At 61.4% G+C, this 57,277-nt stretch carries 52 protein-coding genes and 1 tRNA gene (2 of these 53 running past the window's edge); 24 read left to right on the forward strand and 29 right to left on the reverse strand.

Annotated elements, in window-relative coordinates; all coding sequences use genetic code 11:
* Together JG747_RS08010 and JG747_RS08015 are read right to left on the reverse strand one after the other, a co-directional pair.
* Positions 1–160, reverse strand: partial view of an ABC transporter permease gene (locus JG747_RS08010; protein ID WP_202361527.1) — the 5' portion only. 1,421 nt of this gene lie to the left of the window's left edge; only the first 160 of its 1,581 coding nucleotides appear in the window; its start codon is at positions 158–160; its stop codon lies off the left edge, out of view.
* Positions 161–335: 175 nt separating this feature from the next.
* Complete coding sequence (locus JG747_RS08015; RefSeq protein WP_069093196.1) at positions 336–1,343, reverse strand: iron ABC transporter substrate-binding protein; 1,008 nt, start codon at positions 1,341–1,343, stop codon at positions 336–338.
* A gap of 317 nt (positions 1,344–1,660) precedes the next feature.
* Between JG747_RS08015 and JG747_RS08020 the strand changes: the two genes are divergently transcribed.
* From JG747_RS08020 to JG747_RS08030, 3 genes are all read left to right on the forward strand, one after another.
* Positions 1,661–2,212 (forward strand): sigma-70 family RNA polymerase sigma factor, encoded by a 552-nt coding sequence (locus tag JG747_RS08020; protein ID WP_019861390.1) that lies wholly within the window; start codon positions 1,661–1,663, stop codon positions 2,210–2,212.
* Between the two features lies 1 nt (position 2,213).
* Positions 2,214–2,852: an NrsF family protein gene (locus JG747_RS08025; protein ID WP_019861389.1), complete on the forward strand. Its 639-nt coding sequence runs from the start codon at positions 2,214–2,216 to the stop codon at positions 2,850–2,852.
* Positions 2,853–3,014: 162 nt separating this feature from the next.
* Positions 3,015–4,985, forward strand: a complete 1,971-nt coding sequence (locus JG747_RS08030; protein ID WP_244748348.1) for a PAS domain S-box protein — start codon at positions 3,015–3,017, stop codon at positions 4,983–4,985.
* Positions 4,986–4,994: 9 nt separating this feature from the next.
* On the opposite strand, the gene JG747_RS08035 is transcribed toward JG747_RS08030, so the two are convergent.
* The 7 genes from JG747_RS08035 to JG747_RS08065 all read right to left on the reverse strand — a co-directional run bounded on the left by JG747_RS08035 (position 4,995) and on the right by JG747_RS08065 (position 10,443).
* Positions 4,995–5,873: a 3-hydroxybutyryl-CoA dehydrogenase gene (locus tag JG747_RS08035; RefSeq protein WP_015315562.1), complete on the reverse strand. Its 879-nt coding sequence runs from the start codon at positions 5,871–5,873 to the stop codon at positions 4,995–4,997.
* Positions 5,874–5,989: 116 nt separating this feature from the next.
* Positions 5,990–6,919 carry an electron transfer flavoprotein subunit alpha/FixB family protein gene (locus tag JG747_RS08040; protein ID WP_032931838.1) on the reverse strand — a complete coding sequence of 310 codons (930 nt, stop codon included), beginning with the start codon at positions 6,917–6,919 and terminating at the stop codon, positions 5,990–5,992.
* Positions 6,920–6,942: 23 nt separating this feature from the next.
* A complete protein-coding gene (locus JG747_RS08045; protein WP_038649929.1) occupies positions 6,943–7,692 on the reverse strand; it encodes an electron transfer flavoprotein subunit beta/FixA family protein in 750 nt (249 codons plus the stop codon).
* Positions 7,693–7,926: 234 nt separating this feature from the next.
* Positions 7,927–8,727: a rhomboid family intramembrane serine protease gene (locus JG747_RS08050; protein ID WP_019861384.1), complete on the reverse strand. Its 801-nt coding sequence runs from the start codon at positions 8,725–8,727 to the stop codon at positions 7,927–7,929.
* Positions 8,728–8,759: 32 nt separating this feature from the next.
* Positions 8,760–9,341, reverse strand: coding sequence for a cob(I)yrinic acid a,c-diamide adenosyltransferase (locus tag JG747_RS08055; RefSeq protein WP_038649928.1), 582 nt, complete (start codon positions 9,339–9,341; stop codon positions 8,760–8,762).
* A gap of 18 nt (positions 9,342–9,359) precedes the next feature.
* Complete coding sequence (locus JG747_RS08060; protein ID WP_019861382.1) at positions 9,360–9,551, reverse strand: twin transmembrane helix small protein; 192 nt, start codon at positions 9,549–9,551, stop codon at positions 9,360–9,362.
* A 25-nt stretch (positions 9,552–9,576) separates the two neighbouring features.
* Entirely contained in the window at positions 9,577–10,443 is an 867-nt protein-coding gene (locus JG747_RS08065) for an SDR family oxidoreductase (protein WP_080643828.1), read from the reverse strand.
* A 58-nt stretch (positions 10,444–10,501) separates the two neighbouring features.
* Between JG747_RS08065 and JG747_RS08070 the strand changes: the two genes are divergently transcribed.
* Positions 10,502–11,353: a YihY/virulence factor BrkB family protein gene (locus JG747_RS08070; protein WP_027047430.1), complete on the forward strand. Its 852-nt coding sequence runs from the start codon at positions 10,502–10,504 to the stop codon at positions 11,351–11,353.
* A 103-nt stretch (positions 11,354–11,456) separates the two neighbouring features.
* Here JG747_RS08070 and JG747_RS08075 read toward each other — a convergent pair whose 3' ends face one another.
* Complete coding sequence (locus tag JG747_RS08075) at positions 11,457–12,371, reverse strand: DMT family transporter (protein WP_019861379.1); 915 nt, start codon at positions 12,369–12,371, stop codon at positions 11,457–11,459.
* 153 nt (positions 12,372–12,524) lie between these two features.
* A complete protein-coding gene (gene gluQRS, locus JG747_RS08080; protein ID WP_202361528.1) occupies positions 12,525–13,400 on the reverse strand; it encodes a tRNA glutamyl-Q(34) synthetase GluQRS in 876 nt (291 codons plus the stop codon).
* A 75-nt stretch (positions 13,401–13,475) separates the two neighbouring features.
* On the opposite strand from gluQRS, the gene JG747_RS08085 reads away from it, so the two are divergent.
* The gene (locus tag JG747_RS08085; RefSeq protein ID WP_027047429.1) at positions 13,476–14,117 is read left to right on the forward strand and encodes a DNA-3-methyladenine glycosylase family protein; all 642 of its coding nucleotides are present in this window, start codon (positions 13,476–13,478) and stop codon (positions 14,115–14,117) included.
* 128 nt (positions 14,118–14,245) lie between these two features.
* Entirely contained in the window at positions 14,246–14,803 is a 558-nt protein-coding gene (locus JG747_RS08090) for an HNH endonuclease (RefSeq protein WP_010911702.1), read from the forward strand.
* Between the two features lie 151 nt (positions 14,804–14,954).
* Here JG747_RS08090 and JG747_RS08095 read toward each other — a convergent pair whose 3' ends face one another.
* Both JG747_RS08095 and JG747_RS08100 read right to left on the reverse strand, forming a co-directional pair.
* Entirely contained in the window at positions 14,955–15,473 is a 519-nt protein-coding gene (locus tag JG747_RS08095) for a disulfide bond formation protein B (protein ID WP_064981001.1), read from the reverse strand.
* A 90-nt stretch (positions 15,474–15,563) separates the two neighbouring features.
* Positions 15,564–16,148, reverse strand: coding sequence for a YqaA family protein (locus tag JG747_RS08100; RefSeq protein ID WP_064980999.1), 585 nt, complete (start codon positions 16,146–16,148; stop codon positions 15,564–15,566).
* A 275-nt stretch (positions 16,149–16,423) separates the two neighbouring features.
* On the opposite strand from JG747_RS08100, the gene JG747_RS08105 reads away from it, so the two are divergent.
* Positions 16,424–16,508, forward strand: a tRNA-Leu gene (locus tag JG747_RS08105).
* 6 nt (positions 16,509–16,514) lie between these two features.
* On the opposite strand, the gene JG747_RS36845 is transcribed toward JG747_RS08105, so the two are convergent.
* The 3 genes from JG747_RS36845 to JG747_RS08120 form a co-directional block, all read right to left on the reverse strand.
* On the reverse strand, positions 16,515–17,240 hold the full coding sequence (locus JG747_RS36845) for a tyrosine-type recombinase/integrase (RefSeq protein ID WP_244748349.1): 726 nt from the start codon (positions 17,238–17,240) through the stop codon (positions 16,515–16,517).
* Between the two features lie 1,228 nt (positions 17,241–18,468).
* The gene (locus tag JG747_RS08115; protein ID WP_202361530.1) at positions 18,469–19,155 is read right to left on the reverse strand and encodes a hypothetical protein; all 687 of its coding nucleotides are present in this window, start codon (positions 19,153–19,155) and stop codon (positions 18,469–18,471) included.
* 62 nt (positions 19,156–19,217) lie between these two features.
* The gene (locus tag JG747_RS08120) at positions 19,218–19,550 is read right to left on the reverse strand and encodes a hypothetical protein (protein WP_202361531.1); all 333 of its coding nucleotides are present in this window, start codon (positions 19,548–19,550) and stop codon (positions 19,218–19,220) included.
* A 22-nt stretch (positions 19,551–19,572) separates the two neighbouring features.
* Here JG747_RS08120 and JG747_RS08125 point away from each other — a divergent pair, with 22 nt between their 5' ends.
* The 6 genes from JG747_RS08125 (at position 19,573) to JG747_RS08150 (ending at position 23,148) form a co-directional block, all read left to right on the forward strand.
* Entirely contained in the window at positions 19,573–19,794 is a 222-nt protein-coding gene (locus tag JG747_RS08125; RefSeq protein ID WP_202361532.1) for a DUF6471 domain-containing protein, read from the forward strand.
* Positions 19,795–20,514: 720 nt separating this feature from the next.
* Positions 20,515–20,949: a hypothetical protein gene (locus tag JG747_RS08130; protein WP_202361533.1), complete on the forward strand. Its 435-nt coding sequence runs from the start codon at positions 20,515–20,517 to the stop codon at positions 20,947–20,949.
* 85 nt (positions 20,950–21,034) lie between these two features.
* Positions 21,035–21,448 (forward strand): hypothetical protein, encoded by a 414-nt coding sequence (locus tag JG747_RS08135; protein ID WP_202361534.1) that lies wholly within the window; start codon positions 21,035–21,037, stop codon positions 21,446–21,448.
* Entirely contained in the window at positions 21,445–21,759 is a 315-nt protein-coding gene (locus JG747_RS08140) for a hypothetical protein (protein WP_202361535.1), read from the forward strand. Before JG747_RS08135 ends, JG747_RS08140 begins: the two co-directional genes overlap by 4 nt.
* Positions 21,734–21,958 carry a hypothetical protein gene (locus JG747_RS08145; protein WP_202361536.1) on the forward strand — a complete coding sequence of 75 codons (225 nt, stop codon included), beginning with the start codon at positions 21,734–21,736 and terminating at the stop codon, positions 21,956–21,958. The genes JG747_RS08140 and JG747_RS08145 overlap by 26 nt, the downstream gene beginning before the upstream one ends.
* Positions 21,959–22,692: 734 nt before the next feature.
* The gene (locus JG747_RS08150; protein WP_202361537.1) at positions 22,693–23,148 is read left to right on the forward strand and encodes a hypothetical protein; all 456 of its coding nucleotides are present in this window, start codon (positions 22,693–22,695) and stop codon (positions 23,146–23,148) included.
* Between the two features lie 1,289 nt (positions 23,149–24,437).
* On the opposite strand, the gene JG747_RS08155 is transcribed toward JG747_RS08150, so the two are convergent.
* Positions 24,438–25,196, reverse strand: coding sequence for a hypothetical protein (locus tag JG747_RS08155; protein ID WP_202361538.1), 759 nt, complete (start codon positions 25,194–25,196; stop codon positions 24,438–24,440).
* Complete coding sequence (locus tag JG747_RS08160) at positions 25,189–25,857, reverse strand: AlbA family DNA-binding domain-containing protein (RefSeq protein ID WP_202361539.1); 669 nt, start codon at positions 25,855–25,857, stop codon at positions 25,189–25,191. The genes JG747_RS08155 and JG747_RS08160 overlap by 8 nt, the downstream gene beginning before the upstream one ends.
* 87 nt (positions 25,858–25,944) lie before the next feature.
* Here JG747_RS08160 and JG747_RS08165 point away from each other — a divergent pair, with 87 nt between their 5' ends.
* From JG747_RS08165 to JG747_RS08175, 3 genes are all read left to right on the forward strand, one after another.
* Positions 25,945–26,445 carry a hypothetical protein gene (locus tag JG747_RS08165; RefSeq protein ID WP_202361540.1) on the forward strand — a complete coding sequence of 167 codons (501 nt, stop codon included), beginning with the start codon at positions 25,945–25,947 and terminating at the stop codon, positions 26,443–26,445.
* Between the two features lie 1,351 nt (positions 26,446–27,796).
* Positions 27,797–28,273 (forward strand): YfbU family protein, encoded by a 477-nt coding sequence (locus tag JG747_RS08170; protein ID WP_202361541.1) that lies wholly within the window; start codon positions 27,797–27,799, stop codon positions 28,271–28,273.
* A gap of 229 nt (positions 28,274–28,502) precedes the next feature.
* Positions 28,503–28,946, forward strand: coding sequence for a hypothetical protein (locus tag JG747_RS08175; RefSeq protein WP_202361542.1), 444 nt, complete (start codon positions 28,503–28,505; stop codon positions 28,944–28,946).
* Between the two features lie 319 nt (positions 28,947–29,265).
* Here the strand turns inward: JG747_RS08175 and JG747_RS08180 are convergent, their stop codons facing one another.
* The gene (locus JG747_RS08180) at positions 29,266–29,766 is read right to left on the reverse strand and encodes a MucR family transcriptional regulator (protein WP_202361543.1); all 501 of its coding nucleotides are present in this window, start codon (positions 29,764–29,766) and stop codon (positions 29,266–29,268) included.
* 59 nt (positions 29,767–29,825) lie between these two features.
* Here JG747_RS08180 and JG747_RS08185 point away from each other — a divergent pair, with 59 nt between their 5' ends.
* A complete protein-coding gene (locus tag JG747_RS08185; RefSeq protein WP_202361544.1) occupies positions 29,826–30,587 on the forward strand; it encodes a hypothetical protein in 762 nt (253 codons plus the stop codon).
* A gap of 269 nt (positions 30,588–30,856) precedes the next feature.
* Here JG747_RS08185 and JG747_RS08190 read toward each other — a convergent pair whose 3' ends face one another.
* A complete protein-coding gene (locus JG747_RS08190; RefSeq protein WP_202361545.1) occupies positions 30,857–31,834 on the reverse strand; it encodes a hypothetical protein in 978 nt (325 codons plus the stop codon).
* 113 nt (positions 31,835–31,947) lie between these two features.
* On the opposite strand from JG747_RS08190, the gene JG747_RS08195 reads away from it, so the two are divergent.
* Genes JG747_RS08195 through JG747_RS08205 form a run of 3 tightly spaced genes read left to right on the forward strand, consistent with a single transcriptional unit; the run spans position 31,948 to position 36,986 of the window.
* Positions 31,948–33,165: an AAA family ATPase gene (locus JG747_RS08195; protein WP_202361546.1), complete on the forward strand. Its 1,218-nt coding sequence runs from the start codon at positions 31,948–31,950 to the stop codon at positions 33,163–33,165.
* Positions 33,143–35,413: a S8 family serine peptidase gene (locus JG747_RS08200; RefSeq protein ID WP_202361547.1), complete on the forward strand. Its 2,271-nt coding sequence runs from the start codon at positions 33,143–33,145 to the stop codon at positions 35,411–35,413. The genes JG747_RS08195 and JG747_RS08200 overlap by 23 nt, the downstream gene beginning before the upstream one ends.
* 28 nt (positions 35,414–35,441) lie before the next feature.
* The gene (locus tag JG747_RS08205; protein WP_202361548.1) at positions 35,442–36,986 is read left to right on the forward strand and encodes a patatin-like phospholipase family protein; all 1,545 of its coding nucleotides are present in this window, start codon (positions 35,442–35,444) and stop codon (positions 36,984–36,986) included.
* A gap of 295 nt (positions 36,987–37,281) precedes the next feature.
* Here JG747_RS08205 and JG747_RS08210 read toward each other — a convergent pair whose 3' ends face one another.
* The 7 genes from JG747_RS08210 to secA all read right to left on the reverse strand — a co-directional run bounded on the left by JG747_RS08210 (position 37,282) and on the right by secA (position 50,771).
* Positions 37,282–41,733, reverse strand: a complete 4,452-nt coding sequence (locus tag JG747_RS08210) for a hypothetical protein (RefSeq protein ID WP_202361549.1) — start codon at positions 41,731–41,733, stop codon at positions 37,282–37,284.
* Between the two features lie 516 nt (positions 41,734–42,249).
* Positions 42,250–42,930, reverse strand: a complete 681-nt coding sequence (locus JG747_RS08215; protein ID WP_202361550.1) for a hypothetical protein — start codon at positions 42,928–42,930, stop codon at positions 42,250–42,252.
* 276 nt (positions 42,931–43,206) lie between these two features.
* Entirely contained in the window at positions 43,207–44,379 is a 1,173-nt protein-coding gene (locus JG747_RS08220; RefSeq protein ID WP_019861374.1) for a YVTN family beta-propeller repeat protein, read from the reverse strand.
* Entirely contained in the window at positions 44,376–45,236 is an 861-nt protein-coding gene (locus JG747_RS08225) for a creatininase family protein (RefSeq protein WP_019861373.1), read from the reverse strand. Before JG747_RS08225 ends, JG747_RS08220 begins: the two co-directional genes overlap by 4 nt.
* A gap of 3 nt (positions 45,237–45,239) precedes the next feature.
* Positions 45,240–46,520: a GNAT family N-acetyltransferase gene (locus tag JG747_RS08230; RefSeq protein WP_027047428.1), complete on the reverse strand. Its 1,281-nt coding sequence runs from the start codon at positions 46,518–46,520 to the stop codon at positions 45,240–45,242.
* Positions 46,520–47,920, reverse strand: a complete 1,401-nt coding sequence (locus JG747_RS08235) for a lipopolysaccharide biosynthesis protein (RefSeq protein ID WP_019861371.1) — start codon at positions 47,918–47,920, stop codon at positions 46,520–46,522. The genes JG747_RS08230 and JG747_RS08235 overlap by 1 nt, the downstream gene beginning before the upstream one ends.
* Positions 47,921–48,038: 118 nt before the next feature.
* Positions 48,039–50,771 carry a preprotein translocase subunit SecA gene (gene secA, locus JG747_RS08240; protein WP_019861369.1) on the reverse strand — a complete coding sequence of 911 codons (2,733 nt, stop codon included), beginning with the start codon at positions 50,769–50,771 and terminating at the stop codon, positions 48,039–48,041.
* A gap of 262 nt (positions 50,772–51,033) precedes the next feature.
* On the opposite strand from secA, the gene JG747_RS08245 reads away from it, so the two are divergent.
* Positions 51,034–51,945, forward strand: a complete 912-nt coding sequence (locus JG747_RS08245) for a peptidylprolyl isomerase (protein WP_019861368.1) — start codon at positions 51,034–51,036, stop codon at positions 51,943–51,945.
* A 67-nt stretch (positions 51,946–52,012) separates the two neighbouring features.
* On the opposite strand, the gene JG747_RS08250 is transcribed toward JG747_RS08245, so the two are convergent.
* Positions 52,013–52,612 (reverse strand): TetR/AcrR family transcriptional regulator, encoded by a 600-nt coding sequence (locus tag JG747_RS08250; RefSeq protein ID WP_027047427.1) that lies wholly within the window; start codon positions 52,610–52,612, stop codon positions 52,013–52,015.
* Positions 52,613–52,875: 263 nt separating this feature from the next.
* Between JG747_RS08250 and JG747_RS08255 the strand changes: the two genes are divergently transcribed.
* Complete coding sequence (locus JG747_RS08255) at positions 52,876–54,093, forward strand: MFS transporter (protein WP_202361551.1); 1,218 nt, start codon at positions 52,876–52,878, stop codon at positions 54,091–54,093.
* A gap of 22 nt (positions 54,094–54,115) precedes the next feature.
* Here the strand turns inward: JG747_RS08255 and JG747_RS08260 are convergent, their stop codons facing one another.
* On the reverse strand, positions 54,116–55,351 hold the full coding sequence (locus JG747_RS08260; RefSeq protein ID WP_202361552.1) for a caspase family protein: 1,236 nt from the start codon (positions 55,349–55,351) through the stop codon (positions 54,116–54,118).
* Positions 55,352–55,518: 167 nt separating this feature from the next.
* Here JG747_RS08260 and argJ point away from each other — a divergent pair, with 167 nt between their 5' ends.
* Both argJ and JG747_RS08270 read left to right on the forward strand, forming a co-directional pair.
* Entirely contained in the window at positions 55,519–56,760 is a 1,242-nt protein-coding gene (gene argJ, locus JG747_RS08265) for a bifunctional glutamate N-acetyltransferase/amino-acid acetyltransferase ArgJ (protein ID WP_019861364.1), read from the forward strand.
* A 29-nt stretch (positions 56,761–56,789) separates the two neighbouring features.
* On the forward strand, positions 56,790–57,277 hold the 5' portion of the coding sequence (locus JG747_RS08270) for a GNAT family N-acetyltransferase (protein ID WP_019861363.1). Its footprint extends 265 nt past the window's final position; only the first 488 of its 753 coding nucleotides appear in the window; it begins with the start codon at positions 56,790–56,792; its stop codon lies beyond the right edge, outside the window.

The raw sequence follows: 57,277 nt of genomic DNA on the forward strand, positions 1-57,277 counted from the left end.
CGGTCTGCACCGCGATCCAGATGATGAAGGCGAGCGGCAAAAGGGCGGACAGCGCGACGAGAACAGCGGCGGTGACAAGCCAGCGTGCCGCCCGCCGATGCGGCGTTCGGCGCATCTTCGACGGCAGGTCGACGCGCCCGAGATCGACGGCGGACTGCATCAGCTCGGACGCCCCACGGTTGCGGCGGTATGCCGGCAATCGAGGGACCACTCTCGGAGGTCAGGAACGCAGCGTGTCGTCATCGACGAATGCCATCTCGAAAACAAAACGCTCCCGCGGAAGGTGGATTCCCACGGGAGCACGGTCGGTTAGTCCTTATTAGGACGAACGACAACTAAAGCAAGCCGGCTGCCGTCATCAGGTCGGAGACCTTCTTGGAGTTCAGCGTCGTGGCGTCGACCTTCGGTGCCTGCAGGTCGGCCAGCGGAACGAGCTTCGGGTTGGACTCGGCACCCTTGCCGACAGCGTATTCGAAGGAGTTTCCGTTCTTCAGCACATCCTGGCCGCCCTTGCCGGTCACCCATTTCAGGAAGGCCTGGGCTTCCTTCTGATGCTTGCTCGAGGCGAGCACGCCGCCACCCGAGACCGAGACGAAAGCGCCCGGATCCTGGTTCTTGAAATAGTGCAGCGCGACGTTCTTGCTGTTCTCGCCGGTCTTGGCCTGATCGCCGAAGTAGTAATAGTGGTAGATCACCCCGCCGTCGATCTCGCCGGCGTTGACCGCCTTCATCACCGTGCTGTTGCCCTTGTAGGCGGTGAAGTTCTCCTTCATCGCCTTCAGCCAGTCCGCCGTGGCGGCCTCGCCCTTGAGTTGCAGCAGCGCGCTGACGATGGCCTGGAAATCGGCCCCCGAGGGCGAGGCCGCCCAACGGCCCTTCCAGCTCGGATCGGCGAGGTCGAGCAGCGACTTCGGCAACTGCTCGGCCTTGAGCTTGGTCGTGTTGTAGGCAAAGACGGTGCTGCGCGCGGCCACGCCCACCCATTTGCCGCTGGTCGCCTGATAGTCCTGCGGCACCTGTGCCAGCGTGTCGGCATCGACGGGCGCGAACAGACCGGCATTCTCGACCAGCACCATGGCGGGCGAATTCTCCGTCAGGAACACGTCGGCGGGCGAGGCGGCCCCCTCGGCTACGATCTGGTTGGAGAAGTCGCTGTCGCCGCCATTGCGCAGCGTGACCTTGATGCCGGTCTCCTTGGTGAAACCTTCGGCCCATTCCTTGGCCAGGCTCTCGTGCTGGGCGTTGTAGACGATGATGCCGGCATCCTCGGCCGTCGCCGGACCGGCGGCCAGGCCGATTGCAAGTGCGGCGGCGCCGACAAGGGCGGAAAGGGTGTATCTCATGGCGTCATCCTTGCTTTCGTTGGTCTTGGCATGCTGCACCTATCGATACATGACACGAATAGTCAACATTGTTGATCTGCTTCAATCGGTCGCTGAGGCACAAAGAGCGGCGCGAGGCGGACAATTCAATGTGATGGCATCCCGGACCGACGGTTTTCGCAAGACGTATGAGCAAGGCCCGTCAGGTCGTCCGGTCTGGGCTGAGCCTCCAGGGCCTGCAAACTTTCGTGATTTGCCCGTAGTTTGGCTTGGACATTATTTCGCCGGCCACGTAACAAATCAGTGCCGAGGCACGAAAATCGGGGGAGTGAACTCTTGTGAGCGGCAAGGACGAGGCCGAGCTTTCCCGGCTGTTGCGGGCCGCGATCGCCGGAGATGAAAAGGCCTATGCCGACTTTCTGCACCGGATTGCCGCGCTGGTGCGCGGCTTTGTCCGGCGCAAGATCGTGCAGGGCGGAGTCGATCCCGAGGATGTCGTGCAGGAAACCTTGCTGGCCATTCATGTGAAACGGCATACCTGGCGCCAGGACGCGCCGGTGCTGCCGTGGATCTATGCGATCGCCCGCTTCAAGCTGATCGATGCGTTCCGGCGGCGCGGTCGGCGCATCGAAATCGATGTCGACGATATCGCCGAGACCTTCGCCGAACCGGAAACCGAAACCGTCAGCGAGCGCGACATCAACAGGGCCCTGGACGGGCTGCCGCCGGCACAGCGTTCGGTGGTTTCGGCCGTATCCGTGGAAGGCCGCTCGATCGGCGAGACGGCGGCGAAGTTCGGCATCAGCGAGACGGCGGTGCGTGTGTCGCTGCATCGCGGGCTAGCCGCCATAGCCAAGCGATTCGGGCAGGGGCGATTCGGGCGGGAATGACATGAGGACCGAGGATCTCATCAAGGCGCTCGACGCCGATGCAAGCAGCAAGGCGATGCCGCTGCGCTCGGCCTGGTGGCTGGCGGCTGGCGCGGCCATTGTCATCGCGGCAGTCGTTTTTCTGCTGACGATCGGCCCGCGCCCCGACTTCATGGTGGCCGCGCACACGATGCGCTTCCTGTCCAAATTCGTCTTCACCATCGTGCTTGCCGTCACCGCCTTCGGCCTGATACGGGCGCTGTCGACACCGGGCGCCTCAACGGCCAGGGCCGTGGCCTGGATGGCCGCGGCCCCTCTGCTGGTGGCCGTGGCGGTGGTTCTGGAACTCCTCATGGTGCCGGAGGCGTTGTGGGGCACCAGGATGATCGGCTCCAACATGATGATCTGCATGGGCTTCATCCCGCTGATCGGCATCGGCCCGCTGGCCATCTTCCTGTGGATGCTGCGCTATGGCGCGCCGACGCGGCCGGTGCTTGCCGGCGCGGTGGCGGGGCTGCTCGCCGGCGGGCTGGCGGCGACCTTCTATGCCGCGCACTGTTTCGACGATTCGCCGCTTTTCGTCGCCACCTGGTACACGATCGCGATCGCGATTCTCGCCTTGCTTGGCGCGCTCGGCGGTCGGTTTTTCGTGCGCTGGTAGCAGGATAGAAGCGGCCACACCCCGTGCACACCGATCCTTAATCATGCCGGCGATTGTTTGCCGGTTGAGCATATCGCGGTCCCCCTACGCAACCTTTCCTTAAAATCGATCCTCCAGGGTTTTAACGGGAAAAAGCGATTGCCCACGGGGGTGGCACGGATCGTGATACTACGAGGACCGATCAGGCTCGACAAACATGCAACGCCGGCGTTGCTCGTGGCCGGCGTCGCCTCGGCCTCGGCCCTGCTGTCGAGGCTGGACCTTGGCGCTGAAGCGCTCAGATTTTGCCTTCAAGTGTCGGTCGCGTTGACAATCGGCGCGCTTTTCTTCGCCTGTCTTTTCATCGGCCGTATCTCGAAAGATCGGCGGCAGATCGCGGAGAGCGAGCAGCGCTTCCGCCGGGCGATGGAGGACTCGGCAATCGGCATCGCCGTCGTCAGCCTCGATGGGCGCATTGTGCAGACCAATCCGGCGTTCGCCTCGATGCTCGGCTACAGCCGCGAAGAGATCGAGGCGCTGACCTTTTTCCAGATCACGCACCCCGACGACCTGCATGTCGGGCGGGAAACCATGGAAGGCATCAAAGCTGGCACGGTCAACGCCTTCCAGTTCGAGAAGCGTTACCTTAAGAAGGACGGCACACCCGTCTGGGGCCATCTCGCCGGCTCCGTCATTCGAGAGGAGAAGAGCGGCCGCCCGCTCTATCTCGTTTCACAGATCGAGGACATCGACGCGCGCAAACAGGCCGAGGCGCGCATCGCCGAGGCCGAAACGCGCTGGAATTTCGCGCTTGCCGGCGCCGGCCAGGGCGTCTGGGATCTCGACATCCGCAAAGGCGGCACGACCTACTCCTCGACCTGGGTCAAGATGCTGGGTTATGCGGATGGCGAACTCGATGGCGACCCCGATCGTTGGCTGACGATGATCCATCCCGACGACCGCGAAACCGTCGCCGAGGCGGATCGCGCCCATCTCGATGGCCAGACAGAGTTCTTCGAGGCCGAGTTCAGGATGCGTCACAAGGACGGCCGCTGGATCTGGATACTCGACCGCGGCAAGGCCATAGAGCGCGACGGGGAGGGGCGTCTGATCAGGGCCATCGGCAGCCTGACCGACATCACCCGGCGCAAGGAGGCCGAAGAGCGCCTGACGGTATCGGCGGCAATGCTGGCCGACGAGAAGGAGCGGCTCCGGGTGACGCTGCAGTCGATCGGCGATGCCGTCATCTGTACCGATGCGGCGAACCGCGTCACCTTCATGAATCCGGTTGCCGAGAAGCTGACCGGCGTCTCGGGGGAGGCGGCTCTCGGCAAGACGCTCGGTCATGTCTATTGGGCGGTGGACGAGGAGACGGGACACAGGATCGGCGTGACACGGCCGGCGATCGGTGCGGAGACGCCCTCCGACCACAACAGCCGCGCCGTGCTGGTCCGCCGCGACGACACACGCTGCAGTATCCGTCAGGTCGTGTCGCCGATCATGAACGAGCGCAACGAATTCTGCGGGCTGGTCATCGTCTTCCAGGATTTTACCGATGCACGCGCCCTGCAGCGCCAGCTTGCCCACGCCGCCGCGCATGATGCGCTGACCGGCCTTGCCAATCGCTCGAGCTTCATCCGCACCATGGAGGAGCTGGTCGATCAGGCCCGCAAGGATGCCGCCGGGGCTGGCAGCAGCCGCCATCAGTTCATGTTCATCGACCTCGACCATTTCAAGCTGGTCAACGACACCGGCGGTCACGCCGCCGGAGACGCCTTGCTGAAGCGGGTGGCACAGGCCGTGCGTGGCGTACTGGGGCCTGAAGACATCGTCGCGCGCCTGGGCGGCGACGAATTCGCGGTCGTCCTGAAATCGGGCTCGACCGCCGGCGCCAGGATCGCGGCGCGCTCCATCATCGATGCGATAACGGGCTTGAACTTCACCTGGGATGGCCGGCCGCATGCCATCGGCGCCAGCATAGGTGTGGCTGCAGTCAACGCCAATTGCGGTGAGGCCGACGAGATCATCGCAAGGGCTGACGCTGCCTGCTACGCGGCCAAGGCGGCCGGCCGCGGATGCGTTCGCATGGCGCCCGACAGCACGGTCGCCGGCGACAAGTCGGAGCCGGCCGCGCCGCTTGCCGCGGCGTCGTGAACGCACGCGTCAGCGCGTCGGAACGGGGTGCTCGCCGCGATAATCGTAGAAACCGCGCCCGGTCTTGCGGCCTAGCCAGCCGGCTTCGACATATTTGACCAGCAGCGGGCAGGGGCGATACTTCGAATCCGACAGGCCGTCATGCAGCACCTGCATGATCGACAGGCAGGTGTCGAGGCCGATGAAATCGGCCAGCTGCAGCGGTCCCATCGGATGGTTGGCGCCAAGCCGCATGGCGGTGTCGATGGCGTCGACCGAGCCGACACCCTCATAGAGCGTGTAGATCGCCTCGTTGATCATCGGCAGCAGGATGCGGTTGACGATGAAGGCCGGGAAATCCTCCGAGACCGTGATCGTCTTGTCGAGCTGCTTCACATAGGTCTTGGCCGCCTCGAAGGTCTGGTCCTCGGTGGCGATGCCGCGCACCAGCTCGACCAGCTTCATCAGCGGCACCGGGTTCATGAAATGTATGCCGATGAAGCGCTCGGGCCGGTCGGTCTGTGCGGCGAGCCGCGTGATCGAGATTGACGAGGTGTTGGTCGCCAGTATGGCTTCGGGATTGAGCTGCGGGCAGAGCTGCGCGTAGATCTTGCGCTTGACCGTCTCGTCCTCTGTCGCCGCCTCGATCACCAGATCGGCGCCGGCGAGATCGGCCATCGTCGGCGCGGAGGCAATGCGCGCCATCGCCTGGTTGCGCAGCTTCTCGTCGAGCTTGCCCGAGCCTACCTGGCGGGCCATGTTGCCGCTGATGGTGGCGATGCCCTTTTCAATGCGGTCGGGCGAAATATCGTAGATCAGCACCTTGTAGCCCGATAGCGCGGAGACATGGGCGATACCCCCACCCATCTGGCCTGCGCCGATGATGCCGATCGTCTCGATCTTGCTCATTACACCGATCCCGTCCAAAGGCTTTTGCAGCCTGCTTTTTGTGCGGTGCAAACTAAAAGGGCGGGGCGACTTCGTCTACCCCACCCCAAGCATTTAATACGCTTTGCCAGAGAGCGTCAAAGCGCCTTCTGCAACTCCGGCAGAATGACGAAGAGATCGCCGACGAGGCCGTAGTCGGCAACCTGGAAGATCGGGGCCTCCTCGTCCTTGTTGATGGCGACGATGACCTTGGAATCCTTCATGCCGGCGAGATGCTGGATGGCGCCGGAAATGCCGACGGCGATGTAGAGGTCCGGAGCGACCACCTTGCCGGTCTGGCCGACCTGCCAGTCGTTCGGCGCATAGCCGGCATCGACGGCGGCGCGCGAAGCGCCTACCGCCGCACCGAGCTTGTCGGCGACCGGCAGGATGACCTCCTGGAACTTCTCCGAGGAGCCGAGCGCGCGGCCGCCGGAGATGATGATCTTGGCCGAGGTCAGTTCCGGACGGTCGGTCTCCGACAGCTTGTTCTCGACGAAGGTGGACAGGCCGGGATTGGCCGCTGCCTTGACAGTCTCAACCGCGGCCGAGCCACCCTCGGGCGCTGCCTGGAAGGAGGCGGTGCGCACGGTGATGACCTTCTTGGCGTCGGTCGACTGCACGGTCTGGATGGCGTTGCCGGCATAGATCGGCCGCTTGAACGTATCCGGCGAGACCACTTCGATGATCTCGGACACCTGCGCGACATCGAGCAGGGCCGCGACGCGCGGCGCGACGTTCTTGCCCGACGAGGTCGCTGGCGCGATGATGGTGTCGTAACCGCCGGCGAGCGACACGACGAGGGCTGCCGTCGGTTCGGCGAGACGCTCGGCGAGTTCGTCGGCTTCGGCGAGCAGCACTTTGCTGACGCCCTTGAGCTTGGCCGCGGCGTCCGCAGCACCCTTGGCGCCCTTGCCGGCCACCAGCACATGCACGTCCGAGCCGATCTGCAGGGCCGCCGAAAGCGCCTTGGCGGTCTGGTCGGAGAGGCTGGCGTTGTCGTGTTCGGCGATGAGGAGAATTGCCATTTATCTGTTCCTTTCCCGATCGCTTACAAAACGCCGGCTTCGTTCTTGAGCTTGTCGACCAGTTCGGCGACGCTCTTGACCTTGACGCCCGCCTTGCGGCCGCCCGGCTCCTCGGTCTTGATGACCTTGAGGCGCGGCTTGACGTCGGCGCCGTAGTCGGCCGGGGTCCTTTCGTCGAGCTGCTTCTTCTTGGCCTTCATGATGTTGGGCAGCGAGGCATAGCGCGGCTGGTTGAGACGAAGGTCCGCGGTGACGATCGCCGGCATCTTCAGTTCCACCGTCTGCAGGCCGCCGTCGACTTCGCGCGTCACCTTGGCCTTGTCGCCGTCGAGCACCACCTTGGAAGCGAAGGTGCCTTGCGCCCAGCCGAGCAGGGCCGCCAGCATCTGGCCGGTCTGGTTCGAATCGTCGTCGATCGCCTGCTTGCCGAGGATGACGAGGCCGGGCTGTTCGGCATCGACCACACCCTTCAGCACCTTGGCGACGCCGAGCGGCTCGGTCTGCTCGTCGGTCTTGACCAGGATGGCGCGGTCGGCGCCCATGGCAAGCGCGGTGCGCAAGGTTTCCTGCGCCTGCTGCGGGCCGATAGAGACGACGATGATTTCTTCGGCCTTGCCGGCTTCCTTGAGCCGGATCGCCTCTTCCACCGCGATCTCGTCGAACGGGTTCATCGCCATCTTGACGTTGGCCAGTTCCACCGCCGAACCGTCGGCCTTCACGCGAACTTTGACGTTCGCATCCACAACCCGCTTCACGGGCACAAGGATCTTCATTGCCTGTCACCTCTTCACGCTAGTTGGGCGCGCTATAACAGCTTGCGCCCTTTCTGAGTTGTCGAAAGCCGACATTCCTGACTGAATTCCGGCCAGACGGAATTCTGGCCGGATGGAAATTCTGGTCTTTGCCCGTCCTGGACTGCTCCTTAACAGCCCTGGCGCTCGGACGGAGACGTTTCCGTAGTTGGGGCAACCCCTGCCGTCAATACGCTGAAAGCGGCTCAAATCGGTTCAGTTTGGGCCAGACGGGTTTCCCCGGCCCCAGCGCGTCGTGGTGGCCTGCGGTTCAGGCGCCGCTGGTTCGGCGGCAACCGGAGGCTGGTCTGATGTGGGAACCACGGCATCCTCATCTGCGCCGGCAAAAAGCGGCACGCCGCGGCTGCGCAGGACCAGAACAAGCACCGCGCCTGCAATGATGCCGCCGATATGACAGGCCCAGGAAATCTGGTCCTCGCCGCCGGTGGCGAACATGAAGACCTGGAACAGCACCCACAGGATAAGCGGGATGAAGGCCGGAATGCGCAGCGGGATGCGGGCAAAGGCCAGGACCCAGACCTTAACCCTGGGATAGAGGATCAGATAGGCGACGACCACGCCGGCGATGGCGCCTGAGGCACCGATCAGCGGCACTTGCGAATCCCAGGCGATAAGCCCCTGGAAGGCGGCGCCGGCGATGGCGCACAGGAGATAGAAGATCAGGTAGCGGATGTGGCCGAGCGCGTCCTCGACATTGTCGCCGAACACCCACAGGAACAGCATGTTGCCGCCAAGGTGGAAGATGTCGGCATGCAGAAAGGAATAGGTGAGGTAGCTCAGGCTTTCCGGAATGATGATGAACCGGGGGTCAAGCTCGGCCGTGTTGTGGACAACGGACGGAATAAAGCCGAGGCCAAGCACGGCGGCATTGGTGAAGTTCTCGCCGCCGAGTGCCGTGGCGCAATAGACCAGCGCGTTGACCACGATCAGGCCGATCGTCACATATTGCAGGCGGATGTGGCGCAGCCTGTTGGTGTCGTAAAGCGGGATGAACATGCGTGCCTGGTCCCCTCCGCTTTTCGATCCGTTCAGCGGTTCTTGCCGGGAACCCATAGCACGTCGCCATTTCCATTGTCATTGACCGCCCGGGCGGCGACAAACAGGAAATCCGAGACGCGGTTGATGTATTTCAACCCGTCGCGGTTGACGTGCTCGCCCGGGTCTTGAGCCAGCGCCACCATTAGCCGTTCGGCTCGCCGCGCCACCGTGCGGGCCAGATGCAGCGCTGCCGCCGCCGGCGTGCCACCGTTGAGCACGAAGGATTTGAGTGGCTGCAGATCCTTGTTGAGGAGGTCGATGTCCTTTTCGACGCGGTCGGTCTGCGCGGCAACGATACGCAGCGGCTCGTAGCCAAGCGGCTTGCCGTCATCGGGCACGGCGAGATCGGCGCCGAGGTCGAACAGATCGTTCTGGATGCGCGACAGCATGGCATCGATCGCCGGGTGGTTGGCTGCCGTGTGCACGCGGGCGATGCCGATGCAGGCATTGGCTTCGTCGACCGTGCCGTAGGCGTCCACCCGCAGATCGGATTTCAGCCGCCGCTCACCAGTGCCGAGACCCGTCGTGCCGTCATCGCCGGTGCGGGTGTAGATCTTGTTGAGCTTGACCACATCGCCTCCCGAACGGCCTCACTTGCGGGTGAAATACACGGCCAGCAGGATCAGCGCCAGCGCCACGGCCTGCAGCATGACGCGTGCCTGCATCAGCTTGTTGGAGGTGACGCCGGACCCGCCGCGCATCATGTTGATGAGGCCTCGGATCAGCACGATCGCCACGGCGGCCATGACCAGAATGGCGAGGATATTGAAGACGGTTGCCATTGTTGCGTTTCCAGTTGTTTCGCGTTCAGGCGCGTTTGGCCATCAGGCGGTAGAGCATCGAAGCCGGCAGGATACGTTTGAGCGCCGCGCCGATTTTAGCCGGCACCGTTACCACATAGTGCGGACGCGGGCGCCGCGACAGAAGGGCATGACGCAGAACCTTGTGGACTACTTCCGGCCCGGGCTTCAACGCCGATTGGCTGCCGCCGGCGCGCAGCCGCTCCAGCTGCGCGGCATAGTCCGCGCGGTGCACGGAATTCTCGATGTCGATGTTCTTCAGGAACCAGGGGAGGCCGTTGCTGGCGATCTTCGATTTCACCGGCCCCGGTTCGATCAGCGAAACATGGACGCCGCTGCCGTCCAGTTCCTGACGCTGGCAGAGCATCAGCGCCTCGAGCGCATGTTTGGATGCCGAATAGGCGCCGCGAAAGCGCACCGGCACCAGACCGAGGATCGACGAGCAATGGACGAGACGGCCGTGACCCTGGCGGCGCATCACCGGCACGAGACGGCTGGTCAGATCATGCCAGCCGAAGAAATTGACCTCGAACTGCTGCTTGAGCGCGGCCACCGACAGATCCTCGACCGCGCCGGCCTGGGCGTATGCGCCGTTGTTGAACAGGGCATCGAGCCGGCCGCCGGTGCGCTCGAACACCGCCGTCACCAGGGCGGCAATGGAGCCCGGTTCGCTGTAGTCGAGGTAGAAAGCCTCGATGCCGTCACTTTCGAGCGCGGCGATGTCCTCGGGTTTTCGGGCTGTTGCAAAGACCCGCCAGCCTTGCGCCTTGAGTGCCCGGGCGCAATATGCACCTATGCCGGACGAGGCGCCGGTGACGATGATGGTGCGCAATTCCTGCGCCGTCGGACTCGTGGTTTCGCCAAGGGTTGCCATTTGCCGCATTCACTTCCCATATTCGCGGCGTCGAGACAATCGAAGGGAACGCGGGTTCTTGTTGCGGAATATTGTCGCCCTGCGCCGCGTGCTCTACGACGCGCTCGGCCATTTCAACACCGATGACGGCTGGGCGATGGCCAGCCATCTGGCGATCACCTCGCTGATGGCGCTGTTTCCTTTCCTGATCTTCGCCACGACGCTGGGCAGCTTCCTCGGCGCCCAGGCCTTTGCCGACACGGCCGTGCACCTGGTCTTCGACACCTGGCCGGATCAGATCGCCAAGCCGATCGCGCATGAGGTGCTGAACGTGCTGACCGTCCGGCGCACCGACCTGTTGACCTATGGCGTGCTGCTTGCCGCCTATTTCGCGTCGAACGGCATAGAGGCGCTGCGCACCTCGCTCAACCGCGCCTATCGTGTCACCGAGACGCGCGGCATCATCTACCGCCGGGTGCAGAGCATCTTCTTCGTGCTGATCGCGACGGCCGGCTTCCTGGCGATCAGCGTGCTTCTGGTGTTCGCACCCCTGCTGGCGCGGCTGGCGGAAGCGCATTTCGAATGGATAAAGCCCTATACCGGCACGATCACGCTGTGGCGCTACGTCATCGCCTCGGCCGTCATCATCGGCGGGTTGTTTGCCGTGCACTACTGGCTGCCGGCCGGCAAGCGCCGCTTCGTCTCGCTGGTGCCGGGCATCGTCTTCACACTGGCCGCATGGCTCATCGGCTCGACGATGTTCGCCACATATCTCGACCATTTCTCGTCCTATGTGACGACTTACGCCGGGTTGGCCTCGATCATGATCGCGGTGGTGTTCCTCTACATCGTCTCGGCGATCTTCATCCTCGGCGGCGAGCTCAACGCTGCGATCAGCCGCTATCTCGAGGCGCGTGCCCGGGTCGGATGAGGCGGTGCCGAATTGAGGAATTGAGGAAATGAGGAACTAAGGAATTGAAGAAATGAAGAACTGAGGAAAAAGGCGGCCATATCTGGCGCCGTGTGCTTTTTCCTCAATTCCTCAATTCCTCAGTTCTTTTCAATCCCTCAATTCTTCCCTTGGTCTGCCGCGCCGTTGCCAGGCCGACGCCGAAGGTGGTGATCGCCATGCCGACGATCTGCAACGCGTTGAGCTGTTCGTCGAAAAGCGCCCAGGCGATGATCGCCGTCACCGCCGGCACCAGGTAGAACAGCGAGGCGACTTTCGACATTTCGCCGTCGCGGATCATCACCATCAGCAGGAAGATGGCGCCGAGCGACAGCACCAGCACCAGCCAGGCCATGGCGAAGATCAGTTCGCCATTGATGATGACGGTGTGCGTTTCGAAGGCGAGCGCGGCCAGGATCATCAGCGAGGCGCCGCCGACATATTGCCACATGGTTGCTGCGACGAGGTCGCCGCCGGAAGCAAAACGCTTCTGCCAGATGGTGCCGGCGCTCATGCCGAGCACCGAGACCAGCGAGGCGGTCAGCGTCGCCGCGGTCACGCCGCCGCCGAGCGCGCCGAGCTTTGGCCACAGCACGATGACGATGCCGATCAGGCCGATGCCAAGGCCAAGCCAGTGGCGCGGCAGGATGGCCTCGCCCAGGAACTTGCCGGCAAGCACGGCGGTGATCAGTGGTTGCAGGCCGACGATCAGGGCCGAAAACCCGGCCGGCATGCCCCTGTGGATGGCCCAGAAGACGGCGCCGAGATAGACGCCATGCATCAGCACGCCGGCGCCGGTGGCGTGCAGCGCCTCCTTGCGGGTAGCTCGCTTCGAACCCAGAACGGGCATCAGGGCTGCCAGCAGGATGGCCGCTATGACGAAACGGGCGGCGAGGAAGGTGAACGGCTCCGCCCATGGCATGGCATAGCGCGCGCCGATGAAGCCGGTCGCCCACAGGACGACGAATGTGGCGGGGATGAACCGCTTGATGCTTTGCATTTTCCGGAGACCGCTACGCTGGTGAGAAACTGACCGTGGCGCTGCTCTAATCCCGTTCAACCCGAGGCGCAAAACGAAACGATTGATCCATGCATCACGGGAATTCAATCGGCAGTGCGTGCGGCGCGCTTTTGCCAGAGCTTTTTGCCACGCTCAGAGGCCGGCCATCCGCCTGATATCGTCCGGCGATGCGCCGGCCTCCCGCAGCTTGGCAAGGCCGGTGTCGCCAAGGCTCTTCGACAGTTTTCGCCCGTCCCGCCCGAGGATGAGCCGATGGTGGAAATAGGCCGGTTGCGGCAGCTGGAGCAATTCCTGCAGAAGGCGCTGTACGCCGGTGGCAGAAAACAGGTCCTGCCCACGCACGACATGGCTGACCCCTTGCAGCGCGTCGTCGACAATGACGGCCAGGTGGTAGCTGGTCGGGATGTCGCGGCGCGCCACGATCACGTCGCCCCAGTCCTGCGGGCGGGCTTCGACCGAGCGCGTCGCCGATAGCGTATCATCGCTGAATTCGGTCCATGCGAGGTCCCTGCCTACACGTACAACAGCGGCATCGACATCAAGCCGCCAGGCGAAGGGTTCGTTTTCAGCGATACGCCGTTTGCGTTCTTTCACCGGCAGCGCCTTGTCGACGGGGGGATAGAGCGGCACGCCATCGGGATCGCGCGGCCAGTCGCGCCCGCGCTTTTCGCTGTCGGCTATGAAGGCCCTGATCTCGCCACGGCTCATGAAGGCGGGGTAGACGAGGTCCTCGCGGATCAGCCGGTCGAGCACCGCCTGATACTCGGCGAAATGCTCGGACTGGCGGCGTACCGGCTCTTCCCAGCCAAGGCCCAGCCATTTCAGGTCGGCAAGCACGCCGGCCTCGAATTGCGGCGTGCAGCGCGTGGTGTCGATGTCCTCGATGCGCAGCAGCAGGCGGCCGTCGCGGGCCTCTGCGAGCGTCTGGTTGAGCAGCGCCGAATAGGCATGGCCGAGATGCAGTTCGCCGTTGGGGCTGGGCGCGAAGCGGAATGTCAGGAGCGTCATGTCTGAGGCGGCAATCGGGTTGTGCTGTGCTTTTGGCGGTTGCTACTTTGCTGCACATTGGTGGGCAAGGATACCATGCAACGAATCGCGACACTGAACGACATTGCCCGCGGGCTCGATGCGCTTTGCATTATCGACCCGCGCCTGGAAAAGGTGCGCGGCATGGCCGGCGAGGTGCCGCTCAGGCTTTCCGAGCCGGGATTCAGGAGCCTGGCGTCGATCATCGTCTCGCAGCAGGTGTCGCGGGCCAGCGCCGATGCGATCTTCGGGCGGCTGACGAAGCTGGTCGATCCGCTGACGCCGCAGGCGATCCTGGCCGCCGGCGAGGACATGTTTCGCGAGGCCGGCCTGTCGCGGCCCAAGCAGCGCGGCCTGATCGCGGTTGCCCAGGCCGTGGCGGACGGGCTCGACCTCCATCACCTCTGTTCGCTGGATGCTCAGGAGGCGATCACGACGATGACGACGGTGCCTGGCATCGGCCCGTGGACGGCCGAAGTGTACCTTCTATTCGCCGCCGGGCACCCCGACATTTTCCCCGCGCGTGACGTTGCGCTGCAGAGCGCGGTCGGTCACGCGCTCGGCATCGACCCGCGTCCGCCGGAGAAAACACTGATCGCATTGGCCGAATCATGGAGCCCGTGGCGAGGTGTCGCATCGCGGCTTTTCTGGTCCTATTATCGCGAAACCAGGGGGCGGGACGCAGCGCCGCCGTCCTGAATCTACAAAAAAGCATAAAAATCGGGGTTTTTTGACGCCTTGGGCAAGCGACAATCCGCTTCACATCCCTGTCATGTCGGGCTTACAGTATCCGCGCCGTTCGGGTCTAGAACCAAGGAGGTAAACACGTGACGGTTGCCGTATCTCCGGATGGGCTTCCAGCACTGGTGCTGAATGCGGATTACCGTCCGCTCAGCTACTACCCCTTGTCGCTCTGGTCCTGGCAGGACGCCATCAAGGCGGTGTTCCTCGACCGGGTGAACATCGTCGCCGAATATGAGCATGCGGTGTCCTCGCCGACCTTCTCGATGAAGCTGCCGAGCGTGGTCAGCCTGAAGGCCTATGTGAAGCCGTCCAGGCACCCGGCCTTCACCCGCTTCAACGTCTTCCTGCGCGACCGCTTCCAGTGCCAGTATTGCGGCACGCCCGACGACCTCACCTTCGACCACGTCATCCCCCGCCATCGCGGCGGTGCGACGACCTGGGAGAATGTCGTCGCGGCCTGCTCGCCCTGCAATCTGAGGAAGGGCGGCATGATGCCGGCGCATGCCAAGATGTGGCCGCTGCAGAAGCCCTATCAGCCGACCGTGCATGATCTGCACAACAACGGCCGCCTGTTCCCGCCGAACCATCTGCACGAAAGCTGGATGGATTATCTCTACTGGGACGTCGAACTCGAACCTTGAGATCGTTCGAGAATTCGGGAGGCTGGCCGCCTGAAGCGATTGTCTGCGCTTCCGGTACTCACGTACTTTAGTACGCTCCGCTCCGGTTCTCGAAAATCACTTCATCCGACTCAGCCTGCCGAATTCTTGAACGATCTCGCGCCGCGCCAGATCAGTCCTTGGCAAACGCGCCACGGAAGGCGACGGCGGCCAGGATAAGGCTGGCGATGGCGTTCCAGCCGGCCAGGGACAGGCCCAGGATGCGCAGTGCCGCCTTGTCGCAGGAGGGCGGCACGAATTTGTCGAGCGCGTCGAGCACGCCCTTGCCGCCGGTGTCGACCGGGCCGGCGCCCGCCGTGCAATCGGTCGGGCCGGCCCACCACTGCCACTCGACGCCGGAGTGATAGACGCCGAGATAGAGGCCATAGAGCATCAGCAAGCCGCCAATGCCCAGCAGGCCGCGCGTCAGCCAGGCCGGCGCGCGCAGCATCGAGGCGATCACCGCCAGCACCATCAGCGGCGCGCCGATATAATAGGGGGTGCGCTGCTCCAGGCAGAGATGGCAAGGGATGTAGCCGCCAATGTACTGGAAGCCGAGCGCCGACCCGACGGTCGCGGCCATGGCGACGGCGAGAAACAGGGCGGTCCGCGTCCGCTGGCGTCCGGTGTCGGCATTCATGGTCGCTGTCATGGGGTTTTTGTCCGTTGAGTTCGCCGGCCGTTCGCCTTTTTATCCATGTCGTTGTCCCAAAACCGCGGGGCACTTTTTGGGCGACATGGACTAGAACGCGTATTTGACGACGATATAGAGCAAAATCAGGGCAGCGGCCGCGGCGCCAGCGATCAGCCCGAGGCGCTTTTCGATGAATTCGCGGATCGATTCGCCATAGCGGCGCAGCAGCCACGCCAAGAGCAGGAAGCGCGCGCCGCGAGCGACGATGGCCGAGATGATGAAGATCAACAAATTGACGTGCAGGGCGCCCGCAAGGATGGTGACGACCTTGATCGGCGGCAGGTGCGCGAGACCGGAGGTAACGAGCAGCACCAGCATCAGGCCGATGCCAGAATTCTGCCAGCGCTCGAAGGTCTCCAGGCCGCCGAAATGCTCCAGGATCGGACGGGCGATGGTGTCGTAGGCGAAATAGCCGATCATCCAGCCGGCGACGCCGCCCAGCACCGAGGCGGCCGTGGCGGTCAGCGCATAGCGGTAGGCGCGGTCGGGGCGTGCCAACGCCATCGGCAGATAGAGTACATCGGCCGGCACGAAGAAGAACGAGCTTTCAATGAAGGCGATGATGGCAAGCCACCATTCCGCGGATTTCCGGGCCGCCAGCGACAAGGTCCAGTCGTAAAGTCCGCGAAGCATCGGCACTCCTATGCGTGTCGCCCAAACGGTGCGTAGCGGTTTCGGGGCAATGGCATGCACAAAACAAAGACCCAAAGCGCGCCATCCATCCGCTGGGACGCGCCTCGCTTTGATGCGCCGCCTGTCTAGAAAGATTTTCCGCGCCGCACAATGGCAGCGCGGTAACGAAATCAAAAGGCGAAGATTGGTCGCATCCCGATGATCTCGAGATTTGGCCAGTTGACGAACAGGCCTCCGACCGTATAGTCCGCGCCCATCCAGGCCACCCGGCCTGAGCCCCTATGGCGGAATTGGTAGACGCGCTCGACTCAAAATCGAGTTCCGCAAGGAGTGCTGGTTCGATCCCGGCTAGGGGCACCACCACCTTTATGCAGGTGTTGAGCCGTCTGGGTTTTTTCTCGTTTTTGTCCCACTGCTGTTCCTCACCTTTTTCGGTGGGACAATTTTGTCCCGATTTTGTTCCGGGATAACCAGGAGATGGGCTGCATGTTCGGCCATCCGGCGGCGTTGTGCCTTCCTTGTGTAGTGCGTCGTTTGCTGCTTGGTGGTCCACCCGAAGATCGCCATGAGCTGCTCGTCAGTGGCGCCATTCTCCGCCGCAATGGTCGCTCCTGCTTTTCGGAGCCCGTGAAGGGTGCAATGGGGTAACTCGGCTTGGTCACACCAGTCGCGCATTTTGTTACCAAGTGAATTAACGGTGAATGGTTTTCCCCACTCCGACGTCAAAAAGGTCAGGTCACCGCAGGGACTGGCGTCGATCGTTGCTTTCAAGTGGGGAAGCATGGGGAGCTCCACCTCCACGCCCGATGACTTGCTGGTCTTCTGAGGGCGGATATGTAGCCACCCGTTTCTGACGTGCTGGCGGCCAAGGATCGCAAGATCCTGTCGACGCAAACCGGTGAAGAGTCCCAGGTGCAGTGCCAGACGTGCCTTACTGCCCAGTGGGTGACGGGCCTCAAACTGGCGCACCTCATCGACAGACCATGTGTGAAATCCATCGCCAGACTTGAGCCGCTTGATGCCGAGGGCTGGGTTGCTACGGACTATCTCGTTCTCAACGGCCCAGCCATACATGGCCGAGATGACCTTCACGACCTCATTCTGGGCGCCTGGCGTCGAACGGAGTTCATCACGAATTTCAAGGACGTGTTTGCGCTCCAAAAGGTCAAACGGGAGTGTCCCCCGCTTGCTCCCACTCTTGTGATTGCTGTTGCAGATCTCATCGAGAACCGATGACCGCCGGGTTAGGATCTTCGGGGAGAGCCGAACACGTCGCTTGTACTCCTGACAGAGCCACCGAAAAGACCGCTGGGAGACTTGTTCATGTCGGTCCGCAGCGCCGCTGGCTGTCAGGGACGAGTAGGGAACGTTAAGCCGAGCGCAGGCCACCTCGACCTCAAACTCTTTCGTTCCCGGTCGTTCCCGCAATCGAACCTTGGAACGACCGGAGGCGCGAAAGTACAGGCGCACGTTTCCGTGTCGGTCACGATCGTGGGAAACGCCTTTTGGTAGCTTTCTCGGCATCAATTCCAGGGGTTGGTTGATGAGGACGATGTGCCCGATCGGTTAGGCTCGCCCCGATGAGGGATCGCCCGGAAAGCGGCAACGACCTCCTCCACGTCCCAAAGCAGGCGTGAAGCAATCGGCCGTGGCTCCGGCATTTGTCCGGCGGCGACCAGCTGGGTGAACAAAGACGTTCCGATCCCAATGAGCGCGGCAGCTTGGTCCAGATTGACCGCAACAGGTGCGAGGTTGTCTGGCAGTCGGCTTGACGGTCGCTTCATACGGTCTCGGGCTCAATCTATGTGGGACGCACCTCGATCTAGTTTGGCGGATGTCGCGCTTCCACGGGTCATGAGCGTGGTACTATAGGGGGAGACGCTGTTTCTGACTGCGGGATGCGCGTCGGCGAGTGCTATTACCCGAAAGAGCAAAAATTTGTGCGGGCCGAAGGTAGGCCTATTCCCGGCTCTAGGCGGCTCCGGCGGTGATAAAATCGTCCACCCCTTCCGCTCGTCCCCTCGAGGCGCGCAGGTGATCGAAAGATCCGCGGCCGAGCCGGTTCCAAAACCTTCCGACCGCCGGCGGAGCTGCAGGCCGGAAATCCCGGCTCAAAACCAGCTGACCATACTGCTGCTCCTCGCGCCTGTAGCGGGACAGCTTGGCCGAGAGGTGCCATCCGCTCGATGCAGGTGGGATCGTAGGGTACGCCTTCCGAGCGGCATATCCGAAGTGCAGCGAGAGCCGCGGGCCAACGTGGCATCGGAGACGAGCATTGGACAGACATCGGAGGAAGGAGAGGTAGTAGAGTGCGAGAGAGTCATTCAGGACCCTCAGGATCAAACTTCCCCATACGCTCAACGGCCTCTCGAAGGGTTGCCGCCTTCCGCTGGCCTCGCTCCTTGATCATCTCCTGGAACCGATCAGCCGGAATGGTCGGCACGAAGTCCGCCGAGATTATTTCCCCATCCTGATACGTGAACTTGAGCGCCATTGCTCCTACCAGGTTCACGTGCTGGGCAAGGACGGAAGCGAGACTATTGAGGGCGGCTGCGTGGGCGTATAGGAGAGCAATGGCCACAGGCGATTTCCGAATGATTGCATTGCTGACCAAGAGCTCGTAGCCCTTCCACCACATCAGTTCCCCTATGCCTCGCCATGGGACTGAGTCAGCGGACTGAGCCGCGTTGACGTACCTGGCCAGAAAGTCCTCGTCATAGACGATGTCGTGGTCGCCACGCGCCCAGTTGATCTCCGCGTTGCGCTTCTGGTTGATCCTGGCGTGCAGGAACACTCGCGGCCTTCTGCTCTCACTGCGTACAGCGGTGCTCCAGTTGGCCGGATAGATCAGGACGTCGACATGCTCTTGGTTTAGGCCGAAGGCGTAGTCGTCGTCGAGCATCTGGGCCAGCTCCTCGTTCAGTGTCGATGTTTCCGCCCTTTGTCGCTCACGCGCCAGGGCCAGATAGTCGGAGCTCGGGATGGAGGGTTCGAACGGCTCTGTCATTTTGAAAGTCCTGTGGAGTAGGGTGGCTGGACGCCGTGAAATTCGGCTGTCGGATCGCTATGTTAAGGACGAGTCGCTCGCTCGAACCGGTCCACTAGGTGGTGGTACACTTCGGGGGCTTCGTATCCGGCATCCGTCATCACCTTGGCGGCCCGTTCCAAAGTCTTGATGGTCGACCCACAGGCGTGGAGGTCGACGTCGTCGTAGTGCAGATCCAACTCCGAGGAGAGTTCGCGCAGGAGATCCGTCAGCAGATTTGCCGTTGTATGGTTGATGGTCATGTTGTGGGTTCCTAATCGAGTTTGAGCGGTGTCTAATGTATCTTTATCAGTATAAAACTGAAGATTTGAGATAGATAAATATGAAGCCGCGCCGCGCAACAGGTCGAGCAACATTTTTTTCGCGGAGAATGTCCCGATGACCGAGACCGAATGGCAACGGCTGCTCAGCGGGCTGGTAAAGGCTGAGCTAAAGCTACGGGGGCTCAGCTACGCTGACCTGGTGGAAAAGCTGGCCGACATCGGCGTTCACGAAAAAGAGGTGAACATCGCCAACAAGCTGTCACGGGGGAGCTTCACCGCCGTCTTCTTCGCCCAATGCCTCACGGCCATCGGGTCGCAGAGGCTGAAACTTGACTGAAATTGTAGAGGCGCCTGCGCCTAGTCCGCCCGTCGCTGCAGCAGCGATCGCATCAGCTCAACTCTGCGGAGTTGAGGTCGAGTTCTGTAGGCGCCAGCGGGGCAGGGACATCAGGTTTAACGACTGGTCATGGACGTGCGCGGACAGATCCTCAGCGTGATCGCATAACACCTTGCGCAGGACTTCATCGCAAGAGCGCGGAGACCAAAGGCCCACGCTGCCTCAACCAGCTCGCACAGGCGTCGGCGATGGACCAAATCGGGCCCCCACCAAGTTTTTCTGACGCGCGCTCCTGTTGGACTGGGAATATATTCCAACTGGCGGCGCGCTCAATCACGGGGGAATGACTATGCATCACGCTTATTGGCCGAGGTCGAGCAACGGTTGAAGCCATCGAGAAGAACCAGCTCGAAGCCATCCGCTATCTCGACGAGGCCAGTGTTCGCAGACCGGCCGGTAGAGTGCTCGAGGCGGTCGAAGTCAATCACTAGATCAAGAAACTTGGATATGCCATTATAAATGCTTGGCTTCTCCCCCTATTATAAGATCTTTTATTTCTCTCCCCTTCCCCCAACGCGGGGAAAGAATAAGGAGAACAGAACGGTATATGAAATCGCAGTCGCGGCCAAAAAATTTGACTATAGTATGTATAAAGAAATGGTCTGTGGAATTGGCCCCCCACACTGTTCTCCTTATTCCCGCGACACTATGTGAGCACCCATGGCCAAACCGAAGACCCCGCTCAAAGACCGAGTGACCCGGCAATCCCACATTGAGGGCAACCACCTGATCTGGGACGGCCCAATGCGTGGCCGCCGACCGGTCATGCGCCACTACGGCAACCCAACCCGTATCCTGCTCAATCTGGTGGACTTCCCACGGATTTCAATCCGTCCCACCTGCCTTGAGCCACGGTGTATCGAGCCCCACCACTGGAAAGTGGTGAAGGAGCGCGACTACAAATACCAAGATCTCCCAGCCGTGACGTGGCGTGATCCCCGCGACACCGCAACGGCCGATTTCACCGACCAAGAGGTCGAGGAGATCCAGATGCTGGTCGAGGAAGGCAATATCGACGAGGTCGAGCTCGCCAAATGGTATCGGCCCGAGGTCGTGGCCGAGATCCTGCGCCGCGCCACCGCCACGTCCACCTAAAGCCTACCAACAGCAACAGCAACTGCAACTGCAACAGCAACCCGTCCTTGCCCTGCCCAGGGCGAGGCGCAGGCGGAGATTTGCCATGCTCACCCACTCCCAAGCCCGCTCGATCGCGGAAGCCCTCTGGGGCACCGGCGGAACCAATTCCTCCCGCACCAACCGAGCCGGGGGCTTCTGCTTCTCCTGCTCAGGCTACGGCGGCTTTGTGGTCGACGCCCGCTGCCTCGCCCACGACGAGTATGCCCGACTCCGCAAGCATGCCGAGCCGGAGCAGGCCCAGGACTACGGCAAGGCGATCATGCACTCGTATCGCAAGCGTAGTTTCATGGTCTCCCAGCACCAGCTCGCCAACATGGAGGACTTCGAGTTCTTCCTCCTCGAAGAGGGCTGCGCTTGGTGCCTGGCTCCGCTCATGGCCGGCATCCGCGTCTGCGGCATGACTGACGAGGCCGCCCAGAAGACCTTCGACCAGTGGCTCAGAAAGGACGCCGCATGAACCGCCACCTGTTCCACCCCGATGGCCGCCCGGTCAAGAAAGGTGACGAGGTCACCTCATTCCGCGACGAGAAATACATCGTCACCGGCTGGGAGAAGAACGGTCGTAACCGGGTCTTCGTCCACCCCGTGGGCGATCCGCGCGGTGAGACTGAGTATTTCGTCCAGGTCTTCGACTCACATGGGACAAGCCAAATGTTCCAGCTTCCTAGCGCCAAGGGCGACCGCACCGCTCCAATACGTGAACCTCAATCGCTACCAGCGCGAGGGTCAGCCTGCGGAGTGGATGCTGGGCAAGTTCTGGCAAATTGATAACAAAATCTACGACGAGTTCCTCAATCTGCTCCCGTCCATCTGCTGCGCCGGAGGCTTCCGCCTCTGCGAGCGCCTGACTGGTGAGATCGCCGCGACCTACCTCAAGGTCGGCCCCCACTACTGGTGCGCGCTCACCGACCTCTCCAGCACCAAGCCGGAGAAGATGGTGGCACTCATCGCCAGGCAGCTCGTCTAGTTCGGCTTCGGCCGCGCTCTAGCAAAGGCCCATGGGGCCGCTGGCACCCGACACAGACGGGATAATATGATCAACTTGGGTTACAAAATCAGCGTAGGGTACCGCTATAGTGCCGTCGCGCACCTGGTGCGGCGCCTGGCAGAAAGTATTCCACTTGTGTGCCGAAACGCGTTGGCCGTCGGGAACCGGCAACCGGCCACCGGTCGCTGTCATGAAGTCGACGAACAAGTACGGGTCTTCTCTTTTACTCCAGTAAACATTGGACGGGTCAAAATCTAATGACCATGCCGTATAACCTGGACCTAGATAGCTCGCCTCAATAACCATCTTAATATTACAGACGTGATAGTAGCCGTCATAGCGAACGCATCCGCTATACGCTAACTCTTTGTGATCTGGAACCGCTCTGCCATTAAATTTTCGCGGATGAGTAGCGCATGACGTAAGCAACGCGGCCAGAGATGCGACTATTAGCAGTGCGCAGAGACGAGGCTTCATAGCAATCCCCCCTCACAATCCGAGCTATAGCTCGTGCGGGATCCTCTATAACATACAACATGACAGAAGCGCTACACGAAACTTTACATCCGCTCATAGCTGAACGCGGGTCTGCAACGACCTAAACTTGTGATCCCTCCACCGCATGAGCGTGGACCGAGCCGCTCCCGCGAGACCGGAGCACCCCAAGGCCCTCGCCACCAGCGAGGGCCTTTTTGTTGCCCGAGGAGAGCACCATGCGCAAGCAGATCAATCATGCTAGGCGCCACGCCTGCTTCAGCGCGACCGCACTGCGGTCGCAAGGATACCACCAGATCGGCCGCGGGGCCTTCTCCAAGGCCTTCGTCCATCGGGACGCGCCCGATGTCGTCATCAAGGTCGGCAAGCTCTACAGCAAGGGCTGCGCGCTCACCGATGGCTTCCCGCACTTCGCGCAGCAGCTGCTCGACGGCGAGATCCATTCGAAGTTCTTCCCCAAGGTCTACGGGCTGGTGATCGATGTCGGCGAGGACGCAGGCCAGCGGGTCTTCACTGACGAGCAGATCAAGGTGGCCAAGGCCATCGCCACCGCCTGGGGTTTCGAACTGCAGTATCGAACGTTATGTGGTCGTCACAGCCTAGCGCTACGATTGCGATTGGCTATAGTCCGGAGCAGGTATTCTCGCGTTTACCAATTGGATGAAGGCCATTGATCGAAGACCGGGGTTTTTGGAGTGAGGCGCTGTCGAAAGCCCAGGCGGTCAGAGTACGAAATGTTATGAACCCTTTGCTGTGGCTTAACGCCATGGTTTTGCCTGTCTTTGTGCCAGCGGCATACGCATTCAGAGAGCAACCATTGTTAGCGCTCCCACTGATATTCGTTGCAGTTGCGGTCCCGGTCTACACTCTGTGGGAGTTTCGGTACTTCGCACGGAAGGACCCTAAGAGACTCCACTCGGAGGAATACCTTATTGAACAGCAGAGACTTACAATTCTATCCAAGCAATCCAGGTACCCAATCGACGCCTCGGCTCTTCCTAGCAGCGGAAATCCCGAACTAACAATAGACAACAAAAGAGAGAGCTTTCCCGTAGAAATGGAAAGATTTCCTACATCTTCCGAGCGCACCAATGACTGACGAGAACGACCTGAGTTCGTATTTGTTCGTTGTTGACAGCTCTCAGATACATCTTGAAGATGTATTGAAAATTATTGATCGCATACCAGAAGTGGTTAACTGGCAAACAGTTTTACCTGACGCAGCCATATTGGTATCGCCACTGCGAGCGTCTGAGTTGCATCGGCTGTTACACGAGGCATCCCCGACAACGAGATATATAATTACACTCTTGGAAAAGGGGAAAAAGGCCGGATGGTTGCTTAAAAGTTCCTGGGATTTCATGAACCACCCGAAGTCGGTGAATGATGCTTAGCCGGCACCTCGCTACTGCACGACTATCACCGTCTCTGCTTCGCGATGCAGAACCCGTTGTGCTCCTTGTTCCCGCGCCTCGTGCATACCAGCCGCACCTCCAATGATTTGATCCGAGTGTCTCGACCGAGCCGGCGCTGAAGCTCCCACCGGTCGAGCATCCCAATGTGATCGCACGCATAGCAGTTGCCCAGGAGGACATACCACTCCTCTAGCGTGCCTAGCGTGGCTCGACTATTCCTCTTAGCCTGATTATGATCGACGTGTTTAATCGGCAATATGACCCACGACCCGTGTCGTAGCTTCGCGATGCGGCCAGCCTGACCCTTCAACATCTTCTCGTAGGCCTCCTGAGCCACCCGAATATTCTTGCCAGCGCGAGCGTGTCATCCACCTCCAAATCAACGCCGGTCCACAGCTCAATGTGGGACGCGACTCTTCAATCGTGGGCGGGTTGTCGCCGCCCGCACCACCGACTGGCCCAGGGCGGCGATCGACTCCGCTGAGAAGCTGGTCTTCTGGTTCCACTGCAAGAACTAGGACCTGGTGCGGGAGATGAAGCTTTGACCTTTATGTCAAACGTCGCTCGATTAGCCGGTTCGACCAATCTTCGACGAGGTTCGGCGGGATCATTTCACCGTCGAATAGAGCAAAGAGATCGCGAGTTGCATTTTGTACTGCCGGTGCAATGGCGCTGACAGGCGTGTCTGAAAGGAGTTCGACGTAGGTCGATACCTCGTTATCGTGAGCCCGAGGTTCGCCGATCATCATGACCTCAGGATTTGCCCAGGTCTTCAGTACCCTATCAGCAAGCCCCCTCCATCTAAAGGCAAAGCCAAGCCGGCGTGGTTCGCCCTCACCACCAATGAGCGCGTTGGCGATGGCGATGCCCACCGCTATAGCTTCTGCGACGCGCGTAATCGTAGTGATCGGATCCAAGGCGGTCCCTGGAGCGACCTTCAGGGTTAGGTCATCTTGCAACGCTCGCCGAAGATAGAACCTACCGCGGGGGTCGAGGCGCATAAAGTCCAAGTGGGCCCAGTCTCCAGAGGTGGAGGCTATGATCGCTTCCCAGGCCCCGCCGTGAACCTCGGGTCTGCTCGACGCCTTATTGAAGGAGCGTGAGTCAAGCCAGATTGGCCAGCCTGTGTAGCTGGGGTTGCTCCCCAATACCTTTCCGAGGAAGTCCTTGTCCGGCACGCCCGCCTCCCATTCGGGATCAACGGCCAAGGCGACTTCCCAAGTCAGTGACGCGGCCATCCGTGCGACGTTCGTGTCGTCGGCAAGACCAAGCCTTTTGAGTGCTCCCCGAAACCGCGACTCACTCATCGTCAAACAGCCCCCTCGCTCGATCCTCTAGAGTTGGTCCCGCTGGGACTATTGGCGCACCATCTGCAATTCCCCATAGCACCGATGCTAGCGTGGTGTGATCCTGGCCCGCCATTTGTCGGCGAAGAAATCGGCCGACATCAGCTTCGCGATTATCGAAGCAGATCCTAATGATCTCGCGCCAATCCTCGGGCCTTGCTACAGCGGTACTTGGCGTGCCGTTGGCGGCCAATGTTCGAAAGTAGACGTCGCCAATTTTGATAGGCCGACTTTCGCCATCGACCAAATCCCGTTTAGCAGCCACGGGCGTTTGAACGCCAGGTGGTACAATTATAACTGGGTACTCAGCGCCCTCTCGCGCCGAGAAGCCAACCTCAACCTCGAACAATTCCTGGGCGTATCGCGAAACCAACCCAAGGATAACATCAATGTGGAAGCTTACACGCGGGTCGGCTAGCTGGTTAGCGACGTCCGGAGTCCCTTGGTCGTCGAACCCGACTACGAGAAATCCGCCGTTGCGATTGCGCAGAGCGAAGACGGCGCGGATGATCTTTACCCTCCCCAATATGGTGCCGGGGTCGATCCACTGCTTCATTTCTACGCTGAGCGACTCTGTCGGATTTGCTACAAGGGCATCAATCTGCTGTTGGTCGAAATTCATGGATCGGCCCCGGTTCGGATCACCTGGGCACTTGCTATAGTTTGCATTCCCTTTAACGTCATGTACTTTTGAGGGAGGGCGGGAAAAATGGATCCTAAAGCAGTTCTAATAATGACTTCTATCGCATTCGTGATAGGATTGGTTTCGTGGGGATTGCCAGCTTGGAAATATCATAGAAAGACAGAAGTTGGAGCATTTGCCCTCGCACTTTTGTTCGCTGGAATTGTGCTCCTCAGCATGTTCAAATGGACTGATGTGGTTCTTGAGGTAGAGGGGGTCAAGCTGCAAATCACGGAGCGGGACCAAAAGATTTCGGAGCTTCAGATCGACTTGTTAAAGGCCCGAACGGCCTTGGCAGAGGTGCAGAAGCAAGCACCAGACACGGCAATGCTCGCCTCATCCATAACTGAGGCCTTTCAAAAGAAGGGGGTCGTTGTGGACCAGAGCACTGTCAAAACCATCGCCAAAGAGTCGCTAAAGCCTCTCCTGACGTATTTCGATAGCCCCGAGTGGAATGCAACCAAGGATCCCGGTCTTTTCGACGCTGGTAATAATTATATACCGAAATCGATCGCGCCTCCTAGCTGAAGTCCTGCAGCGTAGTGTGGCGAAGCTTCAGATCGGCATGCAGATGTCTGACAGGGGCGTTGAGACCTAGTTTGACCCACTTCACGTTGGCTCGATTACAGACTTAGGCGCACCCGACCGGCCGTCGATCCGCCTCGCCTTCTGAACCGCCGCCAGAGCCGCTCCCGGCCAGAAGCTCGGCGTTCCATGTCATGGGGAGTGGATAGCCTGAAAGTCGAGCCGGCCATCCGGCTCGGGCGCGATTATCTCGCCGTCGAGGATGAAGGATTTCGCAACTGTTCGACCGCAACTATCACAGCCCAGCAGCGTTTCAACCGGTCGCGTCCGTTCTTGGTGAGGGCTCGCATACGGCCCTAGGCGAGGAGCAACTGGGTACGAAAGCCGTCATATTTGATCTCGTAGATCCAGTCGTCGCTAACCGGTAGCTCCGATACTCTGGCTCAAGCAGCAAGATGAGCTTCAGCCGAGAGGCACATTCGGACTAGGTGCATTCTCGCCGGCAGCCTTGCGCCGAAACTTGCCGTTCCGAGGGCCTTAGACCTCAAAAGTGGACATCCTCGTAGCGACGATGAATGTGCTGTCCCAAGCTCCGCAGGGCTCGGAATGGATGAGGGCTACGACAGGTACTTCGATGAGACCTTTGACCCTATGTCGCCAAAAACGGCTTTGCCCGTTCGGCCACGGCGTCGGTGCTTCCGATGCTCTTGGACAGCGCGTTGCTCATGACCTCGCCGGGGCCACAATTCGGCTCCGCTCGGGCCAGTGAGGCGCCGCGGGTGCCCTGTTCGGTGCTCCGGTCCTCGACCAGATCACCGAGGCGCAAACGTCTGTGCGAGCCCACCACGAAGGTCTTGAGAGGTGAGGAGATGGCCCAATCGCAGGCGAGGGCTGTTTACCGCGCGTTCGTCCCGATTGGTAACTTCCTGTCGTTCTCGGTGTTGTTCGCACACATGATGGAGGACTTGCCAGAGAGGTCGGGGCGGTAGACATTGGGATAACGTAGACCCCGGTTTGAGCGCCGAGGCCTAAACTTTGTCAGATAAGTCCTAGGCCGGCCCGAGCCGCCGCAGCAGCATGATTGGATGACCCACCGGGCCTGGAGATGCCTACCAGGAGCGCTTCAACCTCGCCAAGCGCACGCCCAAGCCGCTGCCGAGGATGTGGATCAATCCGGCCGTGGACTACATCTTCGATTTCCCGTCTAGAGGTCTCCGTTGAAAATTACCGTCGCCGACGCCGGTATCAAGGCCCCGATCGTAATATCAGACAGCTCAAAACTAAATAAACGGCAGTATTGCACTGCCGCATTTTTGCTGATTTGGTCCTAGCTCTTTCATCAGAGGAGTCTGGAATGTTTTCGAAAACGGAGCGCCTTATTTTGTCCAATCAGTATACGATCCTTCAAAAGCTTGACCCAAAGGGCGGCTGGGATCGAGCCGCGAAAATCGTCCAGGATGGTTTAGCTGGCGAATACGGCTCCCTCACAGATTACATCTTCGATGGGCTCTCCGAGGCCGAATGCAGATACGTTAATGATGTGATGAACATGTATGACGCGCTTCAGCGTCCCTACGTAGACGCCAAGAAGCCCATCCCCCCGGAAGCCTCGTTCCCTGGGTTTGATGGCAACAACGAAACCAAGTTCATGGGATATGCGCGGTTTCTCCGGGACGATGACCGTTGGAAATTTGTTAAGGTGACAAACGCCAACCTCAATAGTCATTTCCCTACCGCGAGTTTCTACGGCCCAAAGCTTGAGGCTTGGGACAAACTTGGCCGACCTTACCCGCTGGCCGGCGCCAACGCCGAGAGCGTTCTCAAGGCTTGAGATGCGAAACTTACTGATCATCGTGCTGGCAGCTGGACTCGCGTTCAGCTGCCATCGCTTGGTGCTAGTGGAGAACCAGCGATATGCACTGCTTCTCGGCATGTGCAGGAACCAAAGCGCTCCACTTCTGCCCGACATCCAGTGCCTTAATACTGTCGAGACGCGCACGTCATGGACATGGCATCTCTTCTATGGCCTGTTCGGGACGTTGCTAGGATAGAGAAACGATATGTGGCTCCCACTGCGCTTGCGGGAAACATTTGAAATCCGTCGGCATCTTGCAAACATCAGGAAGATCGACCGAGCTTACGAACTGAAACTCTCCGAAGGCGGCAAGGAAAAAGACCGCGAGAAGATAGCCGACCAGCGACAGTGGGAAAGCGAACTGTATTACGACCAGATCAAGGAAATCAAAACACGCAGGATATTGCGGAAAGCGATGCGGCTGGAGGTTCCTTTTGAAAGCCCCACCAACGAGAGCCCGCGCTGGCGACAATCACACCAACTGCTGACCTGGCATCTCACGACGTTCGGTTATTCAGAAATCAGGAAGGCGATCCGTCAGGAAAAACGCGAACGGCGTGACGTGGCCATCACATGGTCAGGCGTCGTTGTCGGCATCATCGGATCGTTAACGGGCCTGCTCTCCGTATATCTTTCACTTAGGAAATGACGATCTGACATTCTCGTCTACATCAAGGGCGCCTAAATGCGTCCCTGATGGCTAAGAACAGTGGAAACCCTCCGGAGAAAACTCTGAGAAACCGTGGCTCAGGCGGGGTATCAGCTTGGGTTTGGCGAGTCTCTGAGGCCGCCGAGGTTACGGGGCGCACAGGCAACATCGGCGCGACCCGGCCGGCGCCTACGTATTCGGGCTTGGGCAATCGGAGACCGGCTTCAATCGGTACCGCGACGATCTTTTCAGCAACGCTGGCTAGCTAACGTCGCCAATGTTTGTAGCTAAACCGTCCGTCCGGCAGAATGCAAAGCGATCAAGCCCTGCGGCCCGGCTGCCTGACCGCCTTCTTCGTTGGCTTTACCGCGGTCTTGCGCCCAAGGCCACTCGACTTCGCCAGCGCCGACCGTTGGGCGGCGTAGTTCGGCGCCACCATCGGGTAATCTGCCTTGAGGCCCCATTTCTCACGATACTCGTCGGGCATCAGCCCATAGTGTACGTTGAGATGGCGCTTCAGCGACTTGAACTTCTTACCGTCCTCAAGGCAGACGATGTAGTCAGGAAACACCGACCGCTTGGGATTGACAGCGGGCTCCTGGGTCGGCGTCTCGGGTTCGGTCGGCTGTCTGATTTTTGAGAGTGACGCGTTGATGCTCTCGATCAGATCGGGGAGCGACCCGGCAGGCACAGAGTTCTTGCTGATGTAGGCGGAAACGATGTCGGCTGTGAGCTCGATAAGACGAACTTGGCTGGTGCGGTTTTCGTCTGACAAAGGGAAGCCCCGTTTTTGGTTGTTTATTTGGACGGTGCGGTTCATAGCGTAGCTCGCGAAGATTTCCATCTCGCACCGGGGAGCCAATAAGCCAAAGAGAAGATATGACCAAGCCCATTCGCATCCTGGTACCGGTGAATAGCCAAGAGGCCGAAGCGCTTCAACTTGCGCTGGGTTACGCCCATAAGATTTGTGAGAAAGTTGGACAGGGCGTAGAGGACGTTATCCTGCTTGTGCATACCAAGCACCAGTTGGACCACACGAGCCTCTCTCAGTTCTTGGGTCCGCGTAACGTGAAGGCTCTTGCCAAGGGACCGATAGCTCTGTCGGGGGGAGGTCGCTTGCATGCCGCCACCATGAAGAGCTGGCGCTACCCGCCGCGTAAGTCGGTAGTGGTCGTCTACTATGCGGAGCCGAAGATCCTGGACTACGTCGACGGTCTGAATAACATCGCTGGCGTAGTGGCTGTTCCGGACATCCCCGGAGGGGCGGACGACTGGGTAGCCCGCTGGGGGGCTGCCGTGCATGGCCAAGCGCAACAGGCTCCGCGGCCCACGTTGATTGACGACGCTGTATTCGTGCGCGCCCTCGAAACGCTATCGAGTGTGATTAACTTGTCAAAAGGCCTGGGGCATCCTCGTGACAAGGGTATGGCAAACGAAATCCTAAGTATCCTTAGAACCAAGGGACATGCCGACCAATCCGGAAACATCAAGTCTTGGGCTATTCGGCGCGGTTGGAGGCCCGAGCACGCCTCCGGTCTTGAAGCGCTGGCCAGAAAGATCTGGGCGCTGAAGGCCAAACCCAATCTTTCGGGCATCCACGATCCTGAAGGACGCTATCAGCGCTGGCAGGCTGGGACGTGAACGCCCGTCCAGTCTGAGACAGCAGGCATGACATCATCCTTCTTGTAGGAAGGCCTCGAACATCTCTACAAGGATGTCGTGAGGCCAGAACCTCTAACGTAAAGACCAATTTCGTCGAGCCGATTGTCTGGCAGGCCCGATTGGGATCCGAATGCTATGGCGGCTTTGCAGGCGCCGTGAAGCCTGCATCGAACTGTGGGTGGCGACCCTAAACGGCATGCCATGCTCGTCGTCATCCAAATAGATTTGAACTAGACGCCAGACAGCGGCTATCTCACCAGTCGTGCCACTGAAAAGTAGGGTTCGGAGTCGAGGTTTAGGGCGCGCACCTTAGCCTTCATGAGTTCTCGCAGGTCTGCCTGCCGCGCCAGGACGGCGCGCAGGTCGTAACCCTCCATTAAAAGAATGCTCTTGTCCGGGTTCTGCTTAAGCAGGCCGGCGACGTGTTCGGACCACCCGTTGATCGAGAGGAATAGGCCCATCGTTTGTCGACCGGACCGTCTCACTTGCCCAAGAAGGCCGTCCAGGTCGCGGATGTCTGCGAGTCTCGCGCGCCAGCGACATTCCACGAGATAGTGCCAACCCTCAAACTCGAATGCACCGTCAATTTGTTCCCCGCCGCTGTTGCGTTGGAACGCGCGCGTGACCGGAAAGCGATGCAGGTCGAATAACCGATTGAGCATATCTTGAAGGAGATAGCCGCGCTTGTGGACGTCCTCGTCAACCGATGCATGCTCGAATTGGGCAAGCAGCAGGTCGCTTTGCTGCTGAAGCACCTGGGCGGCTTGTCTTCGCTGCAGAGCTTCGTTCTCACGTGCTCGCTTCTCTTCTAACGTTCGCTCGCGGGCATCTGCTTCAGCGAGGACGCCCGCAATCTCGCGGGCTTTCTGCACTACCGCTCGAGCTTTGTACTCATCCTGTGCGAGGTGGAAAGCATCCCACTCGGCCGCGATCGCGATCAAGCGGCGCACGACTTCGGCATCCATGCCGGCGCGCGCGAGTTCATCGAGCACCACAATGCCCGCCTCCCTCTTGGACCGCTTTTCACCGGTGATTGGATCTTTTTCGGTGAGGAAACGGCGGATCAAATCGTTGCTGACGCCGGCCTTCCTCAGCAACTGATCTGCGGCCGTCTTTTTTATGTTGACGAGCGTGGCAATGACCTCGAGCGCAAGGCGACGGGCGTCTGCCGCAGCAGCTGCGCCAGCTTCCGCAGGTCCTTGCTCAAATGGCAAATCCTGTTGCATCTATCCTGCCCATTTAGCTCAAATTAGGTCGCATCCCTTGCAATATGGGTTTACTTTGTTGCATAAGGGTGGTCAAGGGACGGGGCGCGTCAAAAGCTTGCAGGTGGATGAATATGGCTAAGGCAAAGCCACTGGACGGTGAGATGAAGCGGACGGAAGACCGCGGAATTGCAGCCGAGGACGCAGACACCATCATCGGCCTGGTCGAAGCGGCCATGGGGGCGGATTTTTCTGCGTTGCGTCGTGCGGGCTCCGAGCTTGTACGCCGACTGTCGGAAGATGGGCAGGCTGAGCACGCTATCCGCCTTCGTGGCGTGCTCAGACGACGTTCCGCTCCCCTCCGAACCTCTGGCTATGTTCAGGAGCTTCCTATGGACGGCCGCAGCCGGCTGCCACTCATGGATGAAAACCCCTTTCCGAGCACGCCCATCCTCATGGAGCGCGAAACGGAGGCTGTCGTCACCCGCTTTATAGAAGACGCGACTCACGCCGATCGGCTGTCGCGTGCTGGGATCGAGTCCGGTTTGCGTTTGATCCTGTGCGGCCCTCCAGGCACCGGAAAAACACTGCTGGCCGGTCACATTGCAAGTCGCTTAAACAAACCCTTCCAGGTGGCCCGCCTCGACGCAACTATCTCGTCCTTGCTCGGTGACACCGCCAAGAACATCCGGGGTATTTTCGATTACGTCTCGGAGCACTCGGGTTTCGTGTTCTTGGACGAAATCGACGCGATTGCGAAAATGCGTGACGACCAACGCGAGATCGGTGAGCTGAAACGGGTAGTCAATACACTTATCCAAGGCTTGGATGACCTTGATGACCAGACAGTCGTGATCGCCGCGACCAATCATCCGAGTCTGCTCGATCCCGCTGTCTGGAGGCGCTTCCCCTACCGGATCGAAATGAAGCTTCCCGGAACAGAACTCCGCACGGAGCTGTGGAAACTCTTCCTCGTGCCTGACGAAGAGTTAGGCCTCAGCGAACTGCTGAGCGTGATTTCCGACGGCCTTTCCCCTGCGGACATTCGAGAACTCGCCCTCGGCGCACGCCGTGCCTCGGTAATTGGTGATGCTCCGGTTGTTATCGACGATCTGGTTCGGTGTGTTCTTGCCAGCCGGTCTGGTGCCATGTTGGTTCCAACCGGACGTTCTTTGGCCGGGGAAGAGCGTAGACAGCTTGTTAGCGCGCTTCTGCCGTTTGGGATGACTCGCGCCCAGATGGCCAGCCTGGTAGGCGTCTCCCGCCAGAGAGTGGACGAGTATGTCCGCGCCCTCGACGAACGGGTGAGAATGCAAGGAGAGATGCGAGATGGCGCGTCGGCCCGTTCTTAATCCGCTGCTAACTCTTATCGCGCCGCCCCAGCCGAAACCTGCTCCAGGTGGTGGCAAAGGCGCGAAAGATATTCGCGAAGAGCATTTCGAACGTCGGCGCAAGCGGCTCATCAAGCAGTTCGGAGCGCTGTCCGCCAGCGCAAAGCTGGAGCATTGCGCCAAGGCAGGCCGAGTGCTCGTCCGTGTCACCATGGACGAGCACTCAGCTGCGCCTAGCTATACACCGCGGGACCTCTTCTCGGCTGAATACGACGCCGAGCTCGTCGCGCCGTGGCGTCGCGGCTATCTTGCTGAGGTGAAGATCGCCGCATTCGGTAAGCTCGCCCAGCGTTTGAGCGGTCAACGGCTCCCAGTCGCGACGAAAGTCGACGTATCTCGTATCAAAGCCGTTTCGCTGCTCGCCAGTGATCTCATGGAGGAAGACTTTGAAGCGCTCTGGCAACGCGCCACGGTGATCGATGGCGCCGCCCGGCTCTTCCTCGGCGCGCCGGCTCCATTTCGAACAGAGGCGGCACGGGTGGGCCTTGTCAACGAACTTCACCGTGAGATGGTTCACGAGTGGCGGAGGGCTGGCCTCGCGCAGAACGAAGAGGAGGTCGAAACCGAACCTGACACGGATCTCTTCGCACTTATGCCCACGCCGGTTTTTCCCGTGTCGATCAATGCGCTTCGTGCAGTTGTCGGTAAGCGCGAGCACTTCGTAACCGTGGCATGCTCGTCGGTAGACGTACTCCGGCGGTTAGTCGCATCCGGGTCGATCGTTAAATGGGAGCCGGTGCAGCCGATGGTGCCGACGCGGGCCGGTCAGATCGGCCTGCCGAGCCAAGAGCCGCCCAATGTGCGCGGTGCGCCGATTGTGGGCGTGGTTGACGGAGGTATGCTCTCTGGACGCTACGAGCATGCGACCGCATGGAGGGAGCCGCCACTCGTTCCGGATCGCTACGCGGCTCGCGATCACGGAACGCATGTGGCCTCGTTGATCATCGAGGCTGAGCGTTGGGGCAACGGGTTGCAGGTTCCTGCTCTGGCTTGTCGCGTCGGCGTTGTCCAGGCAGTTGCGGCGGACGGCGTGCCATGGTTGTTCAATCCGAGCGATTTCCTCCGGCATGTCGCCAGCGCAATGGCTAATCATCCAAACACAAAGGTTTGGAACGTTTCCGCTAATCTTGCAGAAGCATGCGATGAATTCGACGTCAGCCCGCTCGCACACTCGTTGTCCCAAATCGCGAGGCGGTTCGGCAATACGTTGGTGATCTCTGCCGGGAACAGGGATGGCAGCGATGAGTGTCGCATCTCTCCGCCAGCCGACTGCGAGGCGGGTATTGTAGTGACGGGGCGTTCGCACGACGAGCATGGCCAGGTTGCCGGCGCTTGCCCGGAATGCCGGACCGGACTCGGTCCCGACAACATGCTGAAGCCTGAGCTGAGTTGGTTTTCAAATCACGGCCTGCCGGATGGCAGCGTGCTTGTAGGATCGAGCTACGCAGCGCCCCTGGTATCACGTCTTGCAGCCCACACGTGGAGGCATTTGAAAGATCCAAGCCCCGATCTAGTGAAAGCAATCCTGATTGGAGCAGGCGACCTCGGCACTTTTCACCATGAGCTAGGCTTCGGCAGCCCCATCATTCACGCCGCGCCGTGGGAAAGCCCCCCCGGCTCGGTTGTTCTGGCGTGGAAGGCACAGATGAAGGCAGGGGCTTATTACTATTGGCATGATATCGCCCTTCCCTCCACCATGGTCGACCGCAATCACTTGGTTGGGCGGCTACGGCTGACCGCGATCCTCGCACCGGAGGTAACTCTGACGGGCAGCGGCAACTATTTCGCCAGCCGTATTCAGACCGGCCTGCAGTTTCAGAACCCTTCGGGGCAATGGAAGCGCCTCATTGGTAGCTTGCCGGTCGAGACAGCCGAGGGCCTCGCGCGATCTGAGGACGCAAAATGGCAGCCAACGCGCTGCTATGAGGGGCGGTTCACGCACCCAAATGACCGTACGCGCAAAGACGGGCTGTCGTCGGCCGGGCTTGGCGCACGACGCCTTCGCGTGTATGCGCGTACATTCGAGCGAGATGTTTTCGCCAGGGACAATCCCGTCGCAGCCCGCGACCGCGATCACGAGGTCGCATTTGTTCTGACAATGGAGGATCCAACCGGGGATGCGAGTACGTTTGACACCTTCGTCCGGGCCATGGGCAGCCGTGTGCAAAGCGCCGTTATAGATCAGGAAGTCTCTGTTGAGGCCCATTAGGTCCCCCCACACGAAATCAGGTTGAGCGATGAAGGCATACGCTGTTTTGGACGGCGGCGGTGTTAAGGGAGCCGCGCTCGCCGGGTGCCTTAAGGGTGCTGCGGAGATGAACGTCGAGTTCGTCGGATACGGAGGCACTTCTGCCGGAAGCATTGTCGCGTTGCTGGCCAGCGTCGGCTATACCCCTGACGAACTGCTTGGCGTCATGTGCGATGAGTTGAACTTCAATGAGCTCCTTGATGATAATGGCGCTGGACTACCGTTCTGGGGAGGGATGGTAGATGAGCTTGCCGCTGTCCAATCCTTTTTCGGCGGTGCTATGGCAGGCTGGAACGTGTTGGCCTCGCGCAAAAGGGTGAGTGAGGTTCTGACGGCCCGGGGCCTCTATTCGGGCGTCAGGCTGGAAAGCAAGCTGCGCGAGTTCATCGTTCGCAAACATCGGGCGCTGGAAAATCGCACCGAAATCACCTTTGCCGATCTTCAGAAGTTGGGATGCAAGCCGCTTCGCGTTGTCGCTGCGAACCTGCAGACCCGGAGGGGTGTGGTTATGGGCGACGTGGCGGAAAGCCCCACGCATAACGTGTTGACTGCGGTCCGCGCGTCTTGCGCGTACCCGTTTCTGTTCCAGCCAGTAATGTTGCATCGGGCTGCGCTTGTAGACGGAGGGCTGGCTAGCAACTTGCCGGTTTGGTTGTTTGATGCCGAGCGTGACCGCGACGGCTTTCCGCTGGTTGCATTCGATCTCACAACCCAACTTCCAACAGGAGATCCGCCGGACGCTGGCGTTCGCGGTTTCTTCATGGACATGCTCGAGACCGCGCTGGAAAGCGGAGACGCGCTTCTGCGTGGAACTTCGAACCGACTGATGCACGTCGAGGTTCCGATAGCGCCCGACGTTCGGACCCTGGATTTCAAACTCAGCTCAGCCCGGCGGCGTGGACTATACAATGATGGTCAGCGTGAGACGCAGAGCTTCTTCTTAAGGCGCTTCGGCGATCCCCGAGCTATGCTTAGTGATCCGGTAGGCCAGTTGGAAGCTGTCTATGGGGATAGAGCGGTTTTCCAGACCGTTCTCGCCGGCTTCGCCCAAGAGGTTGCCTCGGCCTTTCCTAAATCAGGTCAAATCCGGTGCAATGTCATGTTCCCGCATGGCGGGAGAGATCATTTCGTAATCGTGTACCAGCACGGGATGGCCAGTGATCCTGACGTAGACCTTCAACTACCTAGGGAGGCAGGCCCACCAGGAGACGCGGTGCGGACGACGCTTCCCATCGTGTCGGACTGGACACGCGTTAAAGGTCGTCCCGAGGCGTCAGGTATGAACCAGGCGCAGTGTAACAAAATTCCGGGGGACCGGCGGGCGGTTGCCAGCGTGCCTGTATTCGACCTCCGACGGGCCCCTACCGTCGAAGACGGTGTTATCGGTGGATTAAGCCTCGCAGGTGTACTATCTATTGACTCAAACCAATCTGCTGCTGCAGCAGGATGGGAGGACAACGCTGGAGTTCCGAGCGTTGATTTTGTTCAGATACTGAAGCGTTGGGCCGACGTGGTCGGCCGAGTGCTGAACTGAAAGAGGGCGCCATGGTTCCAAGCGGCATCAAGCGTGACACCAAGACACCATTCCGCACCCGTAAACTCGACAATGGGACGGTTGTGGTCGAGGATGCTTACGAGGGGCGCTATAATTATCCCAGCCCCCGAAGCACGAGCACGCAAATCAAAGGCCTCCGGGTCGAGACACCGGACTCTAACAAGGTTACTACGCAGGAGTAGCGGCTGCGTATCGTCCGGTCTCCCCGCCGCTTTCACTGCGGACAGAGCGAGCGGGTGATCTCGCCATCTCACCCCTTCTTTTCACCTGGCTGCTATTGTGGCCGCCCTGCTCCCTGTCGAGAGGGAGCTGTTCTCTGTGAGGCGGCCAAGCTGAGGTCTTCGGCAGACGTCTTCTTTCCCGACCGGCTTTTCGCCTGCTTTCCCTCTTTCTTGGCGACCTTCGTCGCCTTGTTGGCCGCCTTGCGAGTCTTGGTGTCGATCCCCCGTCGGGTGAGATCGATACCGATGACGCGGATGTCCTCGACGCCGGGGTAGTCGTTCGAGATGAGCGTCCAATGGCGTTGGAGTTCGTCGGTCAGCATTTCGAATGTGCTGGCACGGCCACCGTTCGGTAGGTCCCAGTACGATTTTTCGCCCAAATAGACGAGAACAAAGATCCCGCGACTGGAGCGGACGTCACGGAGATAGTCACCACACAGCTGGATCTCGAGGCGCTCGAAGAGGTGGGGACCGGTCCATTTGTCGGCGAGCTTGAGTTCGGCCGGCACCGGAGCGTCGAAACCGGCGCCTAAGAAGCGTAGGTCGGGGCGCTTGGCATCCGCTAACTCCTCCTCTTGTGGAATGACGTAGCGGCCTGCCGAATGGTCACGGCACCATCCACCTATGAATTTTCTAAACTCTGTCTCCTGATCGACCGCCTGAAGGATCGAGGCGATGCTGGAGTCGCCGTTCTCCAGGTCGTGCTTCAGTGCATCAAGCTTGTCTATGGCGTGATACCAGAGCTCCCGGTGGTTCGCGGGCGTGGCGATCAGCGACTTGCCGAACTCTTGGACTTGAGTCGGTGTCCATGCCTCCATGTCGGCATCCTCAGTGGCCCTCGCCTTCGCGTGGTATCCCATCCATGGCCTAGACTCCTTGTCAGGATGTGCGCGGGCCATCTCGATTAGAGCAAGGAAGGCTGCCTTGCCCGGCGTTTCGCGTATGAAGGCGCTCAGAGCGTTTCGGGCATCCTGAGCATCGTCGCGCAGCCCCGGGGAGTAGACCCCCTTACCGGCTCGGTGGATGTCCTCACTCTGGCGAATGTAGCGGGTCATCAGAAGGTAAAGTGACTTCATATGCTCAACAGTGCGGAACTGTTGCCTAGCGCGCCCCTCCTGCGAGCGGCCTCCGATAAGCGCGACGACGAAGCCGAGGGCGAGGTTGGTCTGTTCGGCTGGGTCGGTCATACCAGCGAACCGAGCCGCCAGCGCAGGTATTGCCGCGCTTGGATCGACACCAACCCACGCAGCGAACCATATCGGGGCGAAGCTCGAATTGCGCGCAGCGTTCGCCTTCTGGGATGCAATCGCGGCAATCGTCTCATCGTCGATCGAAGACCTATTCACGATTGCCAGAAGGTAGCCGAGGTTCCGGATGTTGGCCCGCTTAGTGCGCAATTCTGGAACAAGCGCCGGAGCGAGACGGTCCCACAGCCAGTCCCCGTGCCAGCTGACATCATACAGGGCGTAGTGGCTTTCGCCGTCCTCGGTCTCGGTCGAGAGCTCGTACTTGATCTCAGTCAGGAAGACTTCCAGCACCTGCGTGGGAAACGCCTTGTACAGCCGTGGCAGCCAGGCGGGGAACCCATTCAGCTCTCGCAGCGCATACCGCGTCGCAAGCTCCGCGTCGGCCGAGGTGAGGGCGGAGGGCCAATTGGGCGTCTCCCGTGCCTCGATCGCAAGCCCGGTCAGGCCGAAGATCGTCTCGAACGGCGTGTTGGCAACAGCGCCCTCAGCCCGCAGCCTGGGCCTATACTGACGCCAGTATCCAACCGCACCGTCCCGAAATGCGAGCGCCACAGGCTCGCCGAACATCGGGACGAGTGTGCGCCAGTTGCCGTCCGTCCACCAGTTGTTCTGGCTGTCGCCTCTACGCATTTGCTCGTGCAGATAATGCTGGTCAACGGAAATCTTTCCTGGCGTGCCGGAGTCCCGGATCGTCGCTAGGCGACCTGTCAGGATCAGCCTTGCCTTCTCCATCGCGGCCGTCTCCTTGGCGGCCTCCCGCTGGGATTGGCGCCTCCAGGCCGCCTCCCGACGCTTGAACTTGTTGACCGCCTTCGGTACGTGCGCCAGCAGCTTGTTCAGTTCGGCCTCAACCTCAGCATTCGCGGTGGCCGCCTTCTTAAGGCGCTCCCGCCACGCCTGTCGGCGCCCGTTCTGCTGGTAGAGTGCAAAGGCCAAGGACAGTGCGACGAGTTTGTCTTCCATTAGTGGCCGCTTGGCCATCTCCGAGCACATATTCTCGAAATCGGACGCATCGAATGCCCAGTACGCGCCGAATATCGAGGCCTGCCAGTAGTCGGTGAGACGCTCGCCTTTGGTGCGTATAAGCCGCGCGCGCTCCTCGGCGATGCTATACCAGAACAGCGAACAGTTCAGTTCCGGCCATTCGCGAACCATCTTCGGCAGCTCCTTGCGGATCTCCTCAAAGGGGTAGCGGTGGTAGTCCTCGACGATCGGAAGCTGACGCAAGATCGACAGTGCTGTCTTCTCAAGGGTGGCTGGATCGCGGTGCTCGATCATCCTCAACAGGATTTGGGCTGCGGCTTGGCCCAGCCAGCCATATTGTTTCGATATCTCGCAGCGATGTCGCTCGATGAGTGGCTTGCGAGCTAGCAGTTTGCCCACCCCTTCGAGAAGTATCGCCAACATCGACGGAGTCAGCGTGGACACGTAACCGCGAAGGGTGTCGGAGAATGGATCGATATCGAACTGCTGCTTGGGGGCGGCTAGAGCTAGCGCCTCAATCAGCCACTGTAGGTCCTCTTGGCGAGTTCCGAGACCATCTATTAGCTCGCTCAGCCAGCTCCGGCATAGGAAGGAGCCTTCCGTCAGGAAGGCTTCGCGCACCTCGTAAGCATCTTCGGGCGATCCGACCTCGATCACCGCACGGATTGCGGCCATGCGGGTGTATTTGGCCCGTGACGTGATCGCGAAATGCTTGGCCTTGTCAGCTAACGCATCGATGCCGCCCTGGTAGACCATCCTCAGCAGGAACCAGACAATGTCGTCGTCGTCTTTGTGCTTATCGAGGAGCTGACGAATGACGTCTGCGAGGTCCGGGTTCGTGAAGCGCTGGACAGCCGAGTAGTCGGTAACGCTTCGGCCGTGAGCTGGCTGGGAGAGTTGCTCGCATGCCTCTCGCAGGATGTGGGCGCGCGTCTGCACTGGAAGTTGGGCCGGGTCACCGCCCTCGAAAAGAACTTCGGGCGCCAGACGAATGATGCGGTCGAGAATTCGAGGGTCCAAGATCGCTAGCCATGGAAGGATTGGCCGCATGGTTGGGACGACAACCTCAACGCCGTACTGGCGCCGAAAAAAGAGGTTCTCGATCTTCGCCCGCGAACCTTCGTCAACGAGAAGGGTGTGAAGCCATTCCGCCGTGAGGAACTCGCGTACCGAGCGGTGATGGAACCGAACTGTGCCGTAGATGCCTTCATCAAATATCGGCCTGGTCAAAAGCGTCCTGCAGTCGGCATCATCCCAGCCGGTGAGGACCTCTTTGATAGAGAGGCCGCGATCGTTCTGCTGCCCGTCGGGGACGCGAATGGCAGACTGCTTCGCCAAAGTCGCCGCAGCAGCCAACAATCGCGCTCCGTCGCGGATCCGCTCCTTCGAGATTGGGTTAGTGTCGGCTCGGTCCTGGTCGCGCTCCTCTAAACGCTTATCGATGCTGGCTCGCATCAGGTCGAGCCGGGAGCCGATCTCGTGATGGGCATTCCAGAACTCGACCGTCTCGGCCAAATCCAGGGGGCGGGCAGTGAACGACGATGCTTCCGCCCGGTCGACTGCTTTCCTAAAAGCCTTGATGTCCGCGACGCCCTTCGCGCTCAAGAAGCGCTCCACCTGCTCGCCGTGCAGGTCGTCCAACGTGACGAGGCGAAACGGAGACTTCCGTCGTTTCCTGCCTGCGGCGTCTGCAGTTCCGATAGCCTCGTCAGAGTCCTGTTCCTCGGCTGGTTCGCTCTCCGGTGCTTGCCACGGCAGCGACGTTTCACAGATCAGCAGGTCGGTTTTCGGCCGCCAAGCGTCGGTCCTACCCGTGATGACAATGTGAGCGCGCTGCAGTACGCCGCGCAACTTGAGACCGATCTTTTTGATCGCGCGCTCGAAGTCTTTCGGGTCCTTCAGTCTCGCCTCGTCGACCGAGTCAAGAAGAAGCCACCCCTCCTCACCAGAGCCGATCCACGCCTCGAACTCCTCGAGCGTACCCAACTCGAACGAGGTCTCGAAGTCTTGGACAAGATGTTCGATGCGCAGGAAAAAAGCGTGCTTCTTCTCGCGACGTAGGTCGAGGCAAGCGTGCCTAATCTCCTCGGTCTTACCCGATCCCGCCTCGGAGAGGAGGACGACACGGGGCTCCTGCAGAAGCTCAGGCCATATCAGCGGCACGCCTCGACCCGTCAGGCGGAACAAAGCTGGCTCTTTACCTGCTTCCTCGCTCAGGCCGAGATCATGGAAGGTGCGGTTAAGTTGCACGAAGTCGCCGGTCCCGTCGGACATTCTATTCCCCCGCGATCTCGCCCAGCAGAGGACGGGCACTCCTTACGAAACTCACTTCTGATCTCTGATCTAGATAGATGAAGTGGGTGAACCCGGTTGCTGGTGATACCGCTTCTCAACAGTCTACGGCAGGGATGTCAATCGGCGAACTGCGACCGAACACCCCTTCCAACACCGCCCCTAAGACAGCTTATCCGCTTCTGAGCCGGTCGACTTCGCGATCTCGCTGGAAAGGCTATACAAGCTCGGTTTTTGGTGGGACTGGTGCGACGAAAAGCATAAGGATTTTGAACGGCTCAATCCGTCCCACTTTCGAAATTGAGCATTGAAAAGGTTCAGTTCTGGCTCCCCGGCTAGGGGCACCATTCCTTTTTTCAGGATCCATGTTGCTTGCCCGCCCATGGCCTGGGGCAAGGTCGATAAGCCACGGAGAGGGTCGGTTGCATCGGACGCGGCCGAGATGATTCAGGGCACAGGCTGGCGCTACAGCGACAGCCTGTGCCTTCTCCGATCGGATCAGAGCGAGTGCTTGTAGCCGATCCCGATGTTCCATTTGTCGCCGGCGAGATCGTTGTAGGGCGCCGAGGTCGTATCGGTCTTCTTCCAGGAATAGCCGACGCTGGCATAGACTGCGTTGGCGGAGTCGATGTTGTAGGTCACGCCGGTAGCCAGTTTCGGTGTTTCCCAGGTGGTGCTGAAGGCGTTGCGGTAGCGGAAGTTGAAGACGTTCCAGGTCCATTGCTTGGACAGCTTCCAATCGCCCGCGAGATAGAGGGCGTAGTAGGGAACATTCGCGTTGGCATCGGCATCCTTGATGATGCCAGTATCGTGCCAGGTGTAGCCGAGCCCCAGGCTGGGGGTCAGGGTGAAGGCATCCGTGATCTTGATTTTGTAGCCGAGGCTCGCTTCGGCATAGTACTGCGACTTTCCGCCGGTCTTGAAGGTTGGCTGGATGAAGATCCCGCCGACGAAATTATTGTCGAAATTGTGCGAGACGCTGAGCTTGAAGTAGGTGTCGGCAAGCGACCGGGCGGTGTTGCTGCCATTGTCGATGGCGTAGAATTCCGGGTCCCCCTCGATTGCAATCGTCCAGGTCGGCGCTGCCGGCGGCAGGGCTTCGACCAGGTCGGCGGCAAAGGCCGATGTGGCCATGGACAAGCAGACGCCCAATGGGGCGATGATGGTGCGCAAAAGCATGGTCTTTCCTCGAGATGTGGCGGCGCATCGGGGATGGAGCGGCGCGTTGGGATGTGGCGAGTGTTTAGCTAGGCGCGCGCCATTACAGTTATGTGACGATGTGCCATTCGTGTGGGCGGCTTCGCCCAGACGGCCCTCGGCTGGAAATCGGCGGTGCAGTTTGGTCACACCCGCGAGGCGGGGGTGGCAACAACTCTTCGACGAGAACGGTTTTCTTGCCTTGGACGAAGCAGGCGCACCAGACGGCTCTGTCGCGCGTCTGCGCGGTCGAGATGGCTATCGCATATTGCCGGTATGGCCCTGCGAATATCTGCCGGGCTGCGGCCAGACCGTCAGGCCATGAGGCTCGACGCCGACGCGGATTTTCGTCACGGCGCCCGAGGTGGTGTCGATCATGTAGACCTCGCTGTCGAAGCGGCCGGACAACCACAATTGCCTGCCGTCGGCGCTGACATTGCCCATGTCGGGGCTGCCACCACCGGGTATGGGCCATTGCGCGACCACCAAACGGGAAGCAAAGTCGATGACCGTCACGCTGCCCGGCCCCTTTGCGCGGCCTTGCTCCATCTTGTGCGAGCCGCGATTTGAAACGTAGAGTTTTGTCCCGTCGCGGCTCACGACAAAGCCGTGCGTTCCAATGCCGGTGGCGATGAAGCCGATCTCGGAAAAGCTGTCTCCGTCGATCAGGAACACGCCGTCGTTCATCATGTCGGCGACATAGAAGACCTTGCCGTCGGGCGAAAGCCGGATGTCCTGCGGCATGCCCATCTTCGACAGAGCCAGGTGGCCGAGCACCTTCTGGTTTTTCAGGTCCACCTTCAACAGTCCGCCATCGCCGTATTCGCAGGTGAATATGGCGTAGGCATTGTCGGCGGAGAAATCGGCATGGTTGATGCCGGGGCAGGTCGGCGTCGGTATCGTCGATTTCAGCGCCATGGTCTGCGGATCGCGCAGATCAAGCCGCTGAAAGGCCTCATCGACGACGACGGCCGAACTTCCATCCGGCATGAAGTACATGTTGTAGGGGTCATCGACCGGGATTTCGTGACCCGGCCTGGCGGTCTTGGGGTCGATCGGCGTCACGCTGCCCTTGCTGGTGCCGCTGGCGTTGTTGGCGACCCAGAGCGTGCTCAGATCCCAGGACGGAACGACGTGCTGCGGCTTGCGCCCGACAGGGAACCTGTCGACCTCCTTGAGCGTCGCGGGATCGATGACCGATACGCTGTTGGACGAGCGGTTCGGAACATAGACGCGCGGCAGCGCGCCTATCGTGGCCGGGCTCAAATGATCAGAGGTTGTCTGGTCGTAGATATTGACCGGAGAGCGGGCAGGCGGCGGCTCGCTGCAATCCTCCGGGCACGAGTCGGCCCAAGCCGATGCCGGCGACAGGGCAAGCAACAAAACGAGCAGGGCGCGAAAGCTCGTGAACCGTCGATATGGCTTGATCATTTGGGCTGCTGTCTTGTGAATTCGCGGATCGCCTCGGTCGTCCCGCTGACGATCAGATCGACGCCGAGTTGACCGAATTCGGCCGACGATCGTGTTGGATCGCCACCATAGACGCCGTCGCCGGCGCCGAGCTTAGGAGCTGCCGCGAGGCGATCCTTGCGCACCATGGAAGGGTCGATGGCGAGCATCAGCGATGTGTCGGCCAATCCGGCGTGGGTTCCGATCTCGGACTGCCTCGCGCCGGCCGACAGGAGCTTGTCGACATAGGGGCCCTGGGTGACCTGATAGTATTGCAGCGCCGCAAAGACCCGGACCGGGCCTTTGCTCCATTCGGCATTCAGACGATCGGCCACATGACGCTCGTCGACTTGATAGCCGCCATGGTCGCCGATCAGCACGATGGTCTTGAAGCCGTGCAGCTTGAAGCTGCGCGCCGCGGATTCGAGCAATTGTTCGAAAATCTTGTCGCTGATGGTAATCGTTCCGGGAAATCGCATATGTGCGCTCGGCGGGTCGATGGTCCCTTCCGGGACATAGGAGATCACCGGGGCGACCAAGGCGTTGCCGAGTTGACCGGCAATCTTCTCGGCCAGGAACTTGACCCGCATATTGTGCTTGCCCAAGGCCATGGCAGGACCGCTTTGCTCGGTGCCGCCTATCGGGACGATGATCGTCGTCGTCCCGGCACTGATCCGATCGCGAAGTTCGGTCCAGGTCTGGTCTTCGAGGAAGACCGACGCATTGGCCGCGTTGGCCGCCGAGGCAAGACCAGACAGAAACCAAAGGCCGACGACAATGCATGCGCGCGTGGCGAAGGTCTCGGCATGACACCGGCGGCTGCGAGGATTCGGGATCATGGGCTACCGCCGTCTCAGCAGGCTCTTCATGCGGTTGCGCAGCAGCCGGGCCATGTTGCGGGTCTCGCGGTAGAGATGCAGCTGCGAGGCGGCCTGGCGGGCGAGGCGGTCGGCGTCCGGCGTCAGCCCGATCACCAGCGTGCCGATCGGCTTGCGCTCGGCCCAGAGCCGGCTCATCACCGGATGATCCGGCACCGCGCAGGAATCGGTCATCATGATGTTGGGATCGTCGAGATGCTGCCGGGTGACCTCGATCATCAGCAGCGTGCCCGGCGAATAGGCGGCCAGCGTCTCGTCATAGGCCGTCTTCCAGGTATAGGCGACGCCGGCCTCGACGAAGACGATCAGGCAAGCGATGGAGCGGCCGTCGAGCGTCAGCGAATGGATGCGGCACATGTCCTGTTCGGCCAGCCGGTGCACCGCCTCGCGGGCAAAGGCGGCGCGGAAGCGGTCGATCGCCATGGCGGTGCGCTCGCGGCCCTTCCAGCCGGAGGCTTCCAGCGTCAGGAAGCCCTCGATGGCGTGGCGGATCTCCTCGGGGCCGCGCGCCACCACATGTTCCAGCCTGCCGAGGTCGGCAAGGCGCCGCTTCAGGCGGCGGAACTCGCGATAATGGTGCGGGCGCAGCGAAGCCTTCAGATAGTCATCGCCGTCGAGCTCGCTCTCCAGCACGGGGCGCGGGGTCTGGCCGGTCGTGATCAGCGTCAGGCCGCGCGTCTCGGCCACGGTGTCGAGCAGGCTCGCCACGGGACCATCCAGCCTGATGTCGGGCAGCACGAAGACTTTCGGCAGCTTGAGGTGTGGGCGCGACAGCATCGAGAAGAAATCCTCGACGACGCCGACCGGATCGTCGCGGTCGATCAGCGGCGTGCCGAGCGGACCGAACGGGCTCGACCAGGTGCGCATCACCGGCACGCCGAGCGGCACCACCGGGCGTTCCACCGAGATCGGCACCAGCAGGCGCAGCCGGTTGCGGTATTCGTCGCCGTCGCGGATCACCGCCAGGCGCACCTCGCGATCCTCCAGCCGGGGCATGGCCGGCGCCAGGAAGCGCGGGTTGAAGAAGACGTTCGGCTCGATCGTGCGGGCGCACAAATAATCCAGCTCCTCGACCAGGTCGAAGCCGGCGGACGCCGGGTAGATGGCAAGCTTGCGTTCCGGCCGGTTGTTGGCGAGGATTTCGATATGGGCGGGATCGGGATCGCGCGCCAGCCCGGCAAGGCCGGACACCATGGCGCCGGCGGTGCCGCCGCTGGTTTCCTCAAGCAACGGGATGGCGGCCATCAGGCGGCTCCTTTGGCAGGCACGAAGATGGCCATGACGATGCCAAGCTTGCGCCAGACCGTGAAAGACAGCGCGCTGGCCTCGAAGATCATGGCGAACGCGGTGGCCATGGCGGCGCCCCACAGGCCGAAATGCGGGATCAGCACCACGTTGAGGCCGATGTTGAAGGCCAGTGTCATGGCATAGACGGCGGCGCAGATGTTCTGGTTGCCGCTCATGGTGAGCAGGCTTTCGCAGGGACCGACGGCGGCGCGCGCCACGACGCCGAAGACGAGCAGGAACAGCAGCGGATAGCCCGACGTGAATTCGGGGCCGAACAGCACCAGCATGGGTTTGCCCAGCGCCAGCACCAGCAGCGCCATCAGCAGCGAAGGCCAGAAGGTCCAGGACACCGTCTCGCGTGCAAAGGCGGCAAGCTTCGCCGGCTCGCCATGGGTGAACTGCGCATAGCGCTGGGCGACACCGGCCTTGACGGCGAAATAGACGAAATGCACCAGCGCCAGCGTCTTGACCGTGGCGAAATAGACGGCGACGTCGTTGGGATCCATATAGGCGCCGACCATCAGCACGTCGGCATTGGTGAGCAGGAAGAAGAAGCTTTCGACCAGGAAGATCGGCAGCGAGACGATGAACCATTGCGCGAAATGCACCTTCATCGGTCCGGCCGGGATCTGCCTTTCCATGCGGTGCGTGACGCCGATCAACTGGGCGAGGGTGGTGACATAGGTGGCGGCGATCGAGGCGAAGATCGCCGTCCTGGCATCGGCGGCGTAGCCGGCAAGAAGCATCAGCGCCATGAACAGCAGGATCAGCACCGGCCGTATCAGATAGGTCGGCGACAGGGCGAAAAGCGCCCAGCTGTTCGCCCTGGCCTGGCCCTGCAACAGGTCCGACAGCGCGATCATGGGCAGGCAAATGACGCCGAGGATGAACGGGATCACGTAATAGTTTTCGATCCACGGCGCCGACAGCCAGACACCGAGCGCGCCAAGCCCGGCGATGATGGTGGAGGCGATCAGCACGAACAGGCGGCTGGCCACGACGATGCCGCGCAGTTCGTCCATCAGGCCGCGCTCGCGGTATTCGGGAATGAAGCGGATGACCGAGGTGTGGAAGCCGAGGCAGGCGAGGTTGCCGACGATGACCATCGTCACCCAGACCAGCACGAAGATGCCGTATTCGAACGAGCCCATCCAGCGCGCCATCAGCACCTGGCTGATGAAGGCGATGACGGCGCTGACGATGCGGATGGAGAAGGCGATGACGGACATGCGGCCGGCCTCGCCACGCTCATCGGCGGTGAACAGCACGGCGTCGATGCGGCCAAGCAACGGCCCGACACGCAGCGCCAAACGCTGCGGCAAGAACCGCCCGGCAGTCGTGGCCGCGGAAAAGCGCACCCCGATCTCTCTCCGTTTTCCGCCTCTTTTTCAGGCGTTGGTGTAGCGGAGACACATTAAGAAACGGTTGGGTGAGCTTCCTTCGCCCCGTTCACGGGGGGAAGGAAAGAGCGCGTCCTTAAGCAAAGGCCCCGTGGCAGTGCTTGTATTTCTTGCCGGAGCCGCAGGGGCAGGCTTCGTTGCGGCCGACCTTGCCCCAGGTCGCCTGATTGTTCGGGTCGCGGTCTTCGGGGGCGACGACGGCGCTCTGCTCCTGGCGCACCAGGAGGGCAGTCTCGCCGCCTTCGAAATCGTTCTCGCCGGTGGTGCCGTCAATATGCGTGCCGAACATGTCGGGCGCTTCCGGGGGCGGGGCTTCGGCGGCCTGGCGGACCAGTTCGACGCGCATCAGCTGCGCGGTGACGGCCTGGCGCAGATTGCCCAGCATCGCCTGGAACAGTTCGAAGGCCTCGCCCTTGTACTCCTGCAGCGGATCGCGCTGCGCGTAGCCGCGGAAGCCGACGACCGAGCGCAGATGGTCGAGATTGACGATGTGCTCGCGCCACAGATGGTCGAGCGTCTGCAGCACCACGGAGCGCTCGACATAGTTCATTACTTCGGGGCCGAAGCGCTCGGCGCGCTCCTTGGCGGCGGCATCGGCGGCGGCAGTGATGCGCTCGCGGATGTCGTCCTCGGCGATGCCTTCTTCCTTGGCCCAGTCCTCGACCGGCAGGTCGAGATTGAGGAATTCGGCGACCTCGGCCTTGAGGCCGGCGACATCCCATTGCTCCGCATAGGCGTTTTCGGGGATGGCCTTGGCGACGATCTCGTCGATGACGCCCTCGCGCATCTCGGCAATGGTTTCCGACAGGCCTTCGCCGTCCATCAGCTCGATGCGTTGTTCGAACACCACCTTGCGCTGGTCGTTGGAGACGTCGTCATATTTCAACAGGTTTTTGCGGATGTCGAAGTTGCGCGCCTCGACCTTCTTCTGCGCCTTCTCCAGCGCCTTGTTGATCCAGGGATGGATGATCGCCTCGTCTTCCTTGAGGCCGAGCTTCTGCAGCATGCCGTCCATGCGCTCGGAGCCGAAGATGCGCATCAAATCGTCCTGCAGCGACAGGAAGAATTTCGAACGGCCGGGGTCGCCCTGGCGGCCGGAACGGCCGCGCAACTGGTTGTCGATGCGGCGCGATTCATGGCGCTCGGTGGCGAGCACGTAGAGGCCGCCGGCGGCCAGCGCCTTTTCCTTCAGGCGCTCGACGTCGGCGTTGATTTCCTTTTCGCGCGCCTCGCGCTCCGGGCCCTCAGGCATGTCGCCCAGTTCGTCGGCAATGCGCATTTCGGCGTTGCCGCCGAGTTTGATGTCGGTGCCGCGGCCGGCCATGTTGGTGGCGATGGTGATGGCGCCGGGCTTGCCGGCCTGGGCGACGATCGCCGCCTCGCGCTCGTGGTGGCGGGCGTTCAGCACCTCGAAATCCTTGAAACCTTCCTTGCGCAGGCGGTCCGCCAGCTGCTCGGACTTCTCGATCGAGGTGGTGCCGACCAGCGTCGGCTGGCCCTTGGCGCTGGCTTCGCGGATCTCCTTGACGATCGCCTTGTACTTCTCCTCGACCGTCCGGTAGACCTCGTCGTCCTCGTCCTTGCGGATGACCGGCAGATTGGTCGGGATCTCGGTGACTTCGAGCCCGTAGATGTTGCCGAATTCCTCGGCCTCGGTCAGCGCCGTGCCGGTCATGCCGGACAGCTTCTTGTAGAGGCGGAAATAGTTCTGGAAGGTGACGGAGGCGAGCGTCTGGTTCTCCGGCTGGATCGCCACATGCTCCTTGGCTTCCAGCGCCTGGTGCAGGCCTTCCGAATAGCGGCGGCCGGGCATCATGCGGCCGGTGAACTCGTCGATGATGACGATCTCGCCGTTGCGCACGATGTAGTCCTTGTCGCGCTGGAACAGCCGGTGCGCCTTCAGCGCGTTGTTGACATGGTGGACGATGGCGACGTTCTCGACGTCATAGAGCGACTCGCCCTTCAGCAGGCCGGCATCGCGCAGCAGGTTCTCCAGCTTCTCGGTGCCTTCCTCGGTGAAGATCGAGGTCTTCTGCTTCTCGTCGATTTCATAATCCTGGGGCTGCAGCTGGATGATGAAGGTGTCGATGGTGTTGTACATTTCCGAGCGGTCCTCGAGCGGACCGGAAATGATCAGCGGCGTGCGCGCCTCGTCGACCAGGATGGAATCGACTTCGTCGACGATCGCGTAATTGTGGCCGCGCTGCACCATCTGGGCGCGCTCGTACTTCATGTTGTCGCGCAGATAGTCGAAGCCGAGCTCGTTGTTGGTGGCGTAGGTGACGTCGGACGCGTAGGCGACGCGGCGCTCCTCGTCGGACAGGCCATGGACGATGACGCCGACCGAGAGGCCGAGGAATTTGTAGACACGGCCCATCCATTCGGAGTCGCGGGTGGCGAGATAGTCGTTGACGGTGACGACATGGACGCCGTTGCCGGCGAGCGCGTTGAGGTAGACCGGCAGTGTCGCGACCAGGGTCTTGCCCTCGCCGGTGCGCATCTCGGCGATGCCGCCATTGTGCAGCACCATGCCGCCGATCAGTTGCACGTCGAAGGGGCGCATGCCGAGCACGCGGCGTGCCGCCTCGCGCGCGGTGGCGAAGGCCGGGACCAGAAGGTCGTCAAGGCTGGCGCCATTGGCGATGTCCTGGCGGAATTTTTGCGTACGCCCCGCGAGTTCGGCGTCGGAGAGCGCTCGCATCTCGTTTTCCATGGCGTTGATCGCCTCGACACGGGGCCGGGTCGATTTGACCCGACGGTCGTTGGAGGAACCGAAAACCTTACGGGCGAGACCGCCGAGACTGACCATCCAATGGTCCTTTCGATAGAATTCTCAATCTTGAGACGGGCGCCGGCCGGCCCCATCAAATCCGCGTGATCGCACCGCCTGAATACGGTCAAACACAAAAAGCGCCCGGAAAACGGTTCTGGACGCAAAGTCGTTGGACAGATAAGAGGGGGCTCAACTGATGTCAACGCCGCGCTGGCCCTGCCGGTCGTGCCAAATTCCGCCACAATCTGGCTGATCTGGAAGCCACCCCTCCTTACAATCCTTCACCGGAGTCATCCTTATGCCCTTGTTGTTCCGCCGTGCGTCGCTCGCCAGCCTTGGCCTGGCCTTCGGCCTGTCGGCTCTTTGCCTGTCGCCCGTCATGGCGCAGGAGGCCGCTCCTGCTGCCCCGGCCGCACCCGCTGCGGCGCCGGTCGACCCGAATGCCGTTGTCGCAACGGTCAACGGCCAGCCCCTGACCGAAGCCGACCTAGTGCTTGCCGAAGGCGAGCTGTCGCAGCAATTCGCGCAGTTGCCGCCCGAACAGCGCCGCGCGGCTGCCCTTTCGGCCGCCATCGAGATCCGCGTCATGGCCGCCAAGGCCGTTACCGACGGCCTCGACAAGGATCCCGACTTCCAGCGCCGCATGGCCTTCCTGCAGCAGCGCGCGCTGCATGGCGAGATGGTCGAGAAAGGCGTCGTCGACAAGGTCACCGACGCCGAGATCCGCGCCCGCTACGACCAGGAAATCGCCAACACGCCGCCGGTCAACGAGGTGCATGCCCGTCACATCCTCGTGAAGACCAAGGAAGAGGCCGAGGCGATCATCAAGCAGCTCGACGGCGGCGGCGATTTCCAGAAGCTCGCCAACGAGCACACCAGCGATCCCTCGGGCAAGTCCAATGGCGGCGATCTCGGCTGGTTCGGGCCTGGGCAGATGGTGCCGGAGTTCGACAAGGCGGCCTTCGCGCTCGATGTCGGCAAATACACCAAGGAGCCGGTGCAGACGCAGTTCGGCTGGCATGTCATCAAGCTCGAGGACAAGCGCGCCAAGCAGCCGCCGGCCTTCGACGACGTCAAAGACCAGGCCAAGCAGGCGGTCATCCGCGACAAGTATTTCGCGCTGGTCAAGTCGCTGCGCGCCGGCGCCAAGGTCGAGATCCCCGACGCCAAGCTGAAGCAGGCCGTCGATACGATGGAAGCCGGCAAGTAAGCCTGAACGATTTCTTCAAAGGGGCGCGGCAGCCAAGGGTTGCCGCGCCCTTTTTTGTTGGCCGCCGCTATCTGCCTGATGCCGCTATGCCTTGCAGGAGATAGCGGATCATCTTGCGTATCGTCGCCTCGGGCTCGTCGAGCCGGTTGGTCAGGAGATGCCGCCAGGCGTAGGAAGCGATGAGATCGGCAACGACACCCGCATCGATATCGCCGGCGATCTCGCCCCGCGCCTTGGCGCGTTCGATGATCTGGCCGGTATGGGTGCGGCGCGCTCCGGCATAGCCGGCCAGGGCCGTCGCCGCGGTTTCATCCGACTGCGCCTCGGCGATCAGCGACTTGAAAACACTGCCAGACGATGTCTCGAGCCAGTGCGTGAATAGATTGATCAGGAAGCCGACGAGATCCTCCTCCAGGCTTCCCGTATCAGGAATGTCGACGCGCTTCTGGCGCTGGTAGACCTCGAGCAGCAGTGCCGCCTTGCTCGGCCACCAGCGATAGATGGTCGGCTTGCCGGCACGGGCGCGCCGCGCCACCGCCTCGATCGAGAAGCCGGCATAGCCGGCCTCGATCAGCACGGCTTCGGCGGCCTCCAGAATGGCTTCGGCGCTGTCGGGATTGCGCCTGGCACCAATCGATTTGCGTGCCGGATCGGCGATTTCGCCCATGAGCCGTTCCTCCTGAAGCGGTTGCGTGCCGGCCGAAACGACAACCCGCCGGCAACTGTTGCCTCGCCCCGTATTTTTGCCAGCCGGATGCCTGCCATCCGGAGCAAAGCCTTCGTTTTCCTTGCAGCGTTCGTGCGGACGCCAAATGAAGCCATTTGGCCGCAAAATACGCTGATGCCAAGAGATGCTCATACATCATCGCTTGACGAAACGGAACGGTTCGTTCTATTCAACGAAACGTTTCGTTCCGATGGACATCGCCCATGACGACCATTATCGCATCCGGCACCGCACCCGCCGAGACGACAATTTCGAGTTGGATGACCTTCTTGCTGGCTGCCGCCTGCGGGCTGATCGTCGCCAATATCTACTACGCACAGCCATTGATTGGCCCGATCGGCGCTGAACTTGGCCTGCCGCCGCATGCGGCGGGCCTGATCGTTACGATGGCGCAGATCGGCTACGGGGTGGGCCTGCTGTTCATCGTGCCGCTTGGCGACCTCGTCGAGAACCGCAAGCTCGTGCTTGGCATACTCGTCGTTGCGACGCTTGCCTTGCTGGGTGCGGCGATATCAACGCAGCCAGCGGCTTTTCTGGCCGCAATGCTGTTTGTCGGTCTTGGCTCGGTCGCTGTGCAGACCCTTATCCCCTATGCGGCGCACCTCGCGCCGGAAGCCAGGCGTGGCCGCGTGGTCGGCAATGTCTCAGTGGGGTTGTTGCTGGGTATAATGCTGTCACGGCCGTTTTCCTCCTTCATCACGGCGCTGTCGTCCTGGCATGTGGTCTACTTCACCTCTTGCATTGTCATGATCGTGCTGACCGTGGTGCTGCGGTTCGCGCTGCCCAGACGCATGCCGACGGCGCGTCTGAGCTACGGTGCGCTTTTGGCGTCCATGGTGCATATTGCGCGCTCGACGCCGGTGCTGCGGCGGCGGGCTCTCTATCAGGCCTTCCTGTTCGCAGCCTTCAGCCTGTTCTGGACGACGACGCCGCTGCTGCTGGCCGGACCCGATTTCGGCTTGACGCAGCGCGGCATCGGCCTGTTCGCTTTGGCCGGCGTCGCCGGTGCAATCGCCGCGCCGCTCGCCGGAAGGGTCGCCGACCGCGGCTGGAGCCGCCCGGCGACAGCCTTTGCCATGCTGTGCGTCGCCGTCGCGTTTCTTGTCACCCACATCGCTCCCAGCGGCTCGACACTTTCGTTGGCGCTGCTGGTCGCCGCCGCCATCGTCCTCGACTTCGGCGTGCAGACCAACCTTGTGCTCGGCTATCGGGATCTGTTCGCGCTCGGCGCCGCGCATCGCAGCCGCCTGAACGGGCTCTACATGGCGACGTTCTTTATCGCCGGCGCAGTCGGCTCGGGCGTCGGCGGTTGGGCGTATGCCCAAGGCGGCTGGCCACTGGTGTCCTGGATCGGCCTGGCGCTGCCGGTTGCGGCACTGCTCTGTTTCGCCACCGAATTGATGTCGCGCCAAAGCGCGTGAATTTGCGCCCCGGATCAGCGCGTCATTGCATGGCTTGCGAGGTTTCGGATTCGATTCGCCATCCCTCCACGGCCTTGACCAGCCCGAGCGTGACGCGCGCCTTCCCGGTCAGCCGTGCCGCCGACTTGTCCTTCGGCACATAGTCGTAGCGCATGGCGAAGGCGGCGTCGGCGCGGTCCTCGCCATGCGGCGTGATCTCCAGGCTGCCGGGTTCCAGCCCAAGCGACCACGAGGCCCATTGCGCGAACCAGTCGGTCTTCACCTTGACGATGGCATCGGCGTCGTAGCGTGTGCCGAAAATGGTGGCCGACGCGCCGTAGATCCGCTTGACCGTTTCGGCCATCGTCCTGGTGTCCGGCGTCAGATAGTTCCGGCGCAGGAATTGTTCGATCGAAGCCTTGTCGTCGCCCACGGAACGCTCCAGCGCCGCGACCTGTGGGGCCGGGGCCGGCGCCGGCTCCGCCGCCGGCTTCGGCTTCGGGGCAGGCCCTTCACCCGGGACGAATTCGAAGCGTTCGAGCAGCGAGCCCTGCTCCCAGGGGCGCTGGCCTTCGCGGGTTTGCGAAACGACGTCGCGGCGCACCGCGATCATCATGTCGTTGATGCTCTGGCCGGGCTCGCCAATGTGCCGCAACAGGGCTGATGCAAAGGGCGAGTTGCGGCCGGTGCCGTCCATGGCGACCGCGCCCGGCGCCGTCGAGAAGGCAATGAAGGAGCCGCGCGTCGAATCGAACTGCGCCAAGCCGGCGAGCGCCGTCGCCGAGCGCGTGGTGGCGGTGCGGCTGAGGCTGCGGGCAAACGGATTGTTACGGCAGGCATCGAGAAACACCAGGCTGACCTTGGTCTGCTGTTCCATGATGTCGAGGACTTCGTCGATCGGCACGGCTTCGAGCTGCAGTTTCACCGGCATGTCGAGCCTGGCATCGACCGGCACGATGTAGTTGCGCCCGTCGACCTGCAGGCCGTGGCCGGCATAGTAGAAAAGCCCGACGCCCGCACCTTCGAGCGCATCGGAGAATTCGCCGATGCTGCGTTCGAGCTCGCGCTTGCCGAGGTCGTTGCCTTCGATGACCTCGAAACCGATGGAGCGCAGCTTGTCGGCGATGTCGAGGGCGTCGTTGACCGGATTGGCCAGCGTGCCGGCCTCGGCATAGGTGCCGTTGCCGATGACAAGCGCCACGCGCCGCGCCGGCTCAGCGTCGGCGCTCAGCAGCAATAGTCCCAGAAATGCCCATGCCAGGATCGCAAGCCTGCCCATGGGCGCAATCATAGCGCCACAGGCCCCGGCGACGCCAACAGATTTGAAATGCAGGCTTAATCCGGTGTGGTCCGCCGCCCCGGCAGGCGCGGCGAAAACGCCCTTGCGCCCGCGCGCCGTATCGGGCAAACCGGCCTTCCCTTGCGATTTTCCCGCCCGAGGTCCCCATGTCCACGACGATTTCGCCGCTCGCGCCGAAGAAGTACCCCAAGATGCCTGTCATTGAAGGGGTGCGCATCGCCACCGCCGAAGCGGGGATAAAGTACAAGAACCGAACCGACCTGCTGGCCATGGTGTTCGATGCCGGCACCGCGGTCGCCGGCGTGTTCACCAGGTCGAAATGCCCCTCGGCGCCGGTCGATTTCTGCCGTCAGAACCTTGCCGCCGGCAAGGCGCGGGTGCTGGTCGTCAATTCCGGCAATGCCAACGCCTTCACCGGCAAGAAGGGCCGCGAATCCACCGCTCTGACCGGCGAGGCGGCGGCCAAGGCTGCCGGCTGCACGGCAGGCGAGGTCTTCCTGGCCTCGACCGGCGTCATCGGCGAGCCGCTCGACACGACCAAGTTCAGCCATCTGCTCGCCGGGCTGGTCAGCGATGGCAAGCCCGACCTGTGGACCGAGGCGGCGAAGGCCATCATGACCACGGACACCTATCCGAAAGTGGCGACGCAGACGGTCAAGCTTGGCGATACCGATGTCACCATCAACGGCATCTCCAAGGGCGCCGGCATGATCGCCCCCGACATGGCGACGATGCTGTCCTTCATCGCCACCGATGCGCCGATCGCGGCCCCCGTGCTGCAGGATCTGCTATCGCGCGGCACGGCCAAGACCTTCAACGCGGTGACCGTCGACAGCGACACCTCGACCAGCGACACGCTGCTGATCTTCGCCACCGGCAAGGCCGCCAAGCGCGGCGCGCCCGAGATCACCGACCCCAGAGATGCCCGGCTCGGCCAGTTCCGCCGGGCGCTCGGCAAGGTGCTGAAGTCGCTGGCGCTGCAGGTGGTGCGCGACGGCGAGGGCGCCCGCAAGCAGGTCGAAGTCACCGTCACCGGCGCGAAATCGGCCCGCTCGGCCAAGCGCATCGCGCTGTCGATCGCCAATTCGCCGCTGGTCAAGACGGCGGTCGCCGGCGAGGACGCCAATTGGGGCCGTGTGGTCATGGCCGTCGGGAAGGCCGGCGAACCCGCCGACCGCGACCGGCTGTCGATCTGGTTCGGCGACAACCGGCTGGCGCATGAAGGCGAGCGCGATCCGGCCTATTCGGAAGAAAAGACCTCGGCCTACATGAAGCGTGACGATATCCGCATCCGCGCCGATATCGGCATCGGCCGCGGCAAGGCGACGGTGTGGACCTGCGACCTCACCAAGGAATATGTCACCATCAACGGCGATTATCGGAGCTGACGGTTTTGGCTTCCAGGCATCCGGCAAGCATGCTTGCGATCGTGCGCCGCTACGAGGCGGCCGGCTTTCGCGCCTGGCCGGCGGCCGCCGTCCACTATGACGGCACCTGGGTGGTGCGGCTCACCGCCGGCCATCCGGCCAAGCGGCTGAATTCGGTCAACCCGCTCGATCCCGGCGACATCCAGCACATAGCCGACCGCATCGGCCGCGCCAGCCGCCGTTTCGACGCCTATGGAAGGCCGCTGACGTTCCGCATGTCGCCGCTGTCGGGTCCCGATCTTGCCGGCCATCTCGACAAGGAGGGCTGGAGCCGATTCGACGAATCGCTGGTCATGCGGCTGCCGCTGGCCGACGCCCAGCTCGATGCCGCCATGGACCAGATTCCGCTCAAGGACATCAGCCGCTTCATCGGCGCGTCGCTCAAGGTCAGCGGATCGGATGTTTCGCTGCGGCCCGGCCTGTCGGAGATCATCGGCGCCATCCAGCCAGAGGCCGGGCTGTTCGCACTGGAAGATGG

Source organism: Mesorhizobium sp. 131-3-5 (genome assembly GCF_016756575.1).
GTDB classification, from domain to species: Bacteria; Pseudomonadota; Alphaproteobacteria; order Rhizobiales; family Rhizobiaceae; genus Mesorhizobium; species Mesorhizobium jarvisii.

Bases quoted from the DNA above. Each gene is read 5' to 3' on its own strand.
- JG747_RS08015 (WP_069093196.1), bottom strand. From the start codon at position 1,343: ATGAGATACACCCTTTCCGCCCTTGTCGGCGCCGCCGCACTTGCAATC.
- JG747_RS08025 (WP_019861389.1), top strand. From the start codon at position 2,214: ATGAGGACCGAGGATCTCATCAAGGCGCTCGACGCCGATGCAAGCAGC.
- JG747_RS08035 (WP_015315562.1), bottom strand. From the start codon at position 5,873: ATGAGCAAGATCGAGACGATCGGCATCATCGGCGCAGGCCAGATGGGT.
- JG747_RS08040 (WP_032931838.1), bottom strand. From the start codon at position 6,919: ATGGCAATTCTCCTCATCGCCGAACACGACAACGCCAGCCTCTCCGAC.
- JG747_RS08045 (WP_038649929.1), bottom strand. From the start codon at position 7,692: ATGAAGATCCTTGTGCCCGTGAAGCGGGTTGTGGATGCGAACGTCAAA.
- JG747_RS08050 (WP_019861384.1), bottom strand. From the start codon at position 8,727: ATGTTCATCCCGCTTTACGACACCAACAGGCTGCGCCACATCCGCCTG.
- JG747_RS08060 (WP_019861382.1), bottom strand. From the start codon at position 9,551: ATGGCAACCGTCTTCAATATCCTCGCCATTCTGGTCATGGCCGCCGTG.
- JG747_RS08065 (WP_080643828.1), bottom strand. From the start codon at position 10,443: ATGGCAACCCTTGGCGAAACCACGAGTCCGACGGCGCAGGAATTGCGC.
- JG747_RS08075 (WP_019861379.1), bottom strand. From the start codon at position 12,371: ATGCAAAGCATCAAGCGGTTCATCCCCGCCACATTCGTCGTCCTGTGG.
- gluQRS (WP_202361528.1), bottom strand. From the start codon at position 13,400: ATGACGCTCCTGACATTCCGCTTCGCGCCCAGCCCCAACGGCGAACTG.
- JG747_RS08085 (WP_027047429.1), top strand. From the start codon at position 13,476: ATGCAACGAATCGCGACACTGAACGACATTGCCCGCGGGCTCGATGCG.
- JG747_RS08095 (WP_064981001.1), bottom strand. From the start codon at position 15,473: ATGACAGCGACCATGAATGCCGACACCGGACGCCAGCGGACGCGGACC.
- JG747_RS08100 (WP_064980999.1), bottom strand. From the start codon at position 16,148: ATGCTTCGCGGACTTTACGACTGGACCTTGTCGCTGGCGGCCCGGAAA.
- JG747_RS08115 (WP_202361530.1), bottom strand. From the start codon at position 19,155: ATGACAGAGCCGTTCGAACCCTCCATCCCGAGCTCCGACTATCTGGCC.
- JG747_RS08120 (WP_202361531.1), bottom strand. From the start codon at position 19,550: ATGTTGCTCGACCTGTTGCGCGGCGCGGCTTCATATTTATCTATCTCA.
- JG747_RS08125 (WP_202361532.1), top strand. From the start codon at position 19,573: ATGACCGAGACCGAATGGCAACGGCTGCTCAGCGGGCTGGTAAAGGCT.
- JG747_RS08130 (WP_202361533.1), top strand. From the start codon at position 20,515: ATGGCCAAACCGAAGACCCCGCTCAAAGACCGAGTGACCCGGCAATCC.
- JG747_RS08135 (WP_202361534.1), top strand. From the start codon at position 21,035: ATGCTCACCCACTCCCAAGCCCGCTCGATCGCGGAAGCCCTCTGGGGC.
- JG747_RS08140 (WP_202361535.1), top strand. From the start codon at position 21,445: ATGAACCGCCACCTGTTCCACCCCGATGGCCGCCCGGTCAAGAAAGGT.
- JG747_RS08145 (WP_202361536.1), top strand. From the start codon at position 21,734: ATGCTGGGCAAGTTCTGGCAAATTGATAACAAAATCTACGACGAGTTC.
- JG747_RS08150 (WP_202361537.1), top strand. From the start codon at position 22,693: ATGCGCAAGCAGATCAATCATGCTAGGCGCCACGCCTGCTTCAGCGCG.
- JG747_RS08155 (WP_202361538.1), bottom strand. From the start codon at position 25,196: ATGAGTGAGTCGCGGTTTCGGGGAGCACTCAAAAGGCTTGGTCTTGCC.
- JG747_RS08160 (WP_202361539.1), bottom strand. From the start codon at position 25,857: ATGAATTTCGACCAACAGCAGATTGATGCCCTTGTAGCAAATCCGACA.
- JG747_RS08165 (WP_202361540.1), top strand. From the start codon at position 25,945: ATGGATCCTAAAGCAGTTCTAATAATGACTTCTATCGCATTCGTGATA.
- JG747_RS08170 (WP_202361541.1), top strand. From the start codon at position 27,797: ATGTTTTCGAAAACGGAGCGCCTTATTTTGTCCAATCAGTATACGATC.
- JG747_RS08175 (WP_202361542.1), top strand. From the start codon at position 28,503: ATGTGGCTCCCACTGCGCTTGCGGGAAACATTTGAAATCCGTCGGCAT.
- JG747_RS08180 (WP_202361543.1), bottom strand. From the start codon at position 29,766: ATGAACCGCACCGTCCAAATAAACAACCAAAAACGGGGCTTCCCTTTG.
- JG747_RS08185 (WP_202361544.1), top strand. From the start codon at position 29,826: ATGACCAAGCCCATTCGCATCCTGGTACCGGTGAATAGCCAAGAGGCC.
- JG747_RS08190 (WP_202361545.1), bottom strand. From the start codon at position 31,834: ATGCAACAGGATTTGCCATTTGAGCAAGGACCTGCGGAAGCTGGCGCA.
- JG747_RS08195 (WP_202361546.1), top strand. From the start codon at position 31,948: ATGGCTAAGGCAAAGCCACTGGACGGTGAGATGAAGCGGACGGAAGAC.
- JG747_RS08200 (WP_202361547.1), top strand. From the start codon at position 33,143: ATGGCGCGTCGGCCCGTTCTTAATCCGCTGCTAACTCTTATCGCGCCG.
- JG747_RS08205 (WP_202361548.1), top strand. From the start codon at position 35,442: ATGAAGGCATACGCTGTTTTGGACGGCGGCGGTGTTAAGGGAGCCGCG.
- JG747_RS08210 (WP_202361549.1), bottom strand. From the start codon at position 41,733: ATGTCCGACGGGACCGGCGACTTCGTGCAACTTAACCGCACCTTCCAT.
- JG747_RS08215 (WP_202361550.1), bottom strand. From the start codon at position 42,930: ATGCTTTTGCGCACCATCATCGCCCCATTGGGCGTCTGCTTGTCCATG.
- JG747_RS08220 (WP_019861374.1), bottom strand. From the start codon at position 44,379: ATGATCAAGCCATATCGACGGTTCACGAGCTTTCGCGCCCTGCTCGTT.
- JG747_RS08225 (WP_019861373.1), bottom strand. From the start codon at position 45,236: ATGATCCCGAATCCTCGCAGCCGCCGGTGTCATGCCGAGACCTTCGCC.
- JG747_RS08230 (WP_027047428.1), bottom strand. From the start codon at position 46,520: ATGGCCGCCATCCCGTTGCTTGAGGAAACCAGCGGCGGCACCGCCGGC.
- secA (WP_019861369.1), bottom strand. From the start codon at position 50,771: ATGGTCAGTCTCGGCGGTCTCGCCCGTAAGGTTTTCGGTTCCTCCAAC.
- JG747_RS08245 (WP_019861368.1), top strand. From the start codon at position 51,034: ATGCCCTTGTTGTTCCGCCGTGCGTCGCTCGCCAGCCTTGGCCTGGCC.
- JG747_RS08250 (WP_027047427.1), bottom strand. From the start codon at position 52,612: ATGGGCGAAATCGCCGATCCGGCACGCAAATCGATTGGTGCCAGGCGC.
- JG747_RS08255 (WP_202361551.1), top strand. From the start codon at position 52,876: ATGACGACCATTATCGCATCCGGCACCGCACCCGCCGAGACGACAATT.
- JG747_RS08260 (WP_202361552.1), bottom strand. From the start codon at position 55,351: ATGGGCAGGCTTGCGATCCTGGCATGGGCATTTCTGGGACTATTGCTG.
- argJ (WP_019861364.1), top strand. From the start codon at position 55,519: ATGTCCACGACGATTTCGCCGCTCGCGCCGAAGAAGTACCCCAAGATG.